The sequence below is a fragment of the Halomonas rhizosphaerae genome (genome assembly GCF_030010555.1).
GTDB lineage: Bacteria > Pseudomonadota > Gammaproteobacteria > Pseudomonadales > Halomonadaceae > Halomonas > Halomonas rhizosphaerae.
In genome coordinates, this window is record NZ_JASCQP010000027.1 from 165,623 (window position 1) to 219,822 (window position 54,200).

59 protein-coding genes and 3 pseudogenes (2 of these 62 running past the window's edge) are annotated in these 54,200 nt (G+C 65.1%); 30 read left to right on the forward strand and 32 right to left on the reverse strand.

All coding sequences use genetic code 11. The features are described 5' to 3' along the window. The 12 genes from QLQ83_RS11550 to QLQ83_RS11605 all read right to left on the reverse strand — a co-directional run. Window positions 1-1,180: the 5' portion of a complex I subunit 5 family protein gene (locus QLQ83_RS11550; protein WP_282735677.1), read on the reverse strand. Its footprint begins 326 nt before the window's first position; the window shows 1,180 of its 1,506 coding nt (coding positions 1-1,180); the start codon lies at window positions 1,178-1,180; its stop codon lies beyond the left edge, outside the window. Further along, window positions 1,177-2,649 carry a complex I subunit 5 family protein gene (locus tag QLQ83_RS11555; RefSeq protein ID WP_282735678.1) on the reverse strand — a complete coding sequence of 491 codons (1,473 nt, stop codon included), beginning with the start codon at window positions 2,647-2,649 and terminating at the stop codon, window positions 1,177-1,179. The genes QLQ83_RS11550 and QLQ83_RS11555 overlap by 4 nt, the downstream gene beginning before the upstream one ends. Further along, a complete protein-coding gene (locus QLQ83_RS11560; RefSeq protein WP_282735679.1) occupies window positions 2,646-3,317 on the reverse strand; it encodes a hydrogenase subunit MbhD domain-containing protein in 672 nt (223 codons plus the stop codon). Before QLQ83_RS11560 ends, QLQ83_RS11555 begins: the two co-directional genes overlap by 4 nt. Window positions 3,318-3,324: 7 nt before the next feature. Next, window positions 3,325-3,546: a hypothetical protein gene (locus QLQ83_RS11565; RefSeq protein WP_282735680.1), complete on the reverse strand. Its 222-nt coding sequence runs from the start codon at window positions 3,544-3,546 to the stop codon at window positions 3,325-3,327. Window positions 3,547-3,624: 78 nt separating this feature from the next. Continuing rightward, window positions 3,625-4,968, reverse strand: coding sequence for a sensor domain-containing diguanylate cyclase (locus QLQ83_RS11570; RefSeq protein WP_282735681.1), 1,344 nt, complete (start codon window positions 4,966-4,968; stop codon window positions 3,625-3,627). Window positions 4,969-5,077: 109 nt separating this feature from the next. After that, window positions 5,078-6,280, reverse strand: coding sequence for a tryptophan synthase subunit beta (trpB, locus tag QLQ83_RS11575; protein WP_282735682.1), 1,203 nt, complete (start codon window positions 6,278-6,280; stop codon window positions 5,078-5,080). A gap of 86 nt (window positions 6,281-6,366) precedes the next feature. After that, on the reverse strand, window positions 6,367-7,299 hold the full coding sequence (locus tag QLQ83_RS11580; RefSeq protein ID WP_282735683.1) for a prenyltransferase: 933 nt from the start codon (window positions 7,297-7,299) through the stop codon (window positions 6,367-6,369). A 30-nt stretch (window positions 7,300-7,329) separates the two neighbouring features. Continuing rightward, window positions 7,330-7,998 (reverse strand): alpha/beta hydrolase, encoded by a 669-nt coding sequence (locus tag QLQ83_RS11585; RefSeq protein WP_282735684.1) that lies wholly within the window; start codon window positions 7,996-7,998, stop codon window positions 7,330-7,332. Window positions 7,999-8,077: 79 nt separating this feature from the next. Continuing rightward, a complete protein-coding gene (locus QLQ83_RS11590) occupies window positions 8,078-9,847 on the reverse strand; it encodes an SLC13 family permease (protein WP_282735685.1) in 1,770 nt (589 codons plus the stop codon). Between the two features lie 187 nt (window positions 9,848-10,034). After that, on the reverse strand, window positions 10,035-10,241 hold the full coding sequence (locus tag QLQ83_RS11595) for a cold-shock protein (protein WP_040185674.1): 207 nt from the start codon (window positions 10,239-10,241) through the stop codon (window positions 10,035-10,037). Between the two features lie 395 nt (window positions 10,242-10,636). Next, window positions 10,637-12,298 (reverse strand): GMC family oxidoreductase, encoded by a 1,662-nt coding sequence (locus QLQ83_RS11600; protein WP_282735686.1) that lies wholly within the window; start codon window positions 12,296-12,298, stop codon window positions 10,637-10,639. Between the two features lie 104 nt (window positions 12,299-12,402). Further along, window positions 12,403-13,914 (reverse strand): CoA-acylating methylmalonate-semialdehyde dehydrogenase, encoded by a 1,512-nt coding sequence (locus QLQ83_RS11605; RefSeq protein ID WP_282735687.1) that lies wholly within the window; start codon window positions 13,912-13,914, stop codon window positions 12,403-12,405. A 178-nt stretch (window positions 13,915-14,092) separates the two neighbouring features. Between QLQ83_RS11605 and QLQ83_RS11610 the strand changes: the two genes are divergently transcribed. The 3 genes from QLQ83_RS11610 to QLQ83_RS11620 all read left to right on the forward strand — a co-directional run bounded on the left by QLQ83_RS11610 (window position 14,093) and on the right by QLQ83_RS11620 (window position 16,456). After that, window positions 14,093-14,995, forward strand: a complete 903-nt coding sequence (locus QLQ83_RS11610; RefSeq protein ID WP_282735688.1) for a LysR family transcriptional regulator — start codon at window positions 14,093-14,095, stop codon at window positions 14,993-14,995. A gap of 28 nt (window positions 14,996-15,023) precedes the next feature. Next, window positions 15,024-15,806 carry a TSUP family transporter gene (locus tag QLQ83_RS11615; RefSeq protein WP_282735689.1) on the forward strand — a complete coding sequence of 261 codons (783 nt, stop codon included), beginning with the start codon at window positions 15,024-15,026 and terminating at the stop codon, window positions 15,804-15,806. 128 nt (window positions 15,807-15,934) lie between these two features. Continuing rightward, the gene (locus QLQ83_RS11620) at window positions 15,935-16,456 is read left to right on the forward strand and encodes a cytochrome b (RefSeq protein WP_282735690.1); all 522 of its coding nucleotides are present in this window, start codon (window positions 15,935-15,937) and stop codon (window positions 16,454-16,456) included. A 109-nt stretch (window positions 16,457-16,565) separates the two neighbouring features. Here QLQ83_RS11620 and QLQ83_RS11625 read toward each other — a convergent pair whose 3' ends face one another. Continuing rightward, window positions 16,566-17,039, reverse strand: coding sequence for a PepSY domain-containing protein (locus QLQ83_RS11625; protein ID WP_282735691.1), 474 nt, complete (start codon window positions 17,037-17,039; stop codon window positions 16,566-16,568). 74 nt (window positions 17,040-17,113) lie between these two features. Between QLQ83_RS11625 and QLQ83_RS11630 the strand changes: the two genes are divergently transcribed. Genes QLQ83_RS11630 through QLQ83_RS11640 form a run of 3 tightly spaced genes read left to right on the forward strand, consistent with a single transcriptional unit; the run spans window position 17,114 to window position 19,523 of the window. Continuing rightward, complete coding sequence (locus QLQ83_RS11630) at window positions 17,114-17,506, forward strand: PepSY domain-containing protein (RefSeq protein WP_282735692.1); 393 nt, start codon at window positions 17,114-17,116, stop codon at window positions 17,504-17,506. Further along, window positions 17,503-18,174: a response regulator transcription factor gene (locus QLQ83_RS11635; protein ID WP_282735693.1), complete on the forward strand. Its 672-nt coding sequence runs from the start codon at window positions 17,503-17,505 to the stop codon at window positions 18,172-18,174. The genes QLQ83_RS11630 and QLQ83_RS11635 overlap by 4 nt, the downstream gene beginning before the upstream one ends. Further along, window positions 18,171-19,523 (forward strand): sensor histidine kinase, encoded by a 1,353-nt coding sequence (locus QLQ83_RS11640; protein WP_282735694.1) that lies wholly within the window; start codon window positions 18,171-18,173, stop codon window positions 19,521-19,523. Before QLQ83_RS11635 ends, QLQ83_RS11640 begins: the two co-directional genes overlap by 4 nt. A gap of 15 nt (window positions 19,524-19,538) precedes the next feature. On the opposite strand, the gene QLQ83_RS11645 is transcribed toward QLQ83_RS11640, so the two are convergent. The 6 genes from QLQ83_RS11645 to QLQ83_RS11670 form a co-directional block, all read right to left on the reverse strand. Continuing rightward, window positions 19,539-20,468 carry a cation diffusion facilitator family transporter gene (locus QLQ83_RS11645; RefSeq protein WP_282735695.1) on the reverse strand — a complete coding sequence of 310 codons (930 nt, stop codon included), beginning with the start codon at window positions 20,466-20,468 and terminating at the stop codon, window positions 19,539-19,541. A gap of 37 nt (window positions 20,469-20,505) precedes the next feature. Next, window positions 20,506-21,294, reverse strand: a complete 789-nt coding sequence (locus QLQ83_RS11650) for an ABC transporter permease (protein WP_407650067.1) — start codon at window positions 21,292-21,294, stop codon at window positions 20,506-20,508. A gap of 48 nt (window positions 21,295-21,342) precedes the next feature. Beyond that, window positions 21,343-22,230, reverse strand: a complete 888-nt coding sequence (locus tag QLQ83_RS11655) for an ABC transporter permease (protein WP_282735697.1) — start codon at window positions 22,228-22,230, stop codon at window positions 21,343-21,345. Next, window positions 22,223-23,404, reverse strand: coding sequence for an ABC transporter ATP-binding protein (locus tag QLQ83_RS11660; protein ID WP_326521406.1), 1,182 nt, complete (start codon window positions 23,402-23,404; stop codon window positions 22,223-22,225). The genes QLQ83_RS11655 and QLQ83_RS11660 overlap by 8 nt, the downstream gene beginning before the upstream one ends. Beyond that, window positions 23,401-24,516 carry a substrate-binding domain-containing protein gene (locus QLQ83_RS11665; RefSeq protein ID WP_282735698.1) on the reverse strand — a complete coding sequence of 372 codons (1,116 nt, stop codon included), beginning with the start codon at window positions 24,514-24,516 and terminating at the stop codon, window positions 23,401-23,403. The genes QLQ83_RS11660 and QLQ83_RS11665 overlap by 4 nt, the downstream gene beginning before the upstream one ends. A gap of 160 nt (window positions 24,517-24,676) precedes the next feature. Next, window positions 24,677-25,243: an NnrU family protein gene (locus tag QLQ83_RS11670; protein ID WP_282735699.1), complete on the reverse strand. Its 567-nt coding sequence runs from the start codon at window positions 25,241-25,243 to the stop codon at window positions 24,677-24,679. 128 nt (window positions 25,244-25,371) lie between these two features. Between QLQ83_RS11670 and QLQ83_RS11675 the strand changes: the two are divergent. After that, a pseudogene (locus QLQ83_RS11675) lies at window positions 25,372-27,315 on the forward strand (alkaline phosphatase D family protein). A 143-nt stretch (window positions 27,316-27,458) separates the two neighbouring features. Here the strand turns inward: QLQ83_RS11675 and QLQ83_RS11680 are convergent. Both QLQ83_RS11680 and QLQ83_RS11685 read right to left on the reverse strand, forming a co-directional pair. Beyond that, window positions 27,459-28,022 (reverse strand): type 1 glutamine amidotransferase domain-containing protein, encoded by a 564-nt coding sequence (locus tag QLQ83_RS11680; protein WP_282735700.1) that lies wholly within the window; start codon window positions 28,020-28,022, stop codon window positions 27,459-27,461. 127 nt (window positions 28,023-28,149) lie between these two features. Continuing rightward, window positions 28,150-28,620 (reverse strand): phosphatidylglycerophosphatase A family protein, encoded by a 471-nt coding sequence (locus tag QLQ83_RS11685; RefSeq protein ID WP_282735701.1) that lies wholly within the window; start codon window positions 28,618-28,620, stop codon window positions 28,150-28,152. Window positions 28,621-28,800: 180 nt separating this feature from the next. Between QLQ83_RS11685 and QLQ83_RS11690 the strand changes: the two genes are divergently transcribed. The 8 genes from QLQ83_RS11690 (at window position 28,801) to QLQ83_RS11725 (ending at window position 37,109) form a co-directional block, all read left to right on the forward strand. Continuing rightward, window positions 28,801-29,379 (forward strand): gamma-glutamylcyclotransferase, encoded by a 579-nt coding sequence (locus tag QLQ83_RS11690; RefSeq protein WP_282735702.1) that lies wholly within the window; start codon window positions 28,801-28,803, stop codon window positions 29,377-29,379. Window positions 29,380-29,417: 38 nt separating this feature from the next. Next, on the forward strand, window positions 29,418-30,671 hold the full coding sequence (locus QLQ83_RS11695) for a threonine ammonia-lyase (RefSeq protein WP_282735703.1): 1,254 nt from the start codon (window positions 29,418-29,420) through the stop codon (window positions 30,669-30,671). Window positions 30,672-30,788: 117 nt separating this feature from the next. Then, entirely contained in the window at window positions 30,789-32,507 is a 1,719-nt protein-coding gene (locus QLQ83_RS11700) for an isocitrate/isopropylmalate family dehydrogenase (protein ID WP_282735790.1), read from the forward strand. Between the two features lies 1 nt (window position 32,508). Further along, window positions 32,509-32,724: a hypothetical protein gene (locus tag QLQ83_RS11705; RefSeq protein WP_282735704.1), complete on the forward strand. Its 216-nt coding sequence runs from the start codon at window positions 32,509-32,511 to the stop codon at window positions 32,722-32,724. Beyond that, on the forward strand, window positions 32,721-33,476 hold the full coding sequence (locus QLQ83_RS11710; RefSeq protein WP_282735705.1) for a phosphatase PAP2 family protein: 756 nt from the start codon (window positions 32,721-32,723) through the stop codon (window positions 33,474-33,476). The genes QLQ83_RS11705 and QLQ83_RS11710 overlap by 4 nt, the downstream gene beginning before the upstream one ends. 201 nt (window positions 33,477-33,677) lie before the next feature. Next, entirely contained in the window at window positions 33,678-34,232 is a 555-nt protein-coding gene (locus tag QLQ83_RS11715) for a hypothetical protein (protein ID WP_282735706.1), read from the forward strand. A gap of 703 nt (window positions 34,233-34,935) precedes the next feature. Beyond that, on the forward strand, window positions 34,936-36,159 hold the full coding sequence (gene sstT, locus QLQ83_RS11720) for a serine/threonine transporter SstT (protein WP_282735707.1): 1,224 nt from the start codon (window positions 34,936-34,938) through the stop codon (window positions 36,157-36,159). Between the two features lie 509 nt (window positions 36,160-36,668). Next, the gene (locus QLQ83_RS11725) at window positions 36,669-37,109 is read left to right on the forward strand and encodes a YybH family protein (protein ID WP_282735708.1); all 441 of its coding nucleotides are present in this window, start codon (window positions 36,669-36,671) and stop codon (window positions 37,107-37,109) included. Here QLQ83_RS11725 and QLQ83_RS11730 read toward each other — a convergent pair. After that, a complete protein-coding gene (locus tag QLQ83_RS11730) occupies window positions 37,102-38,292 on the reverse strand; it encodes a GGDEF domain-containing protein (RefSeq protein ID WP_282735709.1) in 1,191 nt (396 codons plus the stop codon). The two genes, QLQ83_RS11725 and QLQ83_RS11730, sit on opposite strands and share 8 nt — an antisense overlap. Beyond that, on the reverse strand, window positions 38,289-38,777 hold the full coding sequence (locus QLQ83_RS11735; RefSeq protein WP_282735710.1) for a molybdopterin-binding protein: 489 nt from the start codon (window positions 38,775-38,777) through the stop codon (window positions 38,289-38,291). Before QLQ83_RS11735 ends, QLQ83_RS11730 begins: the two co-directional genes overlap by 4 nt. A gap of 201 nt (window positions 38,778-38,978) precedes the next feature. Between QLQ83_RS11735 and QLQ83_RS11740 the strand changes: the two genes are divergently transcribed. Then, window positions 38,979-39,296 (forward strand): monooxygenase, encoded by a 318-nt coding sequence (locus QLQ83_RS11740; protein WP_282735711.1) that lies wholly within the window; start codon window positions 38,979-38,981, stop codon window positions 39,294-39,296. A 41-nt stretch (window positions 39,297-39,337) separates the two neighbouring features. Here the strand turns inward: QLQ83_RS11740 and QLQ83_RS11745 are convergent, their stop codons facing one another. After that, window positions 39,338-40,240, reverse strand: a complete 903-nt coding sequence (locus QLQ83_RS11745) for a LysR family transcriptional regulator (protein WP_282735712.1) — start codon at window positions 40,238-40,240, stop codon at window positions 39,338-39,340. A gap of 157 nt (window positions 40,241-40,397) precedes the next feature. Between QLQ83_RS11745 and QLQ83_RS11750 the strand changes: the two genes are divergently transcribed. Then, a complete protein-coding gene (locus QLQ83_RS11750) occupies window positions 40,398-40,565 on the forward strand; it encodes a hypothetical protein (protein WP_282735713.1) in 168 nt (55 codons plus the stop codon). Window positions 40,566-40,847: 282 nt separating this feature from the next. Here the strand turns inward: QLQ83_RS11750 and QLQ83_RS11755 are convergent, their stop codons facing one another. After that, window positions 40,848-41,303, reverse strand: coding sequence for a PAS domain-containing protein (locus QLQ83_RS11755; protein ID WP_282735714.1), 456 nt, complete (start codon window positions 41,301-41,303; stop codon window positions 40,848-40,850). Window positions 41,304-41,337: 34 nt separating this feature from the next. Further along, window positions 41,338-41,796: an SRPBCC family protein gene (locus tag QLQ83_RS11760; protein ID WP_282735715.1), complete on the reverse strand. Its 459-nt coding sequence runs from the start codon at window positions 41,794-41,796 to the stop codon at window positions 41,338-41,340. A gap of 448 nt (window positions 41,797-42,244) precedes the next feature. Here QLQ83_RS11760 and QLQ83_RS11765 point away from each other — a divergent pair, with 448 nt between their 5' ends. Next, complete coding sequence (locus QLQ83_RS11765; RefSeq protein ID WP_282735716.1) at window positions 42,245-42,934, forward strand: pirin family protein; 690 nt, start codon at window positions 42,245-42,247, stop codon at window positions 42,932-42,934. Between the two features lie 513 nt (window positions 42,935-43,447). On the opposite strand, the gene QLQ83_RS11770 is transcribed toward QLQ83_RS11765, so the two are convergent. Continuing rightward, the gene (locus QLQ83_RS11770) at window positions 43,448-43,672 is read right to left on the reverse strand and encodes a helix-turn-helix domain-containing protein (RefSeq protein WP_282735717.1); all 225 of its coding nucleotides are present in this window, start codon (window positions 43,670-43,672) and stop codon (window positions 43,448-43,450) included. Window positions 43,673-43,882: 210 nt separating this feature from the next. Between QLQ83_RS11770 and QLQ83_RS11775 the strand changes: the two genes are divergently transcribed. The 6 genes and pseudogenes from QLQ83_RS11775 (at window position 43,883) to QLQ83_RS11800 (ending at window position 48,089) form a co-directional block, all read left to right on the forward strand. After that, complete coding sequence (locus QLQ83_RS11775) at window positions 43,883-44,893, forward strand: hypothetical protein (protein ID WP_282735718.1); 1,011 nt, start codon at window positions 43,883-43,885, stop codon at window positions 44,891-44,893. Between the two features lie 209 nt (window positions 44,894-45,102). Then, window positions 45,103-45,492 (forward strand): DUF6957 family protein, encoded by a 390-nt coding sequence (locus QLQ83_RS11780; RefSeq protein ID WP_282735719.1) that lies wholly within the window; start codon window positions 45,103-45,105, stop codon window positions 45,490-45,492. A 730-nt stretch (window positions 45,493-46,222) separates the two neighbouring features. Beyond that, window positions 46,223-46,396, forward strand: a complete 174-nt coding sequence (locus QLQ83_RS11785) for a hypothetical protein (protein ID WP_282735720.1) — start codon at window positions 46,223-46,225, stop codon at window positions 46,394-46,396. A 95-nt stretch (window positions 46,397-46,491) separates the two neighbouring features. Continuing rightward, window positions 46,492-47,137: pseudogene (locus QLQ83_RS11790) on the forward strand (IS5 family transposase); the annotation flags it as partial. Between the two features lie 19 nt (window positions 47,138-47,156). Further along, window positions 47,157-47,520 (forward strand): annotated as a pseudogene (locus QLQ83_RS11795) (IS481 family transposase); the annotation flags it as partial. Window positions 47,521-47,558: 38 nt separating this feature from the next. After that, entirely contained in the window at window positions 47,559-48,089 is a 531-nt protein-coding gene (locus tag QLQ83_RS11800; protein WP_282735721.1) for a hypothetical protein, read from the forward strand. Window positions 48,090-48,093: 4 nt separating this feature from the next. Here the strand turns inward: QLQ83_RS11800 and QLQ83_RS11805 are convergent, their stop codons facing one another. Beyond that, on the reverse strand, window positions 48,094-48,414 hold the full coding sequence (locus QLQ83_RS11805) for a hypothetical protein (RefSeq protein WP_282735722.1): 321 nt from the start codon (window positions 48,412-48,414) through the stop codon (window positions 48,094-48,096). A gap of 267 nt (window positions 48,415-48,681) precedes the next feature. Between QLQ83_RS11805 and QLQ83_RS11810 the strand changes: the two genes are divergently transcribed. Beyond that, window positions 48,682-49,113: a hypothetical protein gene (locus QLQ83_RS11810; protein ID WP_282735723.1), complete on the forward strand. Its 432-nt coding sequence runs from the start codon at window positions 48,682-48,684 to the stop codon at window positions 49,111-49,113. A 173-nt stretch (window positions 49,114-49,286) separates the two neighbouring features. Then, window positions 49,287-49,484, forward strand: coding sequence for a nucleotidyltransferase family protein (locus tag QLQ83_RS11815; RefSeq protein WP_282735724.1), 198 nt, complete (start codon window positions 49,287-49,289; stop codon window positions 49,482-49,484). 1 nt (window position 49,485) lies between these two features. Here QLQ83_RS11815 and QLQ83_RS19545 read toward each other — a convergent pair whose 3' ends face one another. Both QLQ83_RS19545 and QLQ83_RS11820 read right to left on the reverse strand, forming a co-directional pair. Then, complete coding sequence (locus QLQ83_RS19545) at window positions 49,486-49,722, reverse strand: type II toxin-antitoxin system RelE/ParE family toxin (RefSeq protein WP_411971130.1); 237 nt, start codon at window positions 49,720-49,722, stop codon at window positions 49,486-49,488. Window positions 49,723-50,262: 540 nt separating this feature from the next. Further along, entirely contained in the window at window positions 50,263-50,457 is a 195-nt protein-coding gene (locus QLQ83_RS11820; protein WP_282735725.1) for a hypothetical protein, read from the reverse strand. Between the two features lie 83 nt (window positions 50,458-50,540). Between QLQ83_RS11820 and QLQ83_RS11825 the strand changes: the two genes are divergently transcribed. After that, the gene (locus QLQ83_RS11825) at window positions 50,541-50,732 is read left to right on the forward strand and encodes a type II toxin-antitoxin system VapB family antitoxin (RefSeq protein ID WP_282735726.1); all 192 of its coding nucleotides are present in this window, start codon (window positions 50,541-50,543) and stop codon (window positions 50,730-50,732) included. A gap of 43 nt (window positions 50,733-50,775) precedes the next feature. On the opposite strand, the gene QLQ83_RS11830 is transcribed toward QLQ83_RS11825, so the two are convergent. Both QLQ83_RS11830 and QLQ83_RS11835 read right to left on the reverse strand, forming a co-directional pair. After that, entirely contained in the window at window positions 50,776-51,606 is an 831-nt protein-coding gene (locus QLQ83_RS11830; RefSeq protein WP_282735727.1) for a sterol desaturase family protein, read from the reverse strand. A 9-nt stretch (window positions 51,607-51,615) separates the two neighbouring features. Further along, window positions 51,616-52,272 (reverse strand): ArsR/SmtB family transcription factor, encoded by a 657-nt coding sequence (locus QLQ83_RS11835; RefSeq protein WP_282735728.1) that lies wholly within the window; start codon window positions 52,270-52,272, stop codon window positions 51,616-51,618. Window positions 52,273-52,376: 104 nt separating this feature from the next. Here QLQ83_RS11835 and QLQ83_RS11840 point away from each other — a divergent pair, with 104 nt between their 5' ends. The 3 genes in view from QLQ83_RS11840 to QLQ83_RS11850 are tightly spaced (at most 46 nt apart) and all read left to right on the forward strand, a layout consistent with a single transcriptional unit that may run on beyond the window. Then, complete coding sequence (locus QLQ83_RS11840) at window positions 52,377-52,721, forward strand: DsrE/DsrF/TusD sulfur relay family protein (protein ID WP_282735729.1); 345 nt, start codon at window positions 52,377-52,379, stop codon at window positions 52,719-52,721. A gap of 46 nt (window positions 52,722-52,767) precedes the next feature. Next, on the forward strand, window positions 52,768-53,985 hold the full coding sequence (locus tag QLQ83_RS11845; RefSeq protein ID WP_282735730.1) for an MFS transporter: 1,218 nt from the start codon (window positions 52,768-52,770) through the stop codon (window positions 53,983-53,985). Between the two features lie 13 nt (window positions 53,986-53,998). Continuing rightward, a protein-coding gene (locus tag QLQ83_RS11850) for a cysteine desulfurase family protein (RefSeq protein WP_282735731.1) crosses the window boundary here: on the forward strand, window positions 53,999-54,200 show its beginning. It continues 944 nt past the right edge of the window; only the first 202 of its 1,146 coding nucleotides appear in the window; its start codon is at window positions 53,999-54,001; its stop codon lies beyond the right edge, outside the window.

Genomic DNA, 54,200 nt, shown 5'->3' on the forward strand with positions numbered 1-54,200 from the left:
CCACCACCGGTGGCAGGCCGATCATGCCCAGCGCCCCCACCGTGAAGGCCAGGCTGGTCAGCGGCATGCGTCGACCGGCACCGTCGAGTTCGTCGATGCGGTGGATGCCGAGTTCCTCGGCGTAGTTGCCCGCACAGAAGAACAGGGTGATCTTCATCAGGCCCTGGTGCAGCAGGTGCGAGAGCGCGGCGATGGTGCCCAGCGGGCCGAACAGGCCGATGCCGAGCACGATGTAGGAGACCTGGCTCACCGTGGAGTAGGCCAGCCGTGGCTTTAGCTCCTGCTGGGCCAGGGCACGCAGCGAGCCGAAGAGGATGGTTACCGACGCCACGACCACCAGGCCGTACAGCAGCCCCAGCTCGGCGCTCAGCTCGATGCCGTACACGTCATAGACCAGCCGCACGATGCCGAAGGCGCCGGCCTTGACCACCGCCACCGCATGCAGCAGGGCGCTGACCGGCGCAGGCGCCACCATGGCCCGCGGCAGCCAGCCGTGCAGCGGCACCAGGGCCGCCTTGACGCCGAATCCGGCGATCAGCACCCAGAAGAGGCCCACCAGCAGCGGGCGGCGCTCGGGGCCGAGCTCGGCGAGGATCTCCCGCTCGCCGAACCGGATGTCCCCGGCCAGGACATGCAGGATGACCATGCCGACCATCAGTCCCATTCCGGCGGTCAGGGTGAAACGCAGGTAGACCTTGCCCGCCGCCAGTGCCTTAGAGGTTCCCCGGTGCACCACCAGGGGATAGGTGGAGAGGGTCAGCAGTTCGTAGAAGACCAGGAAGGTGAAGAGATTGCCCGCCAGGCTGATGCCCAGGGTACTGGCCACGCAGAGGCCGAAGAAGCCGAAGAAGCGCTTGCGATTGGGCGAGTCCTCCAGGTAGCCGATGGCATAGATGGTGGTGAGCAGCCAGAGCAGCGAGGAGAGCCCCGCAAACATGATGCCCAGATCGTCGGCGCGCAGCACGAAGGCCAGCCCCTCCAGGACTGGAAACTCGATGACATACTCGCGGCCGTGACTGAGTCCCCAGACCATCCAGGCCACCAGGCTCAGCTTGACCAGGGCCGCGCCCAGGTTGATGCCGGTGCGCGCCCGGAAGGCCCGCTCCGGCAGCAGGAAGATCACCACCGCGGCGACCAGCGATGTGCCCAGGGTCGCCAGGAGCAGGAGCGCCCCGCTCATGGCATGCCCTCCTCACGCAGCAGGGCCAGCGGCCACTCGGCGCCGAGCCCCAGCCCCAGGGCCGCCAGGGCCAGCAGCAGGGCGACGAGGTCCATGCCCGCGGGCAGCGGCCGGACCTCGTGGCGGGGCGAGGCCTCGACGAAGGCGCAGCGGAAGACCCGGAACACATAGGTGGCCGTCAGCAGGGTGCCGACCACCAGGACGACGACCCAGGGCCACTGCCCGGCGAGGATGGCCGCCTGCAGCAGCAGCCACTTGGCGGTGAAGCCGGCGCTGGGCGGCAGGCCCATCAGGGTCACCGCGGCGATGCCGAAGGTCATCAGCGCGAGCGGCAGCTGCCGACAGGCTCCCGCCAGGTCGGTGAGGCGGCTCACGCCGTCGGCCAGCACCAGGTTGCCGGCCGCCATGAACATCGCGGCCTTGGCCAGGGCATGCCCGGCCAGCTGCAGCCAGGTGGCCTGCCAGGCCAGGGTCGCCACCGCCGCCGAGGTGCCGGCCAGCAGCGGGAAGGCCAGCATCAGGTAGCCCAGCTGGCCCACCGTGGACCAGGCCACCACCTGCTTGAGGGCGCTGGCCCGGCAGGCCTGCAGCCCGCCCCACAGCACGGCCAGGCTGCCGAGCAGCCCGAGCAGCCAGGCGGCGGCCACCGCCTCGGGCACCAGCCGCTGCCACAGTTGCATCAGGATGAAGAAGGACGCCTTGACCACCAGGGCCCCGTGGAGGGCACTCACCGGCGTCCAGGCGCTGGCATGCACCGGCACCAGCCAGCCGTGGAGCGGGAAGATCGCCGCCTTGAGCAGCAGGCCGGCGGCCAGCAGTGCCATGGCGATGCCGGTTACCGCTCCCGGCTCGCTGGCGGCCGCCAGACCCGCCAGATCCAGCCGCCCCGTGGCCCCCAGCAGCAGCGCCACGCCCAACAGCCAGGCCAGCGACCCCACCAGGGCATAGAGCAGGTAGCGCATGCCCGCCAACAGCGCTTCCCCCGTGCCGGGCAGCAGCATCATGCCCACGGCGGTGAGCCCCATCAGCTCCAGCGCCGCGTAGAGGGTCAACAGGTCGGCGGCCACCCAGATCAGGCCAAGCGCCGCGGCCAGCCCCCCCAGCAACGGCCAGAACAGGGCGAAGGTCCGCTCGGGCACCGCGGCAGCTCGCCGGTGCCCGACCGCATAGGCCGCACTGGCCAGCAGCAGCAGCTGGGTGAGCAGCAACAGCAGGCCCGCCAGGCCGTCCAGGTGCCAGTGGAGCCGCAGCCCAGCGAGTGACCAGGCGCCCTCTAGCCCACCACCGACCGAGACGCGATGCAGCAGCCAGAGGGTCGCCAGCGGCAGCGGAGTGCCGACCAGGAGCACCGGCAACATGCGCCGCGGGGGAAGGCGCCATGCCGCCAGGCCCAGCAGCGGCGGGGCCAGCAGCGCCAGCCATAGCACCACCGCCTCGACCGACGGGGGCGCGTCCAGCGGCGCGCTCATGGCGTCGTCTCCGGTCCGGTCTCCAGGGTGACCCGGCCGTCCAGGGCATGCAGCCGACGCAACAGCGCCGCACCGAGCACCGAACCGACAAGGGCCACCATCAGCCCCACCAGGATCAGCCCCTGGACCTCCACCACCGGGCCGGCCAGACCGGCCAGCAGCAGGAAGACCCCGGAGCCCAGGACGTTGAAGGCCAGCAGGCGACGCAACAGGTGATGGTGGTGGGCGAAGGCCCACAGGCCCAGCGCCATGATGGCAAGCCCCGCAACCAGTAGCGGCCGGCGCGCCACCTCGGCCGACGCGGCGACTTCGCCGCTACCGGGCACCCCCCATACCGCCATCCCCGCCAGGGCCAGCCAGATGAGGGCCGCCAGCCAGCGAACCGGGGCCTGGTGGCGCGGGCGACCTTCATGGTCGCGCGGGGGAAGAGGAGACCGGGAACCCGGACGGCCCAGCCCATGGAAAAGGGCCATGCCGGTCAGCAGCGCGCCCATCACGGCCTCGGCCAGTGCCAGCCAGGGCGCACCAAGCCGCCACCAGGCCAGTGCCATCAGCAGCGCGAAGGCGATGAAGGCCAGGCAGGCGCGAGGAAGGTAGCGGTCGAGAAGACAGGACGCCGCCAGGACCACCAGCAGGCCGGCCGCAAGCAGCTCACCCGACAGCGACACCGCCGACTCAGCGGTCTTGGCGGTTGACGGCCTTCTCGATCAGCGCCTCGCTCTCGCTGCAGGGGCCCTTCCTCAGTACGGTCTGGGCCTCGTGCCAGAGGCAGACGAAGCGATGGCAGGAGGCGCAGTGCACCTGGTCATCGGGGTTCTTCACCTGGGAGACCCGCATCAGGTGGCTGCCGCAGCTCGGACAGGCGACCGGCAGGCGAAAGTCTTCCGACAGGGACATGGCAATGCTCCTTGGGTTGCGTGGTGGATGGTACCCATCCTGCCGATTTCGTCCGCGATTCTCCAGCCACCCGCCCCGTCATCGGCGGGCATCCTCGTGAATCCGGGAATAGTCCGGCGACCCTGCCAGTCGATTGCGCCCCTCGTGCTTGGCCCGGTAGAGCGCCTGGTCGGCCTGGGACAACGCCAGGTCCAGGCTGCCCTCGGGTGGCAGCACCGCCAGACCCAGGCTCACCGTGATCCACAGCGTGGTGTCCGCCACCTCGATCTCGATCGCCTCCACCGCGGCGCGCAGGCGGTCGAGCACTCCCCAGGCCTCCTCGGGTGAGCTGTCCACCAGCATGATGGCAAACTCCTCGCCGCCGATGCGGGCGAAGAGGTCATAGGGGCGCAGGCTATCACGACAGGTCATGGCGAAGGCCTGCAAGGCCAGGTCACCGACGGCATGGCCATGGCTGTCGTTGAGGCGCTTGAAGTGGTCGATATCGAGCATCGCCACGGGCACCGAGCGGCCCTGGCGGGCGGCATGGGCGCGCACCGCCTCGCCGAAGTCGAAGAAGGCCCGGCGATTGAGCGCCCCGGTGAGCATGTCGGTGCTGACCAGCCGCTGGGTGCGCTGCTCTTCCTGCTTGCGCGGGGTGATGTCGAGCAGCATGCCGTCCCACAGGGTCGTGCCGTCACGGCGGCGAGAGGGGCTTGCCCGGCCCTCGAGCCAGCGGATGCCGTCGGCCGTCTCGAGGCGGAACTCCAGCGCCCAGGGTTCCAGGCTCACCGCCGACTGGGCCAGGGAGGTGCTCAGGGGGCTCTGGTCCTCGACATGAACCCGCTCCAGCAGCGCGTCGCTGCGGTCCATCACCGAGCGCGACGACAGGCCCGAAAGCGAGCACAGCCCGTCGCTGAGATAGAGGAAGTCGAGTCCGCCCCGGGCGTCCTGGCGAAGCTGGAAGACCGCCCCGGGGAGCCGCGAGAGGGTCCCCTGGAGCCGCTCCAGCAGGGCGTGGTCGTGCAGCGCCTTCTGACGCAGCTCCGTGATGTCGTGGAGGGTCACCAGCAGCCGCAGCGGCTCGCCCCGGTCCGCGCCAAGGGGCTGGAAGTCGCCATCCTGATGGGTCAGCCCGCCGTCGGCCCGGCGACACAGCAACACGCCCCGCCAGGGCCGGCGACGCGCGACGCAGTGGGCCAGGGCATGGCTGATGTCGCCATGCAGCGGGTCCACGTCCAGGCAGGTGATGCGGCGGCCGACCAGGGCCTTGGCCGAATGACCGCTATGCTGCTCGAAACCCGGGTTGACGCGCAGGATGACCCCGTGGGCATCGGTGAGCACGACGACACCCGGGAAGCAGTCCAGCAGCGCTTCGGCCAGCGGCTCCTGCTCCCTCCTGTGCGATATCCACCTTCGCCACTTGTCCCTGATTCGCGCCATGCCCCGCACCCTGGGGATCCCCGCATCGGTTTCGGAAAGGGGCCTCCCGCCCCCATTCCCCACCCTACCCCAGGATGGCACGCAACACATCGAAAAATGACGAGGCCCGCTAGAGTTTCAGCCGGTCGGCCACATAGTCGGCGTCCTTGTCGCCGCGGCCGGAAAGATTGACCAGGATATGCTGGTCGACCGGCAGGGTCGGGGCCACGCGCATGGCCCAGGCCACGGCGTGGGCGCTCTCCAGCGCCGGGATGATCCCCTCGACCCGCGAGAGCGTCAGGAAGGCCTCGAGGCACTCGTCATCGGTCGCGCTCTGGTAGTCCACCCGGCCCAGCTCCTTGAGGTAGCTGTGCTGCGGCCCCACGCCCGGATAGTCGAGGCCCGAGGCGATGGAGTGCACCGGCATGGGATGGCCCGCCTCGTCCTCCAGCACGTAGCAGGCCATGCCGTGGATCTCGCCGGGCCGGCCCAGGGTCAGGGTGGCGGAATGACGACGGGTGTCGAGCCCCTCGCCGGCCGGCTCCACGCCCACCAGGTGCACGCCGTCATCCTCCAGGAAGGCGGTGAACATGCCGATGGCGTTCGAGCCGCCGCCCACGCAGGCGGTAACGTGATGGGGCAGGTGGCCGTGACGCGCCAGGAACTGCTCGCGAGCCTCGCGGCCGATGATCGACTGGAAGTCGCGCACCATCTTCGGGAAGGGGTGCGGCCCCACCACCGAGCCGATGGCGTAGATGAAGTGCTGTGGATCCTTGAGGTACTCCTCGAAGGCGCTGTCCACGGCATCCTTGAGGGTCGCCGTGCCGCGGGTCACCGGGATCAGGGTGGCGCCCAGGATCTTCATCTTGGTGACGTTGGGGTGCTCCTTCTCGATGTCCACCTGCCCCATGTGGATCTCGCAGGGGATGCCCACCAGGGCGCAGGCGGTCGCCAGCGCCACGCCGTGCTGCCCGGCGCCGGTCTCGGCGATCACCTTGGTCTTGCCCATGAACTTGGCGAGCAGCGCCTCGCCCAGGCAGTGGTTGATCTTGTGGGCGCCGGTGTGGTTCAAGTCCTCGCGCTTGAGGTGGATCTGGGCGCCGCCCAGTTTCTCGGAGAGCCGCCGGGCATGGAAGATCGGGCTGGGACGCCCCACGTAGTCGGCGAAGAGGCCGTCCAGCTCGTTACGGAAGTCCTCGCGGACGCGGATCTCCTCGTAGGCGGCGTCGATCTCGTCCATCACCGCCTTGAGCTCCGGGGGGATCAGCTGGCCACCGAAGCGGCCGAAATAGCCCAGGGCATCGGGGAGGTTGGCAAAGGGGGAAGCGCTCATGGTTTCGGTCCTGACGGCATGCGGAATATCGACAGGCCATCCTGCCCCGCCCTCCCGAGGCTGTCGAGACGACCTTGGCCGAAGCCTCAGGCCGTCAGCCAGAGCCCGAGATTGAGCAGTGCCAGGCTGGCCAGCAGCAGGGCGACATTCAGCCCCAGCCACGGCAGCAGCGGCGAGGGATCGCCGGGGGCCAGCTCGGCAGGCAAGCGCCAGAGCCCGACCGCCAGCCTCAGTGCCGCGGGGGCGGCCAGCCACATCAGCAAGGCCCAGGCGGGCAGCCAGCCACCCAGCCAGGCCAGCGGGATCACCGCATAAGCACCGAGCACCAGGACCGCCACCAGGCGCGCCGCGCGCCTCGGACCCAGCACGATGGGCAGGTGGTGGCGCCCGGCCTGGCGGTCAGGCTCGATATCCGGCAGCTGGTTGGCCAGCAGCAGCGCACTGACCATCAGGGTCGGCACCAGCGAGGCGGCCAGGGCCGTGGCGGAGAACGTTCCGGTGAGCGCCTGGTTCGCGCCCACCACCATCAGCGTGCCGAAGCCGATCCCCGGCGCCGCCAGGCAGAGCCAGGGGCGTCGGGTCAGCCAGCCGGTGTAGGCCACCACCAGCGCCATGCCGAGCAGCCCGTAGAGCAGCATGACCGGGCCCGAGCGCCACAGGAACCAGGCACCGATGGCGACCACCCCGGCCAGGCAGGCGAAGGCGGCGCGCCGCACCACCCCCGCCGCCTCGGGGTGCCGGGGCAGCGAGCCACTGCCGCCCGAGAAGGGCGTGCGGACGGTGGTGGCATCCAGGCCGCTGACGAAGTCGTGATGCTCGTTGAACAGGTTCACCGCGGCGTGGGCCAGCAGGGCGGCGAGCAGCACCAGCAGGATCGCGTGCCCCTCGGGGGCGTGGCCATCCTGCCAGGCGGTGGTCACCGCCAGGCCCGCACAGAGCGGCGAGAGCACCAGAAAGCCGGGGCGCGCACTGCGCCAGCAGGCGAGCAGCCCGGCGGCCGGGGACGTGGCCGCCGTCATGGGGCACTCATGGGCATGGAACGGAGCCCCTCAGCGGGCGAGGCGTTCGGCGAGCCAGCGGCCGATGTCACCGACCTGCTGCGGGCAGAGCGCATGGGCCATGGGATAGCGGCGATAGTGTGCCGGATAGCCCAGCGATTCGACCTGCTCGTAGCCGGCCTTGCCCAGCGACTCGGGGACCACCGGGTCGAAGCTGCCGTGGTGCACCTCGATGGGCAGGCCGCGATTGGCCTCGGAGAGCTCGATGCTGTCGGCCGTGGCGAAGTAGGTGGAGAGTGCCAGCAGGCCACCCAGCGGCGCCTCGAAGGAGAGCGCCGCCTGGTAGGCCACCGCCCCGCCCTGGGAGAAGCCCGCCAGGATGATGCGACGACTGTCGATGCCGTGCTCGACCTGTTCCCGCACCAGGGCCTGGATGCGCTCGGCGGAGGCCATCAGCTGAGGCTCGTCGATCTGACGGTCGAGGCTCATCTCCTTGATGTCGTACCAGGCCGGCATGACCATGCCGCCGTTGATGGTCACCGGCAGGCGCGGCGCATGGGGCAGGATGAAGCGCACGCCGGCATCGTCGGGCAGGGGCAGCGCCGGCACCAGCGGTTCGAAGTCATGGCCGTCGGCACCCAGCCCGTGGAGGATGAAGACGCAGGCGTCCGCGGGCTTGCCGTTTCTCGGCTCGATGATCAGTTCGCCGGGGTGATTCATGAGATCGTCTCCAGGGCCGCTCAGGGGATCGGTCAAAGGTCGACACCCTACCGCAAACGCCGCCCGGCGGCGAGCGAGTTCAGAAGGGCCAGATCAGCGGGATCAGGGCCAGGGCCACCGCGGCGGTCAGCAGGTTCAGGAGCCCGCCGAGGCGCAGGAAGTCACCGAAGCGGTAGCCACCGGGGCCGAAGACCATCAGGTTGGTCTGGTAGCCGATGGGCGTCAGGAAGCTGGCCGAGGCGGCGAACATCACCACGACCACATAGGGCATCGGGCTCACGCCAAGGCTCTCGGCACTGGCCATGACCACCGGAAAGGTGATCACCGCGGCGGCGTTGTTGGTGACCAGGGAGGTCAGCAGGGTCACCAGCACATAGACCGCACTCAGCAGCAGCCAGGGGTTGCCGTCGGCCAGCCCCAGGGCAACGTCGGCCAGGGTGGCCGCCGCCCCCGAGCTTTCCAGTGCCGCGCCGAGCCCGAAGGAGGCGGCGATGGTCAGCAGCACCTGGGTGTCCAGCCCCCGCTTGGCCGCCCCCACCGTGCAGCAGCCGGTGGCCAGCGCCAGGGCCGCACCGAGCATGGCGGCATTCATCATGCTGGTCACACCCAGGGTGGCCAGCAGCACCACGCCGGCCAGGATGCCCCAGGCCAGCCCGGCCTTCTCGTGGACCGGACGGGCCGAGCCGTTGACCTTGCTGATCAGCAGGAAGTCGCGCGACTGGCGATGCCGCTCGATGAAGGGCGGGCGCGCCTCCAGCAGCAGCACGTCGGCGGGCTGCAGGCGAATCTGGCCGAGGTTGCCGGCGACCCGCTCGCCGCCACGGCACACCGCCAGCACGGCGGCACCATAGAGGGTCCGGAAGTGGCCGTCGCGAATGCGCCGGCCGATGAACTGGCACTGGTCGGAGACCACTGCCTCCACCAGGCGGCGCTCCTTGAAGTCCTTCTCGAGGCTCGACGCGCCCTGCCGGGTCGGCACCAGGCCGCGGATCTGCTGCAGTTCCACGGCCCCCTCGCTGGTGCCGGCGAATACCAGACGGTCGCCGCCCTTGAGTCGCTCACCCGGCCCCACCACGCTGACGATGTTGCCCTCGCGCTCGATCTCGACCAGGAACAGCTCCTGGAGGTGGCGCAGCCCGGCCTCCTCCACCGTTCGGTCGACCAGCGGGCCGCCGGGGTCCACCTCCATCTCGATGGTGAACTCGCGGGGATTCTCGAAGGCCGCCTCCGCCCCTCGCCGCGCCGGCAGCAGCCGCGGCCCCAGCAGGATCAGGTAGACCAGACCCACCACCGCCACCGGCACGCCCACCCAGGCAATGTCGAACAGCCCCATGGCCAGGGAGGGGTCACGATCGATCAGCAGGCCATGCACGACCAGGTTGGTACTGGTGCCGAACAGGGTGATGGTGCCGCCGAGGATCGAGGCGAAACTGAGCGGCATCAGCAGGCGATGCGCCGGCACGGACACGCGCCGGCTCCAGCTCAGCACGGCCGGGATGAAGGTCGCCACTACGGGGGTATTGTTGAGAAAACCGCTCAGCGAGGCCACCGGCAGCAGCAGGCGCACCAGCGCCCGCCCCTCGCTGCGGGGACGCCCCAGCACATGGCGGATGATCAGGTCGATGCCACCGGTCTCGCGGATGCTGGTGACCAGCACATACATGAAGGCCACGGTGAACAGGCCCGTGCTGGAGAAGCCCGCCAGGGCCTGGCCGGGGTCGATCACCCCCAGGGTCAGCAGCAGGATTACCGCACCGAGCAGCACGATATCGGGGCCCACGCGCGAGAAGGCCATCAGCGGGAAGACGGCGATGACGACGGCGAGAGAGAGCCAGGCATCCAGCGGCATGGTCAGGTCCGGTCACGAAAGGGAAAGGCCCATTGTGACCGCCACCAGTTATTCTAAAAAGTTATTTTTAGAAATCTATCTATGTTTTATTGGAATATAAATAACGAAGGCTGCACAACGAGGAAGGCCCGCTTTCGCGGGCCTTTCTCACCTGCCGTGAGGCAGTCACATCAGGGTCGGTCGACGTTCAGCCGATGACCTGGATGTTGGAAGCCTGGAGGCCTTTCTTGCCCTGGGTGACGTCGAAGGAGACCTTCTGACCGTCCTGCAGGGACTTGAAGCCTTCGGCCTTGATCTCGGAGAAGTGAGCGAACAGGTCGTCACCGTTGTCGTCCGGAGAAATGAAGCCAAAGCCCTTGGTGTCGTTGAACCACTTGACAGTACCGGTAGCCATTATCGAATTCCTCGAATAGCGTTAGATTGTGCCGGGAAATACCCGAGTTGCAGTGGGTAAAACAAGAAACTTTCACCGGGAAATCGACGCCATGAGCTTTCGATGACCACTTGCGATGTTCCACTTGCTAACCAACTGCGGGCATAGTGCGCCGTTGCCGGGCGCAGGTCAAACACTATTTGCTGTGCATGACAGGAATATTGCCGCCCTCCATGGCGCCCACGAGGACGCACCTGGAGAGGCCCGACCCGCCGGGCGGGATCACCGGGACGTCCGAATGCCCATCGCCATGACGCCATCGATGGCAAGGGAGCCCGCGTCGGCAACACCTTCCCCGATACGACAACGGCAGGCCAAGGCCTGCCGTTGTCGTGTCTCGAGAGGAGAAGAGCCCGTTACGTCCCGCCGAGGATCCAGCCCGCGGCCTTCTCGGCGATCATCAGCGTCGGCGAGTTGGTGTTGCCGCTGGTGATGGTGGGCATGACGCCCGCATCCACCACGCGCAGCCCCGCCACGCCCCTTACCCGCAGGCGAGCGTCCACCACCGCCATGGGATCGTCGTCACGCCCCATTCTGGTGGTGCCCACCGGGTGGAAGATGGTGGTGCCGATGTCCCCCGCCAGGCGGGCCAGGTCATCGTCGCTCTGGTACTCCAGGCCCGGCTTGACCTCCTCGGGCGAATACCTCGCGAAGGCCGGCTGCTCGGCGATGCGCCGCGTGACCCGCAGCGAGTCCGCCGCCACCTTGCGATCCTCCGGGGTGCTCAGGTAGTTGGGCGCGATGGCCGGGGCCTGGCGCGGGTCGGCACTCTTGATGCGCACCGTGCCACGGCTGGTCGGGTTGAGGTTGCACACGCTCGCCGTGATCGCCGGGAAGTCATGCAGCGGCTGGCCGAAGGCCTCGAGGCTCAGCGGCTGGACGTGGTACTCGATGTTGGGATGTTGGTACTCGTCGGAGCTGCGCGTGAAGGCACACAGCTGCGAGGGCGCCATGCTCATGGGGCCCGAGCGCTTGAGCAGGTACTCGAGCCCGATGCCCGCCTTGCCGACCAGCGAGTTGGCCATGGTGTTGAGGGTCTTGGCGCCCGTCACCCGATACACCGAGCGGATCTGCAGGTGGTCCTGGAGGTTCTCGCCGACCCCCGGCAGGTCATGGATCACCGGGATATCGTGCTCGCGCAGCAGGTCGGCCGGGCCGATGCCGGAGAGTTGCAGCAGTTGCGGCGAGCCGATGGCGCCGGCAGAGAGGACCACCTCGCGGCCGGCCTGCACCGTGATCGCCTTACCGCCGCGCTCGACGCGCACGCCGGTGCAACGGGGCTGGTCGCCCTGACCGGGCTCGCCTCCTCGTTCCAGTTCGAGCCCCAGCACCTGGGTGGAGTGCCACAGGGTCAGGTTGTCGCGCTTCTCGGCTCCGCGCAGGAAGGCCTTGGAGGTGTTCCAGCGCCAGCCCGAGCGCTGGTTGACCTCGAAGTAGTCGACCCCCTCGTTGTCGCCGCGGTTGAAGTCGCGGGTCCGCGGGATGCCGGCCTCCACGGCCGCGGTGGCGAAGTCATCGAGCACTTGCCACTTGAGGCGCTGCTTCTCCACCCGCCACTCGCCGCCGTGGCCATGGTAGTCGCGGTGGGCAGCGTCGGCATCGCCGCCGGCATCCAGGCGGTGGTGATCCTCGTGCTTCATGAAGTCGGGCAGGCAGCTCTCCCAGCGCCAGGCGTCGTCGCCGGTGGCCTCGGCCCAGCCGTCATAGTCGCGCGACTGGCCGCGGATATAGAGCATGCCATTGATGCTGGAACAGCCGCCCAGGGTCTTGCCGCGGGGATAGATCAGCGAGCGACCGTTGAGGCCGGGGTCGGCCTCGGTGCGATAGCACCAGTCGGTGCGCGGGTTGTTGATGCAGTAGAGGTAACCCACCGGGATGTGGATCCAGTGGTAGTTGTCGCGACCGCCCGCCTCGATCAGCAGCACCCGGTTGGCCGGGTCGGCGCTCAGGCGGTTGGCCAGCAGGCAGCCGGCGGTGCCGGCCCCCACCACGATATAGTCGAATTCCTGGTCAGCCATGGCACGCTCTCGGTGATGACTTCACTCGAGGCTGTTCCGGTGACGACATAACTTCCTCTTCACGTCGTCCCCGGCGCCTCTCGCTCATTCAATGATCGGCAGCCTTACTTGTGGGTCGGCATGGCGAACTCGGAGCCGCCATGTATGGAATCCGACCAGCGCTGCATGATCGACTTCTGCTTGGTGTAGAAGCGCACTCCCTCCTCGCCGTAGGCGTGGGTGTCGCCGAACAGCGAGCGCTTCCAGCCACCGAAGCCGTGCCAGGCCATGGGCACCGGGATCGGCACGTTGATGCCGACCATGCCCACCTGGATGCGCCGGCCAAACTCTCGGGCCACGCTGCCGCTCTCGGTGAAGCAGCTCACGCCGTTGCCGAACTCGTGGTCGTTGATCAGCTGGATGGCGGTGGCGATGTCGGGCACCCGCACGCAGGCCAGCACCGGGCCGAAGATCTCCTCCTGGTAGATGGTCATCTCCGGGGTGACGTGGTCGAACAGCGAGCCGCCCATCCAGAAGCCCTCGGCGCAGTCGTCGCCGGTCGCGGCGGCATCGAAGTCACGGCCATCGACGACCAGCTCGGCACCCTCGCTCACGCCCTTCTCGATATAGCCGGTGATGCGCTGGTGCGCCTGGGCGGTGACGATCGGGCCCATCTCGGCATCCAGCTCCAGGCCATTCTTGACCTTGAGCGCGCGCGCCCGCTCGGCCAGGCGCGGCACGAGCTCGTCGGCCACGTCGCCCACCAGCACCGCCACGCTGATCGCCATGCAGCGCTCGCCGGCACTGCCGTAGGCGGCGCCGATCAGCGCATCCACGGCCTTGTCGAGGTCGGCATCGGGCATCACCACCATGTGGTTCTTGGCGCCGCCCAGGGCCTGGACGCGCTTGCCGTGGCGGGCACCCCGCTCGTAGATCAGGTTGGCGATCGGCGTGGAGCCGACGAAGGAGAGCGCCTTGACGTCGGGGTGGTCAAGGAGCGCCTCCACGGAATCCTTGTCGCCCTGCACCACGTTGAAGACACCATCCGGCAGCCCCGCCTGCTTGAGCAGGTCGGCGATCAGCAGCGAGGCGCTGGGGTCCAGCGGGCTCGGCTTGAGGATGAAGGTGTTGCCGGCGGCGATGGCGATGGGGAACATCCACATCGGCACCATGACCGGGAAGTTGAAGGGAGTGATGCCGGCGACAACGCCCAGCGGCTGGCGCAGGGTCCAGTTGTCGATGCCGGTGCTGACCTGCTCGGTGTAGTCGCCCTTGAGCAGCTGCGGGATGCCGCAGGCGAACTCGACGACGTCGATGCCGCGCGCCACCTCGCCCTGGGCATCGGTGAACACCTTGCCATGCTCCAGGGTGATCGCCCGCGCCAGGTCATCCTTGTGCTCGCCCAGCAGCTGGAGGAACTTGAACATCACCCGGGCGCGACGGATCGGCGGGGTATCGGCCCAGGCCGGGAAGGCGGCCTTGGCGGCGTCCACCGCCGTGGCCACATCGGCCTGGGAGGCCAGGGCCACCTGGCCGGTCACCTGGCCGGTGGCCGGGTTGGTCACGGCCTGGTGCTGGCCGGATTCGCCGGCTGACATTTGCCCGTTGATATAATGCGGGATGCTGGCTGTGCTCATGGCGGTCTCGTCTCGTCGTTGTCGGAATCGGGGATGGACGTCCGTTGTCGGGGAGGGGGAGTAACAGAAGTGCCCCCATTGGCGCCTAGACTAGCCCTATCGCCATCAGGATCAATTGAGTAATTCAAAATCAGCGTATAAATTTGGCTGATATCACTCCACCCAAGGAAGCGACACCATGCAGGACCTCCAGACCCTGCGTGCCTTCGTCACCGTGGCTAGGGAAGGCAGCGTCTCGCGTGCCGCCGAGCGCCTGCACCTGACCCAGCCCGCGGTGAGCCTGAAGCTCAAGCAGTTCCAGGCGAGCCTTGGCCTCGCGCTGTTCCAGCGCCGCCCCCAGGGGCTGGAGCTCACCGCCGACGGCCGAGCGCTGCTGCCCGCCGCCGAGAAGGCGCTGGCGGCCATGGCCGCCTTCGAGCAGAACGCCCGGGCCCTGCACAGCACGCTGCGTGGCCGGCTCAAGATCGGCACCATCGTCGACCCGGAGTTCATCCGCCTGGGGGCCTTCCTGCGTCGCCTGGTGGAGCGGGCCCCGCAGCTCGAGACCGAGCTGCACCACGGCATGAGCGGCACCGTGCTGGAGTGGGTGCGGCGCGGCGAGCTGGACGTCGGCTTCTTCCTGGCGCCGCCCGGCGAGGGGCCGGGCGACCCGGAAATCGCCCATTGCGAACTCACCCACTTCGACTACCACGTGATCGCCCCGGCCGGCTGGGGCAGCCGTCTGGCCGGCGCCGACTGGCCCCGGCTCGCCACCCTGCCGTGGATCACCACGCCCGAGAATTCCGCCCATTACCGCCTCCTGCACGGCGTGCTCGACCCGCTGAGCATCGTGCCCAACGGCGTGGCCCAGGTGGACCAGGAGGCCTGCATGCTCGACCTGGTGCGCGCCGGCGTGGGCCTCAGCCTGGCCCGCGATGCGCTTGCCATGGCCGAGCGCCAGGAGCGCGGCCTGGTGGTCGCCGAAGGCGTGCGCCTGCCCTGCGCGCTCAGCTTCGTCTGGCGCCGCGACCGCGGCGAGGAGGCGGTGATCGCCGAGGCGCTGGAGGTACTCACCGGCGTCTGGGGCGCACTGCCGCCATGACACCTCCACACGGGAAAGGAGCGCCCTGATGGCCGACCTCGAGATCCCCCAGCTTGTCCTGATCGGGCTGATCTTCGTCTGGAGCGGGTTCGTGCGCACCAGCCTGGGCTTCGGCGGCGCCGTGCTGTCGCTGCCCTTCCTGCTGCTCGTGCTCGACGAGCCGCTGGTCTTCCTGCCGATCATCGCCGTGCACCTGCTGATTTTCTCCAGCTGGATCGCCTGGCGCGGCCACCGGCAGCTGGTGGCCGACAACGCCGGCCAGGCGCCGACCGAGGGCAATATCGACTGGGGCTACCTGCTCAGGGCGATGAAGGTGATGATCATCCCCAAGCTGATCGGGGTGGTCGGCCTGCTGACCCTGCCGGGCAACGTCCTGACCAACATCATCTTCGTGATCGTGATGGTCTATGCCGTCGGCTACCTGCTCGACAGGCCCTTTCGCAGCCGCAACCGGGTGGTGGACGCGGTGCTGCTGGCGCTGGGCGGTTACGTCAGCGGTACCTCGCTGATCGGCGCCCCGCTGATCGTCGCGGTCTTCGCCACCCACGTCGCCGCCCACCAGCTGCGCGATACCCTCTTCGTGCTGTGGTTCATCCTTGTGCTGATCAAGATGGTCTCCTTCGTGATCGCCGGCGTCGACCTGCAGCTCATCCACCACCTGTGGCTGTTGCCCTGCGCCCTGGCCGGCCACCTGCTCGGCGAACGTGCCCACCAGCACATGCTCGCCAGCCGCACCAACCTCTACTTCCGGGTGCTCGGCGGGGTGCTCATCCTGGTCAGCGTGATGGGGCTCTACGGCTCGGCGGGCTGAGCCACAGGGAAGAAACCGTCGGGAGCGCGGCTGCGCCACATGAATGCCGGATGAACGGGACGTTAAGGCTGCTGCAAGGCGAGGAGGTGTAAGACGGATCACGTACCCACCAACGAGGAGTGATCCTGATGAACTGGCTCGATACCGAACGCCGCTACGGCCCCGTCTCCCGCGCCCTCCACTGGTCCATGGCCCTGCTGGTCCTGCTGATGCTGGGCAGCGACTGGTGGATGGAGGACTTCGAGGCCCTCGGCGAGGCCACCGCGATGGACCTGCACCAGAGTATCGGGATGGCGCTGCTGGCCCTGCTCGCCTTCCGCCTGGCCTGGCGCGCCGTCAACCGCGGCCGTCCGGCCCCGCCCGCCCACTGGCGTCTGGCCGCGCGGCTCGGCCATCTGGCCCTCTATGCCCTGCTGCTGATCATCCCGCTCAGCGGCCTGCTCGCGGCCTGGGGCAGCGGCGAGGGCGTGACCCTCTTCGGAGCCCCGCTGATCGCGGCGGGAACCGAGATCGAGTGGCTCGAGGAGGCCTTCGAGGAGACCCACGAGCTGCTCGCCAATCTGCTGTGGTTCGTCATCGCCGGCCATGTGCTCGCCGCACTGGCCCACCAGTGGTGGCTCGGCGAACGCAGCCTGCAGCGCATGACCTGAACCGCGCCCGCACGAAAGGGCCCGGCGCGAAGCTGTCGCGCCGGGCCCTCTTCATGACGGGCTTCATGCCGGGTGGGGGAATCGCCGGGGCAAGGCCCCGGCGATGGGCTCAGTCGCGCTCCACCTCGCTCGTGCCCTCCTCGCCCTGGCGACTCCTGACCTCGAGCTCGCGGCCCTCGCCATCGCGACCCTCGACCTCGACGCGGCCGTCACGGTCGACCTGGATCTCCTCGAACTCGGCCAGCCCCTCGGCCACCGCGGCCTCCATGGCCAGGCGCACCTCGTCCTCGTTCATCCCCCAGGCGCCACCCTCGCGACGCTTGCGCTCCTCCTCGAGGGACTCGCCGGTCTCCAGCGACAGCCGGACCTCGGCCTGCCACTCGTCGTCGAGCCAGCCCTCGATCTCCACGCTGTCATCGTCCTTTACCTCGATCTCCCCGAAGTAGGTGAAGCCGAAGGCGCTGGCCTGGGCCAGGATGTCGTCGAGGCGCTCCGCCGGCAGGCGGCTCTCCTCTGCCTGGGCCAGGCTGGCAGCGGCCATCAGGCTGGCCAGGGTACCGGCCAGGATCATCTTGCGTTTCATGGGTCATACCTCCGTTCATGGGTGCCACCCCGTTATATCGCCCCCGACCTTGCCACAGGGTGACGAGGCCATTCATGCTGCATTCATGTTCGCCCTGGCACCCTGTGGCCATGATGAATCGTTACCTGCTTCCAAGCCTGCGCCTGCCGGCGCTGGCCGCCCTCCTCGCCCTGCTGGCCGCCTCCCCCGCGCCGGCAGATGAGGGGTGGCACGACCTCCACGAGGCGGTGCGCGAAGGGAGGATCGTGCCCCTGCCCGATATCCTCGACTGGCTGGAGGCCCGCTATGTGGGCCAGGTACTGGAGGTGGAACTCGAGCGTGACGACGGCCGGATGACCTACGAGGTCGAGATGCTCGGCCCCCAGGGCCAGGTGGTGGAGTTCGAGTTCGATGCCGCCAGTGGCCAGCTGATCGGCATGGAGGGGGTGAACATCAACGGGATGCGACGCGAGGATGGCGCGGAATGAAGGTGCTGCTGGTGGAGGATGACCGCGCGCTGGCCGAGGCGCTGAGCGAGGCCCTGGGGGACGCCGGCGTGCTGCTGGAGACCGCCACCGCCGGTGGCGAGGCGGACTTCCTGGTGCGCACCGAGGCCTACGACGCGGTGATCCTCGATCTGGGCCTGCCCGACGGCGACGGCAGCCGCTGGCTCGCCCAGTGGCGCGAGGACGCCATCGACACCCCGGTGCTGGTACTCACCGCCCGCACCCGCTGGGCCGACAAGGCCGCCGGCTTCTCGGCCGGGGCCGATGACTACGTCACCAAGCCCTTCGAGACCGCCGAAGTGCTGTTCCGGTTGCGCGCCCTGGTGCGGCGCAGCCACGGCCACGCCCACCCGGTGCTGAGGATCGGCGAGCTCTCCTTCGACACCCACACCGGCAGCGTCACCCTGGCCGGCCGCCCGGTGAGCCTGACCGCCCAGGAGTCGCGTCTGCTCGCCTACCTGGCCCACGCCGCGCCCCGCGTGGTGAGCCGCAGCGAGCTCGCCGAGCACGTCTACGACCGCGACCACGAGCCGGACTCCAACGTCATCGACGTCCAGATCAGCCGGCTGCGCCGCAAGCTGGGCGCCGCGCGCATCCAGACCCACCGTGGCCAGGGGTATCGCCTGGCCGGAGGCGACGAGGCGCCATGAGTCGACTGCGGCAGCTGTCGCTGGCCAGTCGCCTGCTGCTGGCGTCCCTGCTGACCCTCACGATCGCCCTGCCGCTGGCCGCCACGGGACTCTCCCACTACTTCCGCACGACCGCGACGGGCGCCTTCGACGAGCGCCTGGAAGCCCTGCTCAACGTGGTCGTCGCCGGCCTCGCCTGGGAGCCGACGGAGCAGCGGCTGGTCCATGAACGCTCGCTGGGCGATCCGCGCTTCGAGCAGGTGCTCTCCGGCTGGTACTGGCAGATCAGCGACGGCGACGAGCGGGTGCTGACCTCCCGCTCGCTGTGGGACCAGCGCCTGCCGGTGCGCTCCCACCGCCAGGTGATGATCCGTGACCTGGCAGGCCCGCGCGGGACGCCGCTGCGCGTCATCGAGCGCGATATCCGCCTGGCACCGCTGGACGGTCCGCTGCACGTCAGCGTGGCCGTCTCCCGGGAAACGCTGGACGCGGGGCTCGCCCGCTTTACCCGGCTGGTCACGCTCTTCCTGGTCGGCCTGGGGCTGCTGCTGCTGGCCACCCTGGCCCTGCAGGTCCGCTGGGGCCTGGCCCCGCTGCGCCGGATACAGGCCGACCTGCAGCAGGTGGAGAACGGCGAGGCCGAGCGCCTCGATACCCGCCTGTCGCCGGAGCTGGCCCGCCTCGCCCGGGCCATGAACGGGGTACTGGACCGCGACCGACGACTGATGACCCATGCGCGCCACGCCGCCGGCAACCTGGCGCATGCGCTGAAGACCCCGGTGAGCGTGCTGACCACCTTGGCCGACGGGATCGAGGAGCCGCGGCGCACACGCATCCGTGACGAGCTGGCGCGCATCGATGCGGCGGTACGCCACCACCTGGCCCGCGCCTCGGCCGCCGGGGACGCCGGCCTGGCTCCCCGGGTCGACGCCGGCGAGGTGCTCACCCCCATCCTCGCGGGGCTTGGCCGCCTGGCCGAGCGACGCGGCATCACCCTCCACCACGACCTGCCGGCCGGGATGCGCGTGCGCATGGAGGCCCAGGACCTGCAGGAGCTGGTCGGCAACCTGCTGGACAATGCCCTGCGCTGGGCCGAGGGACGGGTCGAGATGCGCGGCGGCAGCGATGCCGGAGGGAGCTGGCTGGAGGTCGAGGATGACGGGCCAGGCATGGACGAGGCCCAGCGCCAGGCCGCGCTGGCCCGCGGTGCCCGGCTCGACGAACAGCGCCCGGGCAGCGGCCTGGGCCTGGCCATCGTCGCCGACCTGGTGAAGCTCAACGGCGGCCGGCTGGAGCTCGCGCGCTCGCGCCTCGGCGGCCTGGCGGTGCGCGTCTGGCTGCCCGACCGTCCCTTCCAGACCGCCGACTGACGCGGCGAGCGCGCCTCAGCCCTGGCGGTCCTCGCCGGGTTCGGGCTCGTCGGCGCAGTGGTGCCGACTCTCCAGCTGGATGGTGGCATGGTCCAGGCCATAGCGCTCCACCAGCAGGGTCCGGATCGCCACCAGCGCAGCCTGGCGGTCCTCGCCCTCATCGATGGCCGCATGCAGCGACACCAGGTGCCGCCCCGGCGTCAGCGACCAGACATGCACGTGATGCACGTTGCAGACCGCCTCCAGCTGCTCGGGAATCTCGCGGCGCAGGGTCGCCGCGTCCAGGTCGTTCGGGGCGCCTTCCAGCAGGATATGGCCGGACTCCCGGGTCAGCTTCCAGGCGCTGCGCAGGATCAGCATCGCCACCAGCACCGAGAGCAGCGGGTCGATGGGCATCCAGCCGGTGGCCAGTATCACCAGGGCGGCGACGATGGCCGCCACCGAGCCCAGAAGATCGCCCAGCACGTGCAGCGCCGCGCCGCGGATGTTGAGGTTGTCGCGGTCGCCGAAGTGCAGGATGGCGAACACCACCACGTTGACCAGAAGTCCCAGGGCGGCGATCACCAGCATGGGGGTGCCCATCACCTCCACCGGCGAGAGCAGCCGGCGGATCGCCTCGATGAGGATCCACACCACGATGGCGATCAGCGTCAGGCCGTTGACGAAGGCGGCCAGGATCTGCACCCGGTGGTAGCCGAAGCTGCGTTTCTCGTCGGCCGGGCGGCGGCTGATGCGCGCGGCGAACCAGGCCAGCGCCAGGGCGGCGGTGTCGGTGAGCATGTGGCCGGCATCGGCGAGCAGCGCCAGCGAGCCGGAGAGGATGCCGCCCACCACCTCGGCGACCATGAAGCCGCCGGTGAGCAGGATCGCCCAGAACAGCCGGCGCTGGCTGTCCTGCCCGGTGTGGAGAGTGGTGTGACGCGCGTGGTCGTGGTCGTGAGCCATGAGCCCTCCCTTGCCAGGCCCCAGCATAGCGCAGCGGTTAAACTCCCTTCACGCTTCTCGCCGCCTCGCGGCGCCGCTTGACCTCGTAGGCCACGGCCAGCAGCACGGTGACCAGTATCAGGATCAGTCCCAGGGCGTTGACCGCCGGCGTGAGGCCGGTACGCACCTTGGAGGCGATGTAGACCGTCAGGGTGGTGTCGTAGCCCACCACGAACAGGGAGGTGTTGTAGTTCTCGAAGGACTGCAGGAAGGCGATCACCGCCGCCGAGAGGATCGCCGGCCTGAGGTAGGGCAGCAGGATGCGCCGGAACATCTGCCACTGGCTGGCGCCCAGGTCCAGGGCGGCCCGCTCCATGGTGCGATCGAAGCGCTGCAGCCGCGCGGTGACCATCAGCATCACGTAGGCGGCGATGAAGGTGGCCTGGCCGAGCACGGTGAGGAAGATGCCCCCGCCGACCCCGAGCTGGCGCCAGAAGATCAGCGTGGAGATGCCGATGATCACCCCCGGGGTGAGCAGCGGCGAGAGGATCAGCGCATAGAGGAAGGGCTTGGCGCGGCTCTGCACCGTATTGAGGAACAGCGCCGTGGCGATGCCGATGGGCACCGCCAGGCAGAGCACCCCGACGGCGACGATGGCGCTGTTGCCCAGCGCCTGCCACATGCCGCCGTCGGCGGCGAGCTCGCCGAACCACTTCAGGGTGGTGCCGTCCCAGGGCGTCACCGTGGGGAAGCGGCTGTCGTTGAAGGTGGCCGCGGCCATCACCAGCAGCGGCAGGAAGAGGTAGGCGAAGAACACCACCACATAGAAGCGCAGGCCCAGGGCCATCAGTCGCTGTGCGCTCACGCCCGCTCCCCCGTCACTTGGCCCAGTTCCTCATTTGGCAATGTCCCCCAGGCCCACCTTGAACACCTTCATGACCAGCGACATGAAGCCGATGCACAGCACCAGCAGCAGGAAGGCGTAGGCCGCCCCCTGGTTCCAGTTGCCACCCTCGAAGAACCAGTTGTAGATGATCTGGGTGAACCAGCGGCTGCCGGGCGAGCCGAGCAGCGCCGGCACCGCATAGCTGCCCGCCGCCAGCATGAAGGTCATGATGCAGCCCGTGGCAATCCCCGGCTTGGCATGGGGAATGACGATGCGCCGATGGGTGCGCACCGTCCCCGCCCCCAGGTCTCGCGCCGCGCGCACCTGGTTGTCGTCGAGGCTCTCGATGGCGTTGTAGACCGGAAAGACCATGAACAGGATATAGGCGTAGACCATGCCCACCATGACCCCGCCGTCGCCGCTGAGAAAGCGGATCGGCCGGTCGATCAGCCCCAGCATCATCAGCACCTCGTTGAGCGGCCCGCGGAAGGCGAGGATGATGAACCACGAATAGGTACGCAGGATCTCGTTGATCCAGAAGGGAATGATCAGCAGCAGGATGCACAGCGCCGCCTGCCGCGGGGTAGCCACCTTGGCCAGGTACCAGGCCAGCGGATAGCTCACGCCAAGCGTCAGCAGGGTCACCAGCACGCTGGACCACAGCGTCTTGAAGAAGATCGCCCGGTGGATGTCGTTGGCGAACAGGGTAGCGTAGTTGGCCAGCGTCCAGCCGTCCTGCGGCCCGCCCTGCTGGGCCGGCAGCAGGTTGGGGCGCAGCGAGTAATCGATCATCTGCAGCTGCGGCAGGGTCACCATCACGATCAGCCAGATGCCCAGCAGGCCGAGGATCGCCATGGCCAGGGGGCTGCCGAAGCGCGCGGCGAGCTGCCTAAACATGGCCGGCCTCCACCACCTCGCCGGTCGCCTCGTCGACCCGGGGGCTGCCATCCTCGGGCAGCACCACCGCATCGTCGGGTTCATAGCCAAATCTCATGCGACGCCCGGCGACCAGGGCATCCGTGTACTGCCGGGATATCTCATGGCCCAGCTGCACCCTGAGCATCTCGCCGGAGGCATCGAGCCTCGCCTCCAGCACCACCCAGGCGCCCTCGAAGTGCACCGCCTCCAGGGTGGCCGCAAGGATCGGGCCCACGGCCCCCTCCTCGACCGGGCGCAGGTGCTCGGGACGGATGTAGAGCGCCGCCCGGTCGCCGCCCTCCAGCCGGGACGACGCCGCGACACGGCCGGCCAGCTCGCCCAGCACTCCGCCGTCCAGGCGTACCCGCTCGCCCTGGCGCTGGATCAGGGTCGTCCGAAGCCGGTTGTTCTCGCCGACGAAGGCCGCCACGAAGCCGGTGGCCGGCGAACGGTAAAGGGTCACGGGGTCGGCCACCTGCTGGATGCGCCCCGCCGACATCACCGCCACCCGGTCGGACATGGTCAGCGCCTCGCCCTGGTCGTGGGTGATATAGATGAAGGTGATGCCGGTCTTGCGCTGGATCGCCTTGAGCTCGGCGCGCATGTGCTGGCGCAGCTTGAGGTCCAGCGCCGAGAGCGGTTCGTCGAGCAGCAGCACCCGCGGCTCCACGGCCAGCGCCCGGGCGATGGCCACCCGCTGCTTCTGGCCGCCGGAGAGCTCACCGATCCGCTTCGGCCCGCTGCCCTCCAGGGCCACCAGCGCCAGCAGCCGCTCGGAGGCCTCGCGGCGCGCCTTGCGGTCGACCCCGCGCACCTCCAGGCCGAACTCGATGTTCTCGAACACCGTCATCAGCGGGAAGAGCGCCAGGTTCTGGAAGATCATCGCCGTGGGACGGCGGTTCACCGGCACCCCGGCCATGGGTTCGCCGCCGATCAGCACCTGCCCCTCGCTGGGGGTCAGAAAGCCGCTGATCATGTTGAGCAGGGTGGTCTTGCCGCAGCCCGAGGGCCCGAGGAAGCTGAAGAACTCCCCCGAGCCGATCTCGAGCGTCGTCTTGTCGATGGCGGTGAAGTCGCCGAAGCGCATCACCACCTCCTCCAGGCGGACGCTGCCGTCCATGGTCACCTCGGGGCCGGGGTCACGCGATGTCATGCGGAGAGGTAGCGGTCCTGGTACTCGTTGCGCAGCGCCACGTACCAGGGCTCCTGGATCGGCCACCACCAGAGGTTGGCCAGGTCCTCCTCGGTGTAGGAGTCGGTGAAGAAGTTGCGCGTCGCCTCGGGCAGCAGCTCGGTGGCGCCCTTGGAGGTGGAGTTGTAGCCGGTGGCCTCGACGAACATGGCGCCCGCCTCGGGGGTGTAGTACCAGTTGATCAGCTCGTAGACGGCGTCCGGGTTGCGGGCGTTGCGCGGGATCACGAAGCCCTCCATCCACGCCAGCGCCCCCTCCTTCGGCGCCCCGTAGGCGATCTCCTCGCCCTCCTGCTGCAGGCGGAAGGCGGTGGAGTCCCAGGTCTGGCCGATGATCGCGCCATTGGTGCGGAAGGCGGCCTGGGCCTCGTTCTCGGTGTTCCAGAACTGCACCAGCAGCTCCTTGTGCTTGACCGCCTCCTCGAGGATGACGTCGAAGTTGGCGCGCATCGCCTCCTCGCTCTGGTAGGAGTCGAGCAGCGGGTGCGGCAGCCGGCCCTCGCGCTCCAGCCACAGGCCGATGCCGACCAGCGCCGAGTGGCCGCGCACCGTGACGCCCTGGCCATGCTCGGGGTTCCACAGGTCGGCATAGCTCAGGTTGGCGCGGTCGACGTCGGCGAAGCGGCGGTGCCAGGTGATCGCCTCGGTGCCCCAGTCGCTGGGCGCGAAATAGCGCTTGCCGTCCACCACCCCGCCGGTCTCGGAGCCCTCGATGGCGCTGTCCAGGGCGCCGCTCCAGTTGATGCGCGACTCGTCCAGCGGCTGGATCAGGTCGTAGTCGAGATAGCCGGGCACTCGATCCACGGTCGGCATGATGACGTCGAAGCCCTCGCCGTCGCTGGCACGCAGGGAGTTCATCAGTTCGTCGTTGGTGCCGTAGGGAGTGAAGGTGGCCTTGATCCCGGTCTTCTCGGTGAAGTCCGCCAGCATCCGGTCATTGAAGTAGCCCGCCCAGGCATAGATGCGCAGCGTCTGCTCCTGCGCCAGCACCGTGTTGACATAGAAGGACGGCACGCTGGCCACGGCCCCGGCGGCCAGGCTGCCCTTGAGGAAACGGCGACGTGTGATCGACATGACGAACTCTCCATGGTGGCTGGGACGCACCCCGTTATCGCGCGGCGATGTGACGACGGCATGACCCGCCGATGACGGTTCAGTGCCGACTCAATCAGCGTAGCACCATATAGGGAAAGGCCCAGCCGCCGGTTCAGGGGCCCGGTTCGTCGGGGCGGGATCACATCACCGGCACGCCGGTGACCCAGACATGCAGGTGGAAGGCGAAGAGGTAGTAGGCCACCAGGCCGATCACCACGGTCGCGACGGTACCGACCATGCCCGGGGCGGCGCTATCGGGCCGGGGCCGACGACGGGCCGCACGGAAGTCGAACACGGCCCACAGCACGAAGGCCCCGAAGAAGACGATGTCGCCCAGCCGGCCGTTGGCCAGCAGGTGGGCGAAGGCCCACAGCTTCACGGCGATGATCATCGGGTGGCCCAGCCTGGCCTTGAGATGGTTGCCGGGCACATAGGCCGCCACCAGCAGCACGAAGGCGGGAATCATCAGCAGTGAGACGGCATGGCGCAGGCCCACCGGGGGCTGCCACACCCATACCGGGTCCAGGCGCATCTGGCCATAGCCCCAGATCGCCAGGGCCAGGCCGATGATCGAGACCACCGAATAGGCCGCCTTCCAGGGCAGCTCGCCCATGCGCTGGATCTGGGCGGTTCGCCAGTCGTCGGCGACGATGCGCACCGAGTGCACACCGAGAAAGATCAACAGGCCGAGCAGCATCACGGTCATGGTGGAAGTCTCCATCAGGGGGTAGGGGAAGGTAAAAGGTGGAACGAAACCGCCGCCAGCCTAGTCTGTTGACCTGTTCACGACCAGTGCCGTCGACCGCCACGGCACCCTCGACGCAAAGGATTGCCATGTCACGAGACACCGCTCCCCTGCCCGAGGTGCTCGCCGGCCCCCTCCTGCGGCGCCTGAGCGCGGAGCGCCTGGTGATCTGGCTGGTGGGCTCGCGCCCCCTCGACCTCGGCCTGATGCTGCACCCGGCCGGACATCCGCCGCGCCGCCTGACCCTCAACGAACGCCGCCTGCAGCGCCTGCCGCTGGGCCGGCATGCCTGGCTGCACCTGATCGACGTGGCCCTTGACACCCCTCTGCCCCGCGTCGTGCGCATCGACTACGACCTGAAGATCACCCCGGTCGGGGAGGACAGCGGGGACGACAGCGGCATCGCCGACTGGGCCCCCCATCTGCTGCACGAGGGCGCCACGCACCCTTGCTTCGTGCTGGCCGACAGCCACCGCCGACTGCTCCATGGCTCCTGCCGCCGGCCCCACCATGACGGTTCCGACGGCCTGGTGCGCACCGATGCCTGGCTGGCCGAGCGCCGGGAGGCGCCCGAGGCCTGGCCCGCCTGGCTGCTGATGACCGGGGACCAGGTCTATGCCGACGACGTCGCCGGCCCCCTGCTGGTCGCCATCCATGCGCTGATCCGCCGCCTGGGCCTCTTCGACGAGACCCTGGAGGGCGCCACCGTGGCCGACAGCCAGGCGCTCTATACGGACACCGCCACCTACTACCGGCGAGAGGCGCTGCTGCCGGACGTCAAGAGCAGTGAGGACCTGCGCGAGCGCTTCTTCGGCGGCGTGCGCAAGCCGGTCTTCACCTCGGCCAACGCCCAAAACCACCTGATGAGCTTCGCCGAGGTCATCGCCATGTACCTGCTGGTCTGGTCGCCGGTGCCCTGGCGGCTGGTCGAGATGACCGAACCGACGCTGGACGAGAAGGACGCGGCACGCTTCGGCGAGCAGCGAGCGGTCATCGCACGCTTCGCCGAGGGGCTGCCCGCCGCCGCCCGGGTGATGGCCCACCTGCCCACGCTGATGATCTTCGACGACCACGACATCACCGACGACTGGAACCTCACGGCGGACTGGGAGCGCACCGCCTACGGGCACCCCTTCTCGCGACGCATCATCGGCAACGCCCTGCTGGCCTACCTGCTCTGCCAGGGCTGGGGCAACGACCCGGACCGCCTGGCCTAGCCGCTGGCGGAGGTCACTGAGCTGCTGGCGTCGGCAGCCAGCCGGGAGGGCTGGCTGCCTGCCGGGGAGCAGGACGCCGTCATCGAGCGGTTGCTGCGCTTCCAGGGCTGGGAGGTGGAGGTCGAGGGGGAGCCGAAGCTGGTGATCCTGGATACCCGCACCCGACGCTGGCGCAGCGAACGCAGCCCGAAACGCCCCTCCGGCCTGATGGACTGGGAGGCGCTCTCGGAACTGCAGCAGCAGATCCTCGGCGCCACGTCGGTGGTGATCGTCTCGCCGGCGCCGATGTTCGGCGTCAAGCTGATCGAGACCATCCAGCGGCTCTTCACCCTGGCCGGCAGGCCGCTGCTGGTCGATGCCGAGAACTGGATGGCCCACCGCGGCGCGGCCAGCGTGATGCTCAACATCTTCCGCCACTCGCGCTCGCCGGGGCACTACGTGATCCTCTCCGGCGACGTGCACTACTCCTTCGCCTACGACATCCACCTCCGCCAGCGCCGCGAGGGGCCCCGGATCTGGCAGGTCACCTCCAGTGGCATCAAGAACGCCTTTCCCGATACCCTGCTCGACTGGCTCGATCGCCTCAACCGCTGGCTCTATGCCCCGCGCTCGCCGCTCAACTGGCTCACCCAGCGCCGGCGCATGGTGATCAAGCCGCGAGACCCGGACCGCGCCAAGGCCGGCGAGCGGCTGTGGAACGGCGCCGGCATCGGCCTGGTGGAGCTCGACGACCAGGGCCGGCCGAGCGACATCCGCCATCTCGATGCCCGCGGCTTCGACGTGGTGTTTCCATTGCCGGCGGCCCCGGGCGACTGAGGCTCCGGCAAGTACCGAACAGCGGGCGCAATAGCCTGACAGCACAACGCCTGTCCCGTGAAGGACAGGCGTTGTGCGGCTCACGGCGTTGCTCGCTGACCGCGGCCGAACCCGTGAGGTCTCTTACGTACAGGGTCGCCGTCTCAAGACGCCTGACCGGCATGTCGACCCTCGTGGATCTCCTCGACCATCTTGTGGCAGAAGGCATCCAGGTCCTTCGGTGTGCGGCTGGTGACCAGGCCGTTGTCGACGACGACCCGCTCGTCGATCCAGCGCGCCCCGGCGTTCTCGAGATCCTTCCTCACCGAGGGATAGGAGGTCAGGGTCCGCCCTTCGACGACCTCGGCATTGATCAGGATCCAGGGGGCATGGCAGATGGCACCCACCGGCTTGCCGGCCTCGAAGAAGTGCCGAACGAAGCTCAGCGCACGTTCGTCCTGTCGCAGGGCATCCGGATTGAAGAGGCCACCGGGCAACACCAGGGCGTGGTAGTCGGTGGAGTTGGCCTCATCGAGGGACCTGTCGACCTCGTAGGTCTCGCCCCAGTCGCTCTCGGCCCAGGCGCGAATACCCTTGGCCTCGGGAGAGACCACGTCCACCGTGATCCCTTGGGCATCGAGCTTGGCCTTGGGCACGGCCAGTTCCGACTCTTCGAAACCATGGGTGGCCAGGATGGCAACGCGCTTGCCGTCGAGCTGTTGGCTCATGGTGATCTCCTTGCTGTCGGGTAATCGACTGACCCGCATGGACGGGCCAGGTGACACACCCCAGGACCTCGGGGTACCGGCCAGCGAGCACAAGCCCCGGCGTCGTAACGAAATGCATCCCCCTGTATCAGGCAGGCCGGCGACGACGCCACAGGAACAGGCCGGCGGCCACCACCAGCCAGCTCATGGCCGCCGCCACGGTGTCGTCGAGCACGATGCCCACGCCCCCGGGCACCGCCTCGGCCAGGCTCACCGGCGGCGGCTTGGTGGCATCGAGAAGCCGGTAGACCACGAAGGCCCCGGCCAGGGCCGCGGGGTGTCGCGCCGCCGACTGGCCCAGCACCGCCACCGGGAAGGCGACGATCTCGTCGAGCACGATGCGCCCGTCATCCTTGAGGCCCAGCTCCTCCGCGGCCAGGTGGCAGATTGGCACGGCCGCCACCAGCAGCGCAGCCACCAGGGCGAGTTGCAGGCGGCGGGAGCGGCCCAGCAGCCACCAGGCGAGCGGCAGCCCCAGCAGCGACCCGACGGTGCCCGAGGCCCAGGGCGAGAGTCCCGTGCCGAGGCCGGTGGCCAGCCACATCAGTGCGTTCTCCATGTTCCCTGCCCCCTGCGCGATGGATGGCGCGGCGTGCTCCGTGACGCCCCGCCCGCGGCCGGTATCGGCCGAGCAGCCGCCAAGATACCCGCCGGCCCGACGGACGTCGATGGCGACCGAACCGGCCGCGACCCGCCTCCACCCTTCGACATTCGCTGCCGGGCGACGCATCATTCGGGGATGACCCTCGACACGACCCACCGCAACCGGCAGATGACCCACTTCGACGGCCACCACGAGATCTGGCTGTTCGGCTACGGCTCGCTGATCTGGAAGGCCGACTTCCCCTTCCTGGAGCGCCGCCCGGCCTATATCCACGGCTGGGTGCGCCGCTTCTGGCAGGGCTCCCACGACCACCGCGGCACCCCCGAGTCGCCGGGTCGCGTGGTCACCCTGGTGCGCGAGCCCGGCGCGACCTGCCACGGCATGGCCTACCGCATCACCCCCGAGGTGCTCGGCCCGCTCGACGTACGCGAGAAGAACGGCTATCTGCGCGAGGTGACCCGGCTGCACTTCGACGACGGTGCCACGCCTTCGAGCGCCGACGGGCTGGTGTATCTCGCCACCGAGGACAACGCCGCCTTCCTCGGCGACGCCCCGCTGGACGCCATCGCCGAGCAGATTGCCGTGGCCCACGGCCCCAGCGGCCCCAACCGCGACTACCTGGTCAACCTGGCCCAGGCCCTGAGCGAACTCGGCGTGGATGATCCCCACGTGTTCGCCCTGGCAGCGCGCCTGCCCCACCCGGCAGACGCCTGATGCCCCGACACCACCTCGACAACGGAGACGACCCTCCCATGAGCGTGACCCTCGACGACGTCCGACAGGCCGCCACCCGCCTTCAGGGAAGCGTGGAGCGCACCGCCTGCCTGCACTCCACCACCCTCTCGCAGCTCACCGGCTGCGAGCTCTACATCAAGTTCGAGAACCACCAGTTCACCGCTTCCTTCAAGGAACGCGGCGCCCTCAACCACCTGCTCTCGCTCAGCCCCGAGGAGCGCGCCCGGGGCGTGATCGCCATGTCGGCGGGCAACCACGCCCAGGCGGTGGCCTATCACGCCAAGCGGCTGGGCATCCACGCCACCATCGTCATGCCCCGCCACACCCCCAACCTCAAGGTGCGCAACACCCGCAACTTCGGGGCCGAGGTGCACCTGGAGGGCAACGGGGTCGACGAGGCCGGGGCCTATGCGCGGCGCCTGGCCGAGGAGCGCCACCTGGTCTTCGTGCACCCCTACGACGACGAGCGGATCATCGCCGGGCAGGGCACCATCGCCCTGGAGATGCTCGAGGAGGTCCCCGACCTGGAGTGCCTGGTGATCCCCATCGGTGGCGGCGGCCTGATCAGCGGCAACGCCATGGCGGCCAAGGCGCTGAAGCCCGATATCGAGGTGATCGGCGTGCAGACCAAGCGCTTCCCCGCCATGAAGCAGGCGCTGGCCGGCGACGAGATTCATTGCGGCCTGGCCACCCTGGCCGAGGGCATCGCCGTGAAGCAGCCCGGTGAGTTGACCCGGGAGATCGTCCGCGAGCTGGTCAGCGACATCGTGCTGGTGGACGAGCCCGAGATCGAGCGCGCCATCCTGATGCTGCTGGAGATCGAGAAGAGCGTCGCCGAGGGCGCCGGCGCCGCGGGGCTCGCCGCCCTGCTGACCGACCCGACGCGCTACCGCGGCCGCAGGGTGGGGCTGGTGCTGTGCGGCGGCAACATCGACATGCTGGCGCTCTCCTCGGTGATCCAGCGCGGCCTGGTGCGCTCGGGGCGCATCGTGCGGGTGCGGGTCGGCATCCCCGACGTGCCCGGCTCGCTGGCCGAGCTTACCCGCCTGCTCGCCGAGCAGCGCGCCAACGTCATCCAGATCGCCCACCAGCGCACCTTCACCGACCTCTCGCTGCGCGCCACCGAGGTCGAGGCCACCCTCGAGACGCTGGGCAGCGATCACACCCGCGAGGTGATCGCCGCGCTGCGCGCCGAGGGCTACGACCCGGTGCTACCCGCCAACGAGGTGCACCCGGACGAGCGCTGGGCCACCGACCCCGAGGGGCACTGACCTGCACCTTGGCCGCATGGCGCAGGGCCGGTGGCAGGCGTACCCTGTGCGCATTTGATCATCGCAACGGTTTCCATCATCTCAACAAGGGATAGAGTGATGAGCAGCAAGTTGAAAGTGACAGCCCCCCTGGTCATCCTGCATGGCGACGAGATGGCGCAGGTGGCCTTCGAGCGGATCCTCGACACCTTCGTGACCTCCCCGCTGGACATCGAGCTGGTGGAGATCGACCTGACCGCGGAGAACCGCCTGGTCACCAACGGCCAGGCGGTGATCGATGCCATCGAGGCGCTCAAGCGCCACGGGGTGGGCGTGAAGAACGCCGGCATGACGGTCAACCGCGCCCAGCTGGGCGAGCTGCTGTCCGCCCATCCCGAGCTCGACGGCACCAGCCTGCACCCGCTGGCCACCAAGTCGCCCAACGGCGCCATCCGCAAGGGCATCGGCGGGAATATCACCCGCGAGGACATCCAGTTCCGCAACCTGCAGTTCAACAAGCCGGAGTGGGTCGGCCGCGACATCGAGGTCGACACCATGGCGACCGGCGGCAGCAAGGACAGCTACAACGAGCTCTCCCGTGCCACCGGCATCGTCAAGCTGATGTTCGTCGGTGCCAGCGGTGACCCGGTGGAGCTGCACCGCCGCGAGGTCAAGAAGGGTGACCCCTGGCTGCTCGCCACCAACGACATCGACGAGATCAAGGCCTGGGCGCACCGCTTCTTTCAGCGCGCCATCGACGAGAAGCGCGACATCTACCTCGGCCTCAAGGACACCGTGATCGCCGGCTACGACGGCGTGATGCGCGCCGCCATCGAGGGCATCTACGAGAGCGACTACCGCGCGCAGGTCGAGGCACTGGGGCTCGCCTACCACTACGAGCTGATCGACGCCCAGGCCGCGCGCATCGTCGCCAACCCGCCCGAGCGGGCCCTGTGGGGCGTGCCGGACAACACCACCGGCCGCAAGCTCTACAAGCTGGTCGAGCAGCTCAAGGTGCACGGCATCCCCACCCGCAAGGCACACGTCTCGCTGTCGCGGATGAGCGCCGGCGGCGGCGACCAGTACGGCAGCTACAACGCCCCCGCCACGGAGGACGGCATCCTCAAGGTGATCGTCGACGGCGACGAGAAGCATGCGCGCCACGTCAAGCAGGGCGACCCCATCCTGCTGATGTCCAACGACCACGAGGCCATCAAGGACTGGGTCACCCAGGTATTCCGCGACGCCTCGCGCAAGCAGAAGGAGGTCTACTTCGGCCTCAAGCGCGAGTACATGGACTACGACGAGGTGTTCAGCACCGTGATCACCGACGTGCGCCGCGAACTGGCCCAGGCCGACACCCCGCCGCCGTCGTTCATGATCATGCGGCCCTCCAGCCAGCTCATCAAGATGATCACCGACCCGCCGCGCAACGCCCTCTACCCGGCGCAGAACCTCGACGGCGACATCTTCTCGGACATCTCCGCGGCGCTCGGCGGCAGCCTGGCCACCGCCAGCTCGATCATCGAGAGCAAGAGCGGCACCATGCTCTTCGAGGCGCCCCACGGCACCGCCCACGACCTCTACCTGAAGTACCTGGAGAGCGACGGCAAGGAGGCGCACTTCAACTCTTCGGCGCTGATCTTCGCCGTGGCCAATGCCCTGGAGACCCTCGGCGAGCGCGAGGACAACGCGGCCCTGGTCGACTACGCCACGCGCCTCAAGGCCGCGCTGATCGATACCGTCGCCGACGGCATCATCACCGGCGACCTCAAGGGCAAGACCACCGACCCCGCCTCGGAGACCGTCGTCGACATGCAGGGCTTTCTCGACGCCGTAGCAAGCCGCCTGGGCTGAGATGGTCGCCGCCGAGGAGCAGCCCGACGAGTGCGTGCCGAGCGAGTGGCGCATCACGGAAGGCCACGACGAGGCGGCCATCGCGGCGGCACAGGCAGAGCGCGAGGCGAGGGGACTCGACGCCGAGCACGGGGTTCTCGTTGGCGATCCGGCGAGCCAGCTCGTGCAAGCCCGCCATCCGGCAACAGGAGAATTCACGGCAGTGGAGTTGCTATGAAACGCTTCGAGAGGACCGAACGGGTGGGACGCCAAGGCCTTTCCAAGCTGGCTCGACTCGCCCGCTACGAGTTCGGGGCGCTACTGTGCGTCCTGGTCCTGTTCGGCGGGGTCTGGGGGTTCGTCGAGCTGGCCGATGAAGTCTCCGAGGGTGACACCCAGAGCATCGATGAGACCCTGCTGCTCTCGCTGCGCAACCCTGCCGATCACACCGACCCGCTCGGCCCGGGCTGGCTGGAGGAGCTGGGGCGGGACTTTACTGCGCTCGGCGGTGTCGGCGTGCTGGTGCTGGTCTCGCTGGGCGCCCTGGGCTACCTGTTACTCGCCCGACGCTATCGCGCGGCGCTCTTGGCCGCGGTCGCGGTGCCGGGCGGCATACTGCTCAGCACCATGATGAAGGTCGGCTTCGATCGCCCTCGGCCCGACCTTGTTCCTCATGACTCCATCGTCTACACCGCAAGCTTTCCCAGCGGCCATGCGATGATGTCTGCCGTGACCTACCTCACCCTTGCCGCCCTGCTCGTCCGCGTACAGCCCGAGCTGAGGCTGAAGGCTTACATCCTGGTGCTGGCGATACTGCTCACCCTGCTGGTGGGCATGAGCCGTGTCTACCTCGGCGTCCACTGGCCGACGGATGTCCTTGCCGGGTGGACGGCCGGGGCCGCCTGGGCGGCGTTGTGCTGGCTCGCGATGCGCTGGATGCAGCGCCGCGGGCAGGTGGAGACAGAGGAGAACGGGTCAGGCACCCAATAGCGTAACCGCCGGCCTAACCCTGTCGGGTTCGCGCCGTTCTGGTGGCGCTTCGCCAGGCAGGTCCTGAGGCAAGTACCCTCCCCTTCTCGTTGGCAGCGGCCCTGGCATGGCGGATTGCGACGACGATGGTCAGATAGTCGAGGAGCGGGCATCGCGCTTCGACTAGGCTTGTCGCATTGGCTCCAGGAAAAGGCTAGCGTCATGCACTCACTCAGCCCCAAGGGACTCGCAATCGTCGACGAACTCGCCGAGCGTCACGATTTCAGTCACGACGCTATTGCGCACATGGTGTCGGCCGTGGCCGACGGCAATGGCCAGATGGCGATGTTTTCACATCCCGAGTTCGGCGGCCCCGGCCAATGGATGCAGGGTGGCATGCTGATGCTGAGCGACCCCGTCAACCATGCCTTGAAAGCCCGCGTGGATGCGCTGTGCCACGAGATAGGTGAGATACTTGCCCGACAGCCGGGTCGGCTCGTCGCGGTAGAGAACACAGCCTGGTGGCCGGCGGAACTCGGTACACCCGACGCCACCGGCGAACAGAACGGTTTGCGCTATGCCTACTTTGCGCAGGCTCGACGCCTCGTCGTGCAGACCGACAATATCATCCGGGTCTATGACACCCTCGACCATCGCATCGGTGGCCTTGCCCAGCAGCAGGGAAGGCGGAGCCGATTCACGGTGACCAGCCAGCACGGGGAGGTCGACCTCGCGAGCCTGCCGGTCATATCCACCGGCAGGCAGCCGCCGAGTTAGAGCACGAAGCCACTACCCACGAAGCAACTACCGGTTTGCAGGGACGAAATGCGGCATCAATGGGCTCGGCAGCCCCAACTCCAGGCCGTCGCGAAAGTGGGTAATGCGCAACGAACACAGGCCCGTTCGGGCCATGCCGGGCGGGGCTGACGCGCGTTACCCGCGAGAGGGCCGGTGCTCAGATCACCCCGCAGTTCTGCAGCGTCAGCGCCACCAGCAGCAATACCCCCAGGCCGATCACCTTGCCGGTGGTCCCCTTCTTGCCCTGTTTCCTGTCCATCGCCTCCGTCCTCTCGCTCTGCGGTCCGGCATTTCGGACATCTCCACATGCCCGCCCGACCAGGCGTTCCTGCCTGATGATAGCGCATCGCGCGTTTCACGCCCCGCCTCGTCTGCCCCTGCCTGACGGCCTCTCGTCTTCGCGATCTCGCCTTCTTCCTACTGGCCACCCGTCCGGCTTCATGCTGCACCAGACGAAAAAAGCAGCAATGCACCCTGCCTTTATCCTAAGAATCAGATAAAACATCCAAACGAGTCGAGAATATTGCTAGAATCCCGCGCGCACCTCAGGCGCCCCTGCCTCGGGCTACCCGCCCGGGGCAGCTCGTCCGGATCGACCAGCCGCTCACCCGCGCCACGCCTCGACCGCCGTGTGCCCCGCAGGTGGCGCCTGCCCGCCCATGACCACCCCAAGAGACCCTCCATGTTCGCCACTGTGCACGCCCTCAGCCGCCCGCTGCTTCGCCTGGGGCTGATCCCCCAGATCGCCATCGGCATCGCCTGCGGCATCCTGCTCGCCACCCTCTCGCCGGCCTCCGCCGAGTCGGTCGCACTGCTCGGCCAGCTGTTCATCTCCGCCCTCAAGGCGGTCGCGCCGATCCTGGTGTTCGTGCTGGTGGCGGCGGCCATCGCCGGTCACCGCCAGGGCCAGCCGACCCATATCCGCTCGGTGCTGGTGCTCTACGTGATCGGCACCCTGGTCGCCGCGCTGGTGGCCGTGGTGGCGAGCTTCGTGTTCCCCACCACCCTGGCGCTGGAGATGCCCGAGGTCAGCGGCAATCCGCCGGGCAGCATAGTGGAGATCCTCCGCGACCTGCTGCTCAACGCCGTCACGAACCCGGTCACCGCCCTGATGGAGGCCAACTTCATCGCCATCCTGGCGTGGGCGATCGGCCTGGGCCTGATGCTGTGCCAGGCCAGCGAGGCCACCCGCACCATGCTCGGCGACCTCTCCGAGGCGGTGTCGAACATCGTCAGGATCGTGATCCGCTTCGCCCCGCTGGGCATCTTCGGCCTGGTGGCCGCCACCCTGGCGGAATCCGGCCTGGGCGCCCTGCTCGACTATGGCCGCCTGCTGGCGGTCATCGTCGGCTGCATGCTGTTCGTGGCGCTGGTCACCAACCCGCTGATCGTCTACTGGCAGACCCGCCGGAACCCCTACCCGCTGGTGTTCACCTGCCTGCGCGGCAGCGCCATCACCGCCTTCTTCACGCGCAGCTCCGCGGCCAACATCCCGGTCAACCTGGAGCTCTGCAAGCGCCTGAAGCTGGACGCCGACACCTACGCCATCTCGATCCCGCTGGGCGCCACCGTCAACATGGCCGGCGCGGCCATCACCATCTCGGTGATCACCCTGGCCGCCGCCCACACCCTCGGGACCAGCGTCGACTTCCCCACCGCCCTGCTGCTGTGCATCGTCTCCGCGCTGGCCGCCTGCGGGGTCTCGGGCGTGGCCGGCGGCTCGCTGCTGCTGATTCCCATGGCCGCCAGCCTCTTCGGCATCTCCACCGAGGTGGCCATGCAGGTGGTGGCGATCGGCTTCGTGATCAGCGTGGTGCAGGACGCCACCGAGACGGCGCTGAACTCCTCCACCGACGTGCTGTTCACCGCGGCCGCCTGCCGCGGCGAACAACGCCGCCAGGTCTGACGCGACAGCGCCGGCCCCGCATGATAGGCGGGGCCGGCGCAGCCTTCTCTGCTCCACGGTCAGCACGATTACCCTTGCCGCAGGTGACGGTCATGAACCGGCGTCGGCAGACAAAAAAGGATTGACCTAATCTGGCCTGGTTCTATATGACAACCGGCCAACGCTCAGGTCGCGTGTCAGATGGCCCGATGACCAGGCCCCTTTCGTGCCGCAAGTACCGCACTTATTATTTGGGTTCAGGTTTTTATCATTATTTGGTTTTAACCTTCACGAAATCACAGGATAAACTGAAAAAGCCTCCCCAAAGAAGGCACCCCACACATGGATCAAGACACTCTTGTACCGGCGTTTGTACCGGGGACGGAGGCACATTAGAACGGCACACAATGAGCACTCACCTAACGATCAATGAGTTACTACACCACCGCTGTGGGATCTAGCTGAGGCTGGCGTTGCGTCAGGGCTGCCGGTCGGCCATGGCTCCTGCGGCAAAGATGGAGGAACAAGCCATGACACCGTTACGCATCGCGACACTAGCCGTCTGCATCGCACTCCTGATGCCGATCACGGTTCAGGCCGAATCGCTCGAGGAAGACGTCAGCGCCGCCTACGGCAAATGGGACGCCGCCTTCAACGAGACTGATGCCAAGAGCCTTGCGACTTTTTATACCGAAGACACGCTGTTCCTGCCGGCAAGTCACGACATCATCAAGGGCCCCTCGGGAGTCGAGGAGTTCTTCGGTGGTCTGTTCGACAACGGCGTGACTGGGCACAAGCTCGAGCTGATCGAGGCCATCAGCGAAGGCGACCTGGTAGTGTCGACAGCCAAGTGGTCGGCGGAGGGAAAGGATGATGCAGGCGCACCGACGACATTCGGTGGCATAGCCACGCATGTCTTCGAGAAACAGGACGACGGCAGCCTGCGGCTGAAAATGCACACCTTCAATTAGCATCAATTGCTGTTCGTGCCGCGCCGCCGGCGGGACGAGGCACCGCCTGCCCTTGGCCGGTCACGGCCCGGTCGCGCCCGCCCGCCTTGGCCCGGTAGAGCAGCTCGTCGGCCCGGCTATAGAGCCGGTCGAAGCTCCTTTCCTCCCCGGCCTCGACCACCCCGATGCTCACCGTCAGCCGATGCTCGGCGGCAGGCCCAGGCAGCGACATCGCCCGGGTCGCGCGCAGGATCCGCTCGGCCAGGGCCTCGGCGCCCGCGAGGTCGCTGTCGGGCATCAGGATCGCGAACTCCTCGCCCCCCATGCGCGCCACCCTGTCGACACGCCGCACCTGCCGCTCGAGGACTCGGGAAAAGGCGACCAGCACCGCGTCGCCGACCGGGTGGCCGAACGCGTCGTTGATCCGCTTGAAGTGGTCCAGGTCCAGCAGCATCAGGCTCAGTGACGCTCCGTGGCGTCGGCGCCGCTCGAACGCCTGCTCGGCCGCCTCACGCAGCCAGCGGCGGTTGCCGAGCGCGGTCAGCTCGTCGGTCCGGCTCTGCAGGCGCATGGTCTCGCGCTGACGATGCAGCTGGAACAGCATGCGCATCACCGCGGCGATCGCCAGCAGCAGCAGGAGAAGCAGCACGGCCACGGCCAGCGCCAGGCGCTCCATCAGCTGGCGCTGCTCGGCCGAGGCCCGGTGGAGCAGCTCGTTCAGTTCGCTGTAGGCCCAGGCCAGCCCCTCCTCGACCTCCATGCCCAGGGCCAGGATGGCCTCGCTGCCGCGCTCGTCGAGCCCTTGCTCGGCGCCTACGTCGACGGCGGCCTCCAGGGCGGGCAGCCGCGATTCCACATGGGCCAGTTCCTCGACCAGCTCGCCGTAACTGGCGGGGGCGAGCTCGCTGCGCCGCAGCTGCAGCCGGATACCGTCGATACGGCGGGGAATCCGCCACAGCAACGCATGGATCTGCTCCAGGTGGATGCGATCCTGGCTGTCGATCAGGCTGTCCAGGGTCATGCGCAGGGCGGCGGGGTCCTGCTGGGCCCTCACCACGTCGGTGACCAGCGCCGTGTAGTCGGCCCCCACCTGCTGGCGCGCCTGGGAGACGTAGTAGCCGATCACCAGGGCGCAGAGCATGGCGATCAGGCTGAACGCCACCACCAGGCGCAGCCCAAGGCCGCGGGAGGATGCCGCCCTCATCTCGCGCTGATCTCGCGGATCGCCCAGATCCAGCGCGTCATCGGCACGCTGCCCTCCTGCGCGGCCTTGGCGTCCTCGGGCACCACCAGCATCAAGGGCCCCAACGACGCCTCGCCGACGGGCTCGTCATCGAGGCGCGTGACCAGCAGGTAGCGCTTCTCCCGCCGCTGCGCCGGGGTGAGGAAGGTGGTGTAGCCGTCCAGCGCGATGAACCTGACGCGGCGCGCCTCCTCGAGGCCCTGGGCGGCGAGGAAGTCATTCAGCCAGACCCCGGAAAAGGTGCCCGCGGGCCCTTCCGGGTGGCGCATCTCCACCGCATGCAGGCCCGTCGCCTCGATCTGCTCGAGAGTCAGTTCGCGGGACTCGGTGCCCTGGGTCAGGGTCAGCATCGGGGCGGCGCCGTCGGCGATGGCAGCACCCGCAACGGCCAGCAACAGCCAGCCGGCCAGGCACCAGATACGACCGAAGAATGAAGGAACACGCATGGGAACTCCCGTGACGGGATGGACGATGTAGGATGGCAGCAGTCCCAGGCGGCTGGCCTGGTCAGGAATGCGATCCGGGTGGGGCGTGACTATCGCCAATGCCCCGCCCGGTGTCCACATTTTGCGACACTACCCCACCAACGGTGCATCCACCAGGCTCCGGCGGGGCCGGGGTGGCTATCAACCCGATAAGGAGGCCCTATGGCCGTGATACTGCAGGTGCACTTCCCCTTTCCCGGCCCCTTCGACGACGAGATGGCCGAGGCTCTCGCCCCGCTGGCCGAATCCATCAACGAGGAGCCCGGCCTGCTGTGGAAGATCTGGACCGAGGATGCCGAGCGCCAGCTGGCCGGCGGCGTCTACCTGTTCGCCACGCGGCAGGACGCCGAGGCCTACCGCCGGATGCACACCGCCCGCCTGGAAGGCATGGGCGTGAGCGGTATCGAGGCGCAGATCCTCGAGACCAACGAGGCGCTCTCGAGGATCAACGGCGGGCCGCTGGCACGCGCCGAGAGCTGATCCGGGACGCTCGGCCACGGATCAGCCGAGCACCGGGCACGCTAGCGGCGCAACTCGTGAAATGCCCTGATCACCTGGCTGGCCAACGCTTCGCTGGCCTCCCCCGCTCCTTCACGGCGCACCAGCACGACTTGATAGTCACCCAGGTCGGGCAGCCCGACCTCGCGGGGTAACTGCCGCAGTGGCGGCTTCACCAGGCTTACGGGAAAGGGCGCCACGGCGATATCGGCGAGCATCGCGGCCTCCTGGCCGGCCCAGTGCTCACTGGTATAGGCGATGCGATACGCCCGGCCGATCGTGTCGAGGGCCGACAGCGCCCTGCCACGCCAGGGCCATCCCTGACTGGCCAGGGCCACCGGCAGCGGTGAGCGCCAGGCCGCCACACCACCGTCGCGTCCGGCCCAGACCAGCGGCTCGGTATGTACCACCTCGCCCTGGTCCCCCTTCTGGCCCGGGGTACCGGCCGTCATCAGGATGAGGTCGAGTTCGCCGGCCTCCAGCTGGCGCTGCATCTCCACACTGCCGCCGACAACGACCTCAACCTGCACCGCCGGGTGCGTGCGCGCGAATTGGGCCAGCACCTCGGGAAGGATGCGCGACCCCTGGTCGTCGGGGGTGCCGAAGCGTACCGTGCCCTCCACCGGCGGAGCGAGAAAACGCGTTACCGCCTCCTCGTTGAGCTTGAGCAGCCGCCGCGCATAGCCCAGCAGCACCTCGCCCTCCGGGGTCAGCCGAACCTGGCGCGCCTCGCGCACGAACAGCCTCTGTCCCAGGGTCTCTTCCAGCCGCTTGATCTGCATGCTCAGCGCAGATGGCGTGCGGGACACCTCTCGCGCGGCACGGGTAAAGCTGCCGCGCTCGGCAATCGCCACGAAGGTCCTCAGCACCTCGAGATCCAGCAGCGGCAGCGGGCCTGCATGGACCGTCGGGGAAGAGAATGACATGGCCACACCTTTCAGAATTTCTGAAAGCTCAATGTAATCCTTTTCGTTGGATTCAACAAAGACCATGCACCACGCTGTTCACGAGGCCACGACACACATCCTCGTACCTCGATCCATGGATCGCCATTGCCGGCGATCGGCCAGAGGAGGCAACGACATGCGTCAACTCCACCCTACTCGCAAGCTCGATACCGCCGCAGAGCGCACCGATCGCACTGCCATGCCGAGGTACTGCATGCCGGCCATGCCACCACTCGGGCTGGTGGCATCCATCGAGAAGCGGCTGCGGGCCTGGCGGCAGCGCCACCACCAGCGTATCCATTGAGGCGAGCAGGTTGCTCGACGGGATTCACCCCAGGCCTATCTGGGTGGCGCCCCGGCGCCAGGGCGGCGGCAAGGGCGCCCAGCGAGCCCCCTGGCACACCCTGCGCCTGGGGGAATCGCTGACGCGAACCTGGCGGGAAGGGATTGAAGAGGTCATGCACGATGCAGACCTGACGCCAGGGAAGTCATCCTGATGCACCGCGCGTCAATAGCAAACTCGAGATTGAAACTCGTTCGACCCGGGAGTGTCGCGAGCAAAAGGAGCGCCTCGATCGAATGAAGATCACTCCTTTGCAGACGCTTTCAGCATGTTTTCAAGACGTTCGATCTCGGCCCTGGCATTGACGAGTTCACTGACGTCATACTGCACGCCGAGATAGTAGATCAGCCGGCCCGAGGCATCACGCAGGGGCTGAATCGACAATCGGTTGTAGAACAGGGTCCCATCCTTGCGATAGTTGCGCAGCGTCACCTCGACGGGGGAATGCGCCTTGAGTGCTGCACGGATCTCATCGAGCGCCGGCTGATCGCGATCCTCACCCTGAAGGAAGCGACAGTTGCGCCCCAGGATTTCTTCCTGGCTGTAGCCCGTCAGTTGTTCAAAGATGGTGTTGGCATAGACAATAGGAGAGTCCGGCTGGTCCGGATCGGAGAGGGTCACGCCATTCACGCAGGTGTCCAGAATCTGTGTCAGAACGTGCGGAATGATGCCGGTGTCTTTGTCGGGAATGAATAGCATGGTGTCTCCAGGCCGAGGGCGCTATACAGGTGAATTAGTCCGTCTTTTTCTGACCGAGTTCCCGTTCGACCAGGAGTCTCAAATCGCGCACGACGCGTTCCGTACCATCCTTGACGGCCAAGCGAATGAGCTTCTCGAATGGCCGCATGGCAAAATTCAGCTTCGCCAGTTCGAAGCTGAAAGTCAGCCGCGTCTGGCCTTCCTGCGGTTCGAAAAAATAGTTGATCACGAACGGATCCTTGATGCCCTTGAAACACACGTGGCGCTGAGGCTCGAGCGCAATAATCCGGAAATCAGCTTCGGAGCGGCGCCCTTGATCAATCCTCACCTGCCGGGCCGTCCAGCCGACAGCCAGCGGCCCACTGCTGAGGGGCGTCAGCTTCTGGACCTCAGGAGACCACCGCGGATAGTTTCGGACAAAATCGGTCACCACGAAGCCATACACATCAGGCAATGGGCAACGAATCAGGGTACTTGACTGGGACTTTACCATCGTTCAAGCGCTTCCCATGAAGACGGTTTACGAGAGTTCGCAACGCAACGGGCATAGGCATAAGAGAAACGTCATCGAGCCTCGCTGCCAACACGGCCAAGCTTGACGATAGCAGCATTTTCCGAGGTGCGCTCCATGGATCATTTGCCCGAGCCTGAGCCGGGTCACTCCGTCAGATGCCTGCCCGGCGCCCAGGATAACGCTCGCACTCCTCATCCCGATCAAACAGTTGGCATCACACGAGGCGCACGATGGTTTCGAGCCAATCCCCGTGGGCGGCGGATTCGACATTGCCACATCAACAGATCTGCATACGACTGTCTCGCGGCGTGCATGAACGCCGTGCAGGACTCAAGCGCGCCGTTGACGGAGCGGGACAGTGGCTGGTGCCATGAAGGTGGGGTACCTTGAAAGCACCGCCATGCTGCCCCCTATAGAGGAAACTTCGATGATCATTCGTCACGCCAACGAGCGCGGCTACGCCGATCACGGCTGGCTGAAGTCTCGTCACACCTTTTCGTTTGCCGATTACGTCGACCCGGACCACATGGGCTTTCGCAAGCTGCGGGTGATCAACGAGGATCGCGTTCAGGGCGGCCAAGGCTTCGGCACCCACCCCCACCGGGACATGGAGATTCTCTCCTATGTGCTGGAAGGCGAGATGGCCCACCGGGACAGCATGGGCAACGGCGCGATCATGCGCCCTGGCGATGTGCAACGCATGTCGGCCGGCACCGGCGTGCTGCACAGCGAGTTCAACAACGACCCCGCCCGTGAGCTGCACTTCCTGCAGATCTGGATCGAGCCGAAAGAGCGGGGCATCGCCCCCGACTACGAGCAGAAGGCCTTTCCCGCCGAGCAGCGCCAGGGGCAGTGGCAGCTGGTGGTGTCAAAGGAGGGGCGCGACGGCTCGGTGAGCGTGAACCAGGACGTCAACCTCTACGCCGGGCTGTTCGATGCCGGAGAGCGAGCGCCTACGCCTGCGGTGCGCCACGCCTGGCTTCACGTGGTACGTGGCGAGGCGGAGATCAACGGTCAGCGACTCTCGGCCGGCGATGCCGCCGCCTTCCAGCCGGGGGAGACTGTCGAGGCGGTTGGTGTTAAGGCCTCGGAGATCTTGCTCTTCGACCTGGCCTGAACAGTATTGAGCATCAAAATGGAGGCGGTAACGCAGGTGTGTGCCCGTTACCGCCTCCCATGGCTATCAACCCTCCTGCGTGGACCAGGGGGCGATATCGGTGACATCGGCATGAGAGAAGGCGCGGCCTGGAAGGGGTACGTCCCCGATTAATGTGACACTGTGCTGCTCTGGGATCTCGGGGCGCTGAACAACAACGAGGAAAAGCAGGCATAGGAGGCACGCTTGCTATATGTCGGCATGACGCGGGCACGCCGGCGTCTAATGATCACCACCAGCAGAAACAACTGGTACACCAAAAGGCTGATGAAGCTATCAGCAGATGGACAGCATGCGCCTAGGAAAGGTTGGTGGGCCCAGCTGGACTCGAACCTTTATGTGGGGATGACCTAGCGGAACCAGCCACAACCGATTGATATCAAATGACTTACCAAGGAAGGTAAATCCTAGAATCCTTTGCAAATTTGTCTCACACCCTTCAAGTTGACAAGGCCTCCAAGGCCATCCACAACACTAGCTTACCCCATCAGAGGGAAAAAGCTCCGAAACCTCCACCCCCAGCGCCTCACTGATCTGATAGATCTTTGTGAGCGTGATGTTCTTCTCTCCCCTCTCGATGTGCCCCATGTAGCTACGGTCGATGCCAGCAAGGGCTGCTAGCTCCTCCTGTGACAACCCTTTATTTTTGCGAATATTTCTCACATTTTTCCCGAAGGAGGTCAAAATTTCGTCTCGCACCTGGCCCACCCGTCAAATGGGTAGAACTATCGCGAGCAGTCGACTATAGTACCACGGACTATAGCTCTCATTTCGTGGAGACTGCCTATAGCTGGTCGGACAGCTGCGCATGGCGCTACACACGAGCCAAACAATCGCCACCCTCACCACGACGCAGCGAAGGTGAGACAGGCCGTTAGCTTGCTATGAGTCAAGGAAGGGGGTAGTAAAGTGAAAAGAAATAGAACTAAGGAAATGCCCCTTGGGTCGTATGACTTTTTAGGTTCACTGCGCATAACGTCTGAAGGATACCTTCTGCATAGGAAGTATCAAAAAATCATCAAGCATAAATCCACACTACTATCACATAGTCAGAATATAGCAAAGAGAAAATCATTCATTGAGGGGGCCCATAACCAAAAGCAGAAAAACAAAACACCACCGAAAAAAGAGCTACGTAATTTTGAAGACCTTAGCATCAAGTCTAAGCTTTTTTTGATAGCAACAATAGTATCTCAAAAAGACATAAAATCTTCTGAGATCGAACCGCTGAGCGAGCGGAAGGAATCAACTCTTTCACCTGACCGAAGTTATGACCAAGAAATATTAAAAACACTACTGAAAGAACAGGCGATATTAACGACAGACGAAGTCCAAGAGAAGAACATCAGACGCGACCAGAAAAGTCATGAGAGTACAATTCAGAATCAATCATTTATGATAAACCCATTAGTAACATACGAAGATATGGTTTCATACATTGTTAGCCTGAAGAAAAAAAGAAAGAGGGAGAATATTATAAAAACAGATGAATACAAATCAGTATGCGACGAAGTGTTACTAGCCGAATGCAACCTTTTTGCAAATAAAGTCATGCAGGAACAAGGCATAACACTCAGATCTAGATGGGACCACTGGAAGCCCCTGACGCCACACCTATTTAATTTCAGCATAGCTCAAATTCAATGCTTAATTCTCGAAAGCTCAAAAGATGTCTTAAAGAATTATAGAAAGGGATTTATCAAGAGTGAGATATCGATTGAAACCATCGTGACTGAAACGTTAAGAAACATGCAAAAAACTGGAGCTTTGGGATGGAAAGTCAAACCACTCGATAGAGACGAAAGAACTAAGATGGAAGACTGCTCAATGCTTAACAAAGTCGCTTTCAATACAATTTGCGGAATGGAAGATGGTGGATATTCTCAACCTCTGAATATGATTAAAGATTTGGGCTCATAAGATCAGGATAAAGCTCGGGGGAATTTTTCGAATGCCTGGACAGCCCCCAAAGCAACCCCTTATCTAAGACCATGATTAATTACCAAACTTCAACGAACAGCCTAGGTTATATATTCCGCTTAAGGTCGACAATACGACTTGGATCATGAAAAAACTCTGCTTAACGGTTTAAAGCATTTTATACATTCACAAATCGGTATGGTGCCATAATGAAGCAAGCCAAAGCTGTCGACGCCCTCCCAGCCTGGAGAGATACTGCTGACAGTAACCATGAATCGGTCTGTATTGTCAGAGAGTGGGAGGTTATCGAAGTCGAGATTGATCATGATATAACAAAGTGTTTGTACGGAACTATTGTCTCGGACTACCGTGGACGATTCGAGAACGGCGATTATGTGTTTACCAGCGCTATCAAAGATATTGATTTTGATACTGGGCTAGTGCGCACAAAAAACTCATTGTACTGCTTGCAAGGCGGCGGTGAGATACTGTCTGCAAGTCTTATAGAAGCCTATAAGATGAAGAAAATAGGCCAATCTCTTCATCTCGTGAGGGCCATCGAGAATGATCTAGGCCAGATCATCGTTCCTGATGATTAACAGGGGTATCAATCATAAGCAAAAAGCTAAGGAGAAAGAGCAAAAGCAACCAATAAATATTGATAGACAATCATGGATCGTATTTCGATGTTTGAGCCTGAAAAAAATTACAACCACACTCATGCCCTAACAACTAAAATTTGGCACTTACTAACTATTCTTATTATGCCGATACGCTAGCCAAGCCACAATTGCCCCCAGAAAAAGCAGCGGTGATGCGAGCAGTATCATTTCCCAATATTCATTCACTGATCATATTCCCATTCAACGGGGTTGGTAGGGTCATGTTAGTCTAAAAACGCTCCCTGTAATTTCTCTAAGCCATGACATTGGATGATGGGCCGGATTTCTATCAGCGAACATCCATCGTCATTCACAATCAGAGCATCTCCGCTGGATTCTCTTTCACCAAACATCTCCAGAGCCATGGTCAAAAACTCGGTTTATTTAAATATACTTAAAGAGCATTCAACTCCACAAAGCTCTACATCAGGATCTTGACACTATTATTGCTGTCATAGCTCGACATGGGAGGATCTCGACACCGATGCATAACTCTTACGCAAGTGGTGAAGAGCATGAGAGCGGGGAAGCCGGAGAGTCTGGACAGTGCCCTACCCCGGGCTCTGCTGCACAGTGAACACAAAATGCTTCGCCATGATCGCTGTCACTTACTATACTGGCATGAACAAAGTATATGCCTCACCAGTACAGCTAGCCAGGAGGTACCATGAAAATTCGAATTGAAAGCGAGGAGCAGCGAGAAACTTTCAAGCAAGATGCGATCAATGCCTGGGCGGACTATCAGGCCACCGGCCTGCACGCTACCGCTGACGAAGTAACCGAGTGGTTGACCAGCTGGGGAGCCGAAGGCGAAGTGACAGCCCCGGTATGTCACCGCTGAGAGATTGCCCATGCTCCTGTTGCGCAAAACACCCTGGACCTACGGTTTTGCTGGTTTCGTGCTACAAGGCTGACCACGAGGGGGTCGATGATGTCGACGCTGGCACCTTTGAAGCCATCCTGGCGCGTCTCCAGCTCCACTTGCGAGAGGATGACTTGATGGACCTGGACACCTGGATGATTGATTTGACTTCGATCCGGGCCACCCGTGCCGCCTCTGGAGGCGGCAACAAGGGGGACACCAAGAGCCCGTAGACCATGCCCTGGGCCGCAGCCGTGGCGGTCTGACGACCCCAAGATCCACATGGTCTGTGATCGGCATGGGTGGCCGCTGACCTTCACGCTCTCGCCCGGGCAGGACTCGGATACACGACACTTCATCCCGGCCATGGAACACGTTCATCTGACTGGAACCAGGGGCAGGCCACGTAAGCGCTGTCGCTACATCGTGGCGGACAAGGGCTATGACAGCGATCCGCTTCGCCGCTACTGCGATCGGCACCGCATGAAGCCGGTCATCGCCCGACGCAAGATGAAGCGAAAGCCGCGCCCTGGCCCCCCAAGAGGCTTCGACAGGTCATGCTATCGAGAGCGAAACATCATTGAGCGCTGTTTCGGGTGGATCAAGGAACTGCTTTGTGTCTGCACCCGCTACGACAAGTTGACTAGCAGTTTCAGAACGAAGGTATGCCTGGCCTGCTTAGATCGCTGTCTACGTGCCGACTTTCCAGAGAGAACCTAGATGGTTCCGTAGGTACTACGGAAAATCCTTCACTGTTCGCTTCACACGGTCCGGTGAGCTTATGCCTACCGGCCGGCATCAGTTCGACCAGGAGTGCCAGGCAGATGGCATCGAGCATCACCTGATTAAGCTAGCACGGCCTCAAACCATCGGCATGGTGGAGCGCTTCAACTGTCTCATAAGCGATGTGCTTGCTGCTCGACGTATGCATCGGGCGAGGGTCTGAAACTTACGCCAAGCGGTACTGCTGGCTGTATAATCACCATATTCCGTAGAAGGCACTGCACCATCAATCACCGGTTGCAGCGATGAAAGAATGGCAGGCCAAACGTCCAGCGTTATTTGCCAAGCGGGTAGTCAATCACCCGGGACCCGACACATAGACCAGTGAGGCATAGTGCACTACCTAGAGGTGAAGAAGATGATACATGTTGATGACTATAGTTCTCTCCGCTTTATAATGTGGAGCTTCCCAGGGGTTAAAGAAATTTCTCGGGAAGACGCACATATGCGCTACGCGTCGGCGTGGGAATATGTCTTTATCCGCTCGCTTGAAGATCACGAAATTCAGTTCATAAATAGCTTGATAGAGGAATTTGGACCGATTATTCCTCAGTATCGCACATTTCAAAGCTATGGCAGCAAGCAGCCCTATACCTCAGGTCGCCCGATCACTCAACTTTTCCCGCTCACCACTCCCATTGTAATTACCGTGGAAGACTACCCGCAATTACACAAAAGCACACTTCACCATGAGTTAAGCGACACAGAGATGACGCGGAACGATGCGTATCTATGGTACTCGGAGCACTGGTCCGACATGGATCTCGACTCAATGGGCGATCACGAAAAGCACTTTCTTAACGAGCTGATTTTCGAGTTCGGCCCCATCCTGCCATCTGTCGACCCCGAAGATGAGGATGTGGTCGGAGAGCCTATCATCAGAGTGTAGACCGCTAGTCATCTGCTGGATCGAACGGTCGGTGAAATGATTTTACGCTCCCACGTAGCCGATCCAGTGGTGTCTGGGTCGGGTCAGGACCACGTGGCGATACGTGCGGCACGATATAGACTCCATCCGTCACGAGCACTTCATTTGCCGCCGCCTGTATCGCATCACCGCCCGGTATGCCTAGCTGGTCAATCAGCACGTCCAACTCCAGGGAATGCCCCTTCCCGCGTCGAGCAGCGCTGTACTCGGCATCAGGGTGCGTTTCAGAAACCCGGTTTTTGAATTTCTCAAGGGCTACCAACTGGACATCGCTCAGCTGAATCATCGCGCCCTCCTCTGGTCTCGTCACTTCTTCCTAGTGATCCAATACGCTGCAAAAGCAACGGCGACTGCCAAGATAAGCAGCGGCGACGCCACCAAAATCATTTCTAGATACTCATTCATAAGCGCCCAACCTATACCGCTAGCCTAAAACATAACCGAAATCCTACAAACTGCAAGTAATATCGAAGAAAAGTCAAGCCAATCAATCATTTTCTATTGTCATCTTTGCACATCTGATTTATAGTCAAACCAGACTAGAGGAAAGGTAATGGCTAACGAAATACAGATAAAATCAGTTGCAGAAAATATCGAGGATTTTTATTTTGAAGATGGTTGGGCAAGCGGGTACGGCGACTACACTGCTGACATAACTATAGATGAAAAAGAATTTTCAGTTGATCTGATATATGAGTATGGCTATTACGATTGCGGACTATCTGTCGGATGCGATGAGAATAATGGCTCGGACCTGAGGAATGATTCAGCAATAAAGATTGCTGCTCAGCAAGCTGGAATCGAGCTTGATGACAATACCGTGCTTAAGATCAAGCGGGATCTGGAAAGCCAGGTTGAAGTCTATGTAGAGGACAATTACTTTAATACAATTGATAATCTTCTAATGGATTTTGAGAGCTTTCAGGAGAAGCTCAGGCTGGAGCATGATGATACTGGCCAAAGGGGCAATGGTCCTGGCATGTAATTACCCGCCCCCTCCTGAGTGCGTAGCTAAGCCCCCAGACAGCCCTGGGGGCGTTTTCATACACAACACCCTACTCTCCCATGAAGCCATCGGAAGCTCTCCAGCAGTACCGTGACGCCATCCTTCGGATCATCGCTCAGCACCGAGGACTCTGCCCGAGGGTGTACGGCTCCGTGGCGCGTGGTGAGGATGTCGAAGGAAGCGACCTGGACATCCTCATTGAAGTGCTGCCTGACGCTGATCTGTTCGATCTGGGCGCCATGCATACCGAGCTGGAAGCGCTCCTGGGCGTGGCCATCGACGTGAAGACCCTGAAGGAGCTGCCAGAGGCCTCCAGGGCTCGGGTGTTGCGGGAAGCCAGGAACATCTGACCTACTGCCAGGATCCAGGCTGTGCTTGTAGACCAGCCGGTAGCTCTCGTCCGGGAACCAGCTCACGCGTACCCGGCACGATGCCAGGACTACCCCGCTCAGGAAAGTCCGTCAGGCGGTCGGCAGCGGCGCTGAACTGCTGATCCATCCGTACAGCGGCCTGCGGATTGAGCCCTTCCAGATAGTCCCATATCGCCACACGGTGAGCGACCGCCTCGGGCGTCCAGGCGACCCTCACACCTGCCCCTCAGCCCGCGCTCGTCGAGCGGCGAACTTGTGCCTCCACCTCGGCAAATGCACCAATCGGCGGTACATAGTATTTCGGCTCCCACCAGCGTCTTCGTCTCTTTATACCAGGCCCCATGGTTAGCCGTCACAAGGTTCGGCCTTACCTCTACCCTAAACTCCCCCAGCATATAAAAAATGTATCGATAGCGCACATCATGTAAGATCAGCCTGTTTATTTTTTTATATCAACACAAAGCTGTTCAAGCTCGATATCCAAACCATCTTTCATGGCCAGGGAATCAGCAATATTCCGCTGTTGCTTTGCATCCGACTGTCGCTCTATGAGAAAGTCAACATCCGTCTTAGGTAGCTCTGAAAATGATGTCCTAGATAAGCAAACAGGTCGGAGAGTAATCACATCACCTAACGATGGATCTCCAACTCATTGATGCCCTCATAGGACATATCGTGAGGAAAAGGCACCACCTGAGGGTTTGGTGTATTGACATGAATAACAGTTCGCATAAGGTTCAGCTGTACTCAATATACTTCAAGAGCCGGGGAGAAGAACACGTTTTCCTTCAGAATCTACAGCGACGAGACTCTCGGGATCATCAGGATCGACCCCATAGCGGACAGTGCTTTCAGTCACAATATTCGGAAGAGCCCCTGACTCACGATCTTCTTCAAGAGACGCCAATATGTTATCGACATCAAAGCTTTCAGTTGAACTCTCTTTTCCCATGACCAACGTCCTATGCATAGACTATAGTTGCAAGTATAGCAAAAGAGCACGGACCTATCCCGTTACTGCTGTGAGAGACCGCCATGAGATTCACCGTCACCATCGATGATGACCTGTATCAGCAGGCCATGGAGCTATCTGACCCGCGAATCGAGAAGCCGGCAGATCTCATTCATGAAGCCATCAGGACCTATATTCGAATCCAGGCAGCACGACGTCTATCCGCCTTGGGTGGTGAGGCACCAAGTATGAAGGCTATCCCGCGTCGAAAATAGTTGTTCGGCACCAGTGTTCCATGACATCAACCCAACGACGGCCTCAAAGCTCTCGTCGTTTAGATTTCCGAGGAGGGTTCACAAAGGGCTGAAGCAACATCCGATCTAGTCGCAGGTCATGCGCTTCTCTGAAGTCCTCTATGCCGATCGTCATGCCGAGGTGTCCGGCGGACGGTTGATCTCGGTAAGTACCGAACAGTCGATCCCACCAAGGCAGGTTGAAGCCGAAGTTGCTGTCGGTTTCCTGGCGGATGATGGAGTGGTGGACACGATGCATGTCGGGCGTCACCACAATAAGGCGCAGCCAGCGGTCGATCCTGACGGGCAGGCGGACATTGCCATGGTTGAACATCGAGGTGACATTGAGCAGGACCTCGAAGAGCAGTACCGCCACTGCCGGTGCTCCCAGCGAGGTCACCACGGCGAGCTTGATACCCATCGAGAGCAGGATCTCCAGGGGATGGAAGCGCAGACCGGTGGTCACATCGAACTCCAGATCCGCATGATGCATGCGATGCAGGCGCCATAGCCAGGGAACAGCATGGAACAACCGGTGCTGGAAGTAGATGGCCAGGTCCAGCACGAGGACTGAAGCCACTATCGCCAACCATCCCGGTACTGACACCAGGTTGAAGAGGCCCCAGCCCTGTTCAGAGGCAACCAGGGCAGCGCCGACGGCGGCAAGGGGAAACACCAGGCGAACCGCCAGTGTGTCCAATACCACGATCAGGAGGTTGCCCGGCCAGCGCCTGGCGCGACCGATCCGTTGGGGTCGCCGGCTGGCGACGATTTCCCACACGGCCATCACCAGCAGGACGATAATGAAGACGGTGCCCCGAACCACCGGCTCATGGGTCAATAGCAGGTCACTCATGGCATGACCTCAGGTCACGGGAAGCCCCGCTGCTTTCCATTCCGGATACCCTTCCTCGAAGCGTCGGACTCGATAGCCGAGTTGACGCAGGCGCTGTACGGCCTCGTGGGACAGCGCACAATAGGGGCCACGACAGTAGGCGACGATCTCCCTGTCGTGAGGCAGCTTGCCCAGCATCTCCTCCAGCTGTGCCAGGGGGATATTGATCGCCTCGGGCAGGTGGCCAGCCTCGTATTCCTCCTCGGGGCGCACATCCAGCAGTGCCACCTCGCCCCTGGCAAGCCCTGCCAGCAACTCGTCCCGGCTGACTGCCTCCAGAACGCCATCGGCGTCATCTTCCGCGAACAGTCGACTGATCAGACGCTCCATCTCGGCCAGGTTGGTCTCGGCCACCTGCCTGAGCAGGCCCAGCAGGTTGATGATCCGCTCATCGGTCAAGCGATAGATCATCTGCTTGCCGGAACGCTGGGCAGTGACGAGCCCCGCCCGGCGCAGGTGTTGCAGGTGTTGGGAGGCATTGCCGATGGTCAGATCGGCGGTGGTGGCCAGCGTTTCCACGGGTGCCTCACCCTGGGCTAAGCGCTCCAGCAACGCCAGGCGATGCCCGTTACCCAGGGCTCGGGCGACCTGGGCCAGCGTATCGAGAAGGTCCTGTTGCGAGGTCATGGGGTCTCTCCGAGGGGCATCAGCAAAACAGCGTGCCACTTGACAGGTGATGATATCTCTACCCATCATTCTATCGTTTTATTGAATGATGACAAGGAGACACCATGCAGACGCTAATCATCATCAACGATCCGCCCTACGGTACCGAACGCCTCTACAACGGCCTGCGACTGGCCCACGCGCTGCTGAAGCGCGAGGGGGACGTCACCGTCTTCCTGATGGGGGATGCCGTGTCCGGTGCCAAGGCGGGACAGAAGACGCCGGACGGCTTCTACAACGCCGAGCGCATGGTCAAGCGCGTCACCACCAAGGGCCGCGTGCTGTTGTGTGGCACCTGCATGGATGCTCGGGGCATCACCGAGGAGGAGGTGGTGAAGGGCGCCGAGCGCAGCACCATGGACGCCCTGGCTGAAGCCACCGAGCAGGCCGACAAGGTGCTGGTGTTCTAGTCCCACCCAAATAATCCCAAAAACTCACGCCCATGGAGAGCATGCGATGGAGTCAGCACGCCGGGAAAAGCAGAACGTGGCCATCCTGGTGACCAGCCAGGTGCTGTTCATGGTGGCGTCGATCACCGTGATGACGCTGAGTGGGGTGGTCGGCCAACAGCTGAGCCCCGATCCTGGTCTGGCCACGCTGCCCATCGCCATGATGATGGTGGGTACCGTGGTCTCGACCCTGCCGGCTTCGCTCTACATGAAGCGCGTGGGCCGTCGTCATGGCTTCATCACCGGGGCAAGCCTGGGTGGCGTGGCCGGTGGTCTGCTGAGCTTCGGTGCCATTGCGCTGGGGTCGTTCTGGCTGTTTTGCGCCGGCAATCTCCTGTTGGGGCTCTACCAGGGCTTCGCCATGTACTACCGCTTCGCCGCTGCCGACGTGGCGAGCCCCGCCTTTCGCAGTCGAGCGATCTCCTTCGTGTTGGCCGGCGGCGTGGCCGCCGCCTTCCTCGGTCCCTGGAACGCCAGCGCCGCCACCGGCTTGATCGCTAGCGTGCCCTCCGGTGGGCCTTATCTGGTGATTGCCATCCTCGCGCTGCTGGCCATCGGCCTGCTGACGCAACTGCGGGTACCGCCTGGCGGCGAGCCGCAGCCCGGCGAGACATCTCGCCCCATGGCGGCCATCGCCGCCCAGCCGAGCTTTCGCGTGGCGGTCGTGGCCGGCGCGGTGGGCTACGCCATCATGGTCTTGGTGATGACCGCCACACCGCTGGCGATGCGCGCCCGTGGCTTCGAGATGGGCCAGGTCGCCTTCATCATGCAATGGCACGTGCTGGGCATGTTCGCGCCGTCGTTCGTGACCGGCAGCCTGATTGCCCGCTTCGGCGTGCCGCGCATCCTGCTGACCGGCACGCTGTTGCTCATCGGCACGGTGCTGGTCGCCAATCTCGGCACCAGCCTGGCGCACTTCTGGGCAGCCCTGGTGCTGCTGGGAGTGGGCTGGAACTTCCTCTTCGTGGGTGGCAGCGCCATGCTCTCCACGGTTCATAACGAGGCCGAGCGGGGCAAGGTGCAGGGCGTCAACGACCTGGCCATCTTCACGCTGGTGGCCATCGGCTCGTTGATGGCCGGGCAGCTACTGCACCACCTGGGGTGGGAAGCCCTAAACCTGGCCATGCTGCCGGCCATCCTGCTGGTGTTCCTGGCCACCCTCTGGTTCAGCGTGAAAGCCAAATCACAGCTGGCCAGCCAAGTCTCTGCAACGTCAGAGCCATAAGGAGCCTACCGCCATGCCCGCCTCTATCTATCTGGATCACAACGCCACCACCCCGGTGGCGACCGAGGTGGTCGAGGCAATGGCCACCGCACTGCGCAACAGCTTCGGTAACCCCTCGTCTAGTTATGCGTTAGGGCGGGAAGCAGCGGAGCAGATCGCCACAGCACGAGACGCCGTTGCCTCCCTCATCGGCGCGCCGGCACAGAGCCTGGTGT

Bases quoted from the DNA above. Each gene is read 5' to 3' on its own strand.
- QLQ83_RS11565 (WP_282735680.1), bottom strand. From the start codon at position 3,546: ATGTCCCTGTCGGAAGACTTTCGCCTGCCGGTCGCCTGTCCGAGCTGC.
- QLQ83_RS11600 (WP_282735686.1), bottom strand. From the start codon at position 12,298: ATGGCTGACCAGGAATTCGACTATATCGTGGTGGGGGCCGGCACCGCC.
- QLQ83_RS11840 (WP_282735729.1), top strand. From the start codon at position 52,377: ATGCAGACGCTAATCATCATCAACGATCCGCCCTACGGTACCGAACGC.
- QLQ83_RS11620 (WP_282735690.1), top strand. From the start codon at position 15,935: ATGAACTGGCTCGATACCGAACGCCGCTACGGCCCCGTCTCCCGCGCC.
- QLQ83_RS11570 (WP_282735681.1), bottom strand. From the start codon at position 4,968: ATGGCGCGAATCAGGGACAAGTGGCGAAGGTGGATATCGCACAGGAGG.
- QLQ83_RS11625 (WP_282735691.1), bottom strand. From the start codon at position 17,039: ATGAAACGCAAGATGATCCTGGCCGGTACCCTGGCCAGCCTGATGGCC.
- QLQ83_RS11690 (WP_282735702.1), top strand. From the start codon at position 28,801: ATGACCCTCGACACGACCCACCGCAACCGGCAGATGACCCACTTCGAC.
- QLQ83_RS11590 (WP_282735685.1), bottom strand. From the start codon at position 9,847: ATGCCGCTGGATGCCTGGCTCTCTCTCGCCGTCGTCATCGCCGTCTTC.
- sstT (WP_282735707.1), top strand. From the start codon at position 34,936: ATGTTCGCCACTGTGCACGCCCTCAGCCGCCCGCTGCTTCGCCTGGGG.
- QLQ83_RS11635 (WP_282735693.1), top strand. From the start codon at position 17,503: ATGAAGGTGCTGCTGGTGGAGGATGACCGCGCGCTGGCCGAGGCGCTG.
- QLQ83_RS11735 (WP_282735710.1), bottom strand. From the start codon at position 38,777: ATGCGTGTTCCTTCATTCTTCGGTCGTATCTGGTGCCTGGCCGGCTGG.
- QLQ83_RS11730 (WP_282735709.1), bottom strand. From the start codon at position 38,292: ATGAGGGCGGCATCCTCCCGCGGCCTTGGGCTGCGCCTGGTGGTGGCG.
- QLQ83_RS11665 (WP_282735698.1), bottom strand. From the start codon at position 24,516: ATGTCGATCACACGTCGCCGTTTCCTCAAGGGCAGCCTGGCCGCCGGG.
- QLQ83_RS11830 (WP_282735727.1), bottom strand. From the start codon at position 51,606: ATGAGTGACCTGCTATTGACCCATGAGCCGGTGGTTCGGGGCACCGTC.
- QLQ83_RS11680 (WP_282735700.1), bottom strand. From the start codon at position 28,022: ATGAGCCAACAGCTCGACGGCAAGCGCGTTGCCATCCTGGCCACCCAT.
- QLQ83_RS11655 (WP_282735697.1), bottom strand. From the start codon at position 22,230: ATGTTTAGGCAGCTCGCCGCGCGCTTCGGCAGCCCCCTGGCCATGGCG.
- QLQ83_RS11820 (WP_282735725.1), bottom strand. From the start codon at position 50,457: ATGGGAAAAGAGAGTTCAACTGAAAGCTTTGATGTCGATAACATATTG.
- QLQ83_RS11810 (WP_282735723.1), top strand. From the start codon at position 48,682: ATGGCTAACGAAATACAGATAAAATCAGTTGCAGAAAATATCGAGGAT.
- QLQ83_RS11710 (WP_282735705.1), top strand. From the start codon at position 32,721: ATGAAACGCTTCGAGAGGACCGAACGGGTGGGACGCCAAGGCCTTTCC.
- QLQ83_RS11725 (WP_282735708.1), top strand. From the start codon at position 36,669: ATGACACCGTTACGCATCGCGACACTAGCCGTCTGCATCGCACTCCTG.
- QLQ83_RS11705 (WP_282735704.1), top strand. From the start codon at position 32,509: ATGGTCGCCGCCGAGGAGCAGCCCGACGAGTGCGTGCCGAGCGAGTGG.
- QLQ83_RS11695 (WP_282735703.1), top strand. From the start codon at position 29,418: ATGAGCGTGACCCTCGACGACGTCCGACAGGCCGCCACCCGCCTTCAG.
- QLQ83_RS11845 (WP_282735730.1), top strand. From the start codon at position 52,768: ATGGAGTCAGCACGCCGGGAAAAGCAGAACGTGGCCATCCTGGTGACC.
- QLQ83_RS11640 (WP_282735694.1), top strand. From the start codon at position 18,171: ATGAGTCGACTGCGGCAGCTGTCGCTGGCCAGTCGCCTGCTGCTGGCG.
- QLQ83_RS11715 (WP_282735706.1), top strand. From the start codon at position 33,678: ATGCACTCACTCAGCCCCAAGGGACTCGCAATCGTCGACGAACTCGCC.
- QLQ83_RS11760 (WP_282735715.1), bottom strand. From the start codon at position 41,796: ATGGTAAAGTCCCAGTCAAGTACCCTGATTCGTTGCCCATTGCCTGAT.
- QLQ83_RS11645 (WP_282735695.1), bottom strand. From the start codon at position 20,468: ATGGCTCACGACCACGACCACGCGCGTCACACCACTCTCCACACCGGG.
- QLQ83_RS11805 (WP_282735722.1), bottom strand. From the start codon at position 48,414: ATGATTCAGCTGAGCGATGTCCAGTTGGTAGCCCTTGAGAAATTCAAA.
- QLQ83_RS11610 (WP_282735688.1), top strand. From the start codon at position 14,093: ATGCAGGACCTCCAGACCCTGCGTGCCTTCGTCACCGTGGCTAGGGAA.
- QLQ83_RS11670 (WP_282735699.1), bottom strand. From the start codon at position 25,243: ATGACCGTGATGCTGCTCGGCCTGTTGATCTTTCTCGGTGTGCACTCG.
- QLQ83_RS11685 (WP_282735701.1), bottom strand. From the start codon at position 28,620: ATGGAGAACGCACTGATGTGGCTGGCCACCGGCCTCGGCACGGGACTC.
- QLQ83_RS11765 (WP_282735716.1), top strand. From the start codon at position 42,245: ATGATCATTCGTCACGCCAACGAGCGCGGCTACGCCGATCACGGCTGG.
- QLQ83_RS11740 (WP_282735711.1), top strand. From the start codon at position 38,979: ATGGCCGTGATACTGCAGGTGCACTTCCCCTTTCCCGGCCCCTTCGAC.
- QLQ83_RS11650 (WP_407650067.1), bottom strand. From the start codon at position 21,294: ATGGCCCTGGGCCTGCGCTTCTATGTGGTGGTGTTCTTCGCCTACCTC.
- QLQ83_RS11835 (WP_282735728.1), bottom strand. From the start codon at position 52,272: ATGACCTCGCAACAGGACCTTCTCGATACGCTGGCCCAGGTCGCCCGA.
- QLQ83_RS11585 (WP_282735684.1), bottom strand. From the start codon at position 7,998: ATGAATCACCCCGGCGAACTGATCATCGAGCCGAGAAACGGCAAGCCC.
- QLQ83_RS11785 (WP_282735720.1), top strand. From the start codon at position 46,223: ATGAAAATTCGAATTGAAAGCGAGGAGCAGCGAGAAACTTTCAAGCAA.
- QLQ83_RS11595 (WP_040185674.1), bottom strand. From the start codon at position 10,241: ATGGCTACCGGTACTGTCAAGTGGTTCAACGACACCAAGGGCTTTGGC.
- QLQ83_RS11555 (WP_282735678.1), bottom strand. From the start codon at position 2,649: ATGAGCGCGCCGCTGGACGCGCCCCCGTCGGTCGAGGCGGTGGTGCTA.
- QLQ83_RS11755 (WP_282735714.1), bottom strand. From the start codon at position 41,303: ATGCTATTCATTCCCGACAAAGACACCGGCATCATTCCGCACGTTCTG.
- QLQ83_RS11660 (WP_326521406.1), bottom strand. From the start codon at position 23,404: ATGACATCGCGTGACCCCGGCCCCGAGGTGACCATGGACGGCAGCGTC.
- QLQ83_RS11800 (WP_282735721.1), top strand. From the start codon at position 47,559: ATGATACATGTTGATGACTATAGTTCTCTCCGCTTTATAATGTGGAGC.
- QLQ83_RS11745 (WP_282735712.1), bottom strand. From the start codon at position 40,240: ATGTCATTCTCTTCCCCGACGGTCCATGCAGGCCCGCTGCCGCTGCTG.
- QLQ83_RS11580 (WP_282735683.1), bottom strand. From the start codon at position 7,299: ATGACGGCGGCCACGTCCCCGGCCGCCGGGCTGCTCGCCTGCTGGCGC.
- QLQ83_RS11615 (WP_282735689.1), top strand. From the start codon at position 15,024: ATGGCCGACCTCGAGATCCCCCAGCTTGTCCTGATCGGGCTGATCTTC.
- QLQ83_RS11825 (WP_282735726.1), top strand. From the start codon at position 50,541: ATGAGATTCACCGTCACCATCGATGATGACCTGTATCAGCAGGCCATG.
- QLQ83_RS11750 (WP_282735713.1), top strand. From the start codon at position 40,398: ATGCGTCAACTCCACCCTACTCGCAAGCTCGATACCGCCGCAGAGCGC.
- QLQ83_RS11630 (WP_282735692.1), top strand. From the start codon at position 17,114: ATGCTGCATTCATGTTCGCCCTGGCACCCTGTGGCCATGATGAATCGT.
- QLQ83_RS11605 (WP_282735687.1), bottom strand. From the start codon at position 13,914: ATGAGCACAGCCAGCATCCCGCATTATATCAACGGGCAAATGTCAGCC.
- trpB (WP_282735682.1), bottom strand. From the start codon at position 6,280: ATGAGCGCTTCCCCCTTTGCCAACCTCCCCGATGCCCTGGGCTATTTC.
- QLQ83_RS11780 (WP_282735719.1), top strand. From the start codon at position 45,103: ATGAAGCAAGCCAAAGCTGTCGACGCCCTCCCAGCCTGGAGAGATACT.